52 protein-coding genes, 1 pseudogene and 1 riboswitch (1 of these 54 running past the window's edge) are annotated in these 55597 nt (G+C 64.8%); of the genes and pseudogenes, 20 read left to right on the top strand and 33 right to left on the bottom strand.

Features of this window, described 5'->3' with window-relative positions:
* The 4 genes from mdoH to AC2CGW_RS16740 all read left to right on the top strand — a co-directional run.
* Positions 1-1547, top strand: partial view of a glucans biosynthesis glucosyltransferase MdoH gene (gene mdoH / locus AC2CGW_RS16725; RefSeq protein WP_186665783.1) — the 3' portion only. Its footprint begins 1027 nt before the window's first position; only the last 1547 of its 2574 coding nucleotides appear in the window; the start codon falls outside the window, past its left edge; the stop codon is at positions 1545-1547.
* Between the two features lie 217 nt (positions 1548-1764).
* The gene (locus AC2CGW_RS16730) at positions 1765-2562 is read left to right on the top strand and encodes a transporter substrate-binding domain-containing protein (protein WP_054894813.1); all 798 of its coding nucleotides are present in this window, start codon (positions 1765-1767) and stop codon (positions 2560-2562) included.
* 24 nt (positions 2563-2586) lie between these two features.
* Positions 2587-3603, top strand: coding sequence for an amino acid ABC transporter permease (locus AC2CGW_RS16735; RefSeq protein ID WP_189657842.1), 1017 nt, complete (start codon positions 2587-2589; stop codon positions 3601-3603).
* Positions 3596-4330, top strand: a complete 735-nt coding sequence (locus AC2CGW_RS16740) for an amino acid ABC transporter ATP-binding protein (protein ID WP_484574398.1) — start codon at positions 3596-3598, stop codon at positions 4328-4330. The genes AC2CGW_RS16735 and AC2CGW_RS16740 overlap by 8 nt, the downstream gene beginning before the upstream one ends.
* A 176-nt stretch (positions 4331-4506) precedes the next feature.
* On the opposite strand, the gene AC2CGW_RS16745 is transcribed toward AC2CGW_RS16740, so the two are convergent.
* The 12 genes and pseudogenes from AC2CGW_RS16745 to ubiE form a co-directional block, all read right to left on the bottom strand.
* Positions 4507-6450 (bottom strand): HAMP domain-containing methyl-accepting chemotaxis protein, encoded by a 1944-nt coding sequence (locus AC2CGW_RS16745; RefSeq protein WP_484574328.1) that lies wholly within the window; start codon positions 6448-6450, stop codon positions 4507-4509.
* A 163-nt stretch (positions 6451-6613) separates the two neighbouring features.
* The gene (locus AC2CGW_RS16750) at positions 6614-7486 is read right to left on the bottom strand and encodes a methyl-accepting chemotaxis protein (RefSeq protein WP_484574399.1); all 873 of its coding nucleotides are present in this window, start codon (positions 7484-7486) and stop codon (positions 6614-6616) included.
* Positions 7487-7516: 30 nt separating this feature from the next.
* Positions 7517-8584 (bottom strand): annotated as a pseudogene (locus AC2CGW_RS16755) (methyl-accepting chemotaxis protein); the annotation flags it as partial.
* A gap of 45 nt (positions 8585-8629) precedes the next feature.
* Positions 8630-9337 (bottom strand): 16S rRNA (uracil(1498)-N(3))-methyltransferase, encoded by a 708-nt coding sequence (locus tag AC2CGW_RS16760; protein ID WP_288377167.1) that lies wholly within the window; start codon positions 9335-9337, stop codon positions 8630-8632.
* Positions 9334-10125, bottom strand: a complete 792-nt coding sequence (gene tatC, locus AC2CGW_RS16765) for a twin-arginine translocase subunit TatC (protein WP_063546576.1) — start codon at positions 10123-10125, stop codon at positions 9334-9336. Before tatC ends, AC2CGW_RS16760 begins: the two co-directional genes overlap by 4 nt.
* On the bottom strand, positions 10122-10496 hold the full coding sequence (gene tatB / locus AC2CGW_RS16770) for a Sec-independent protein translocase protein TatB (protein WP_186721338.1): 375 nt from the start codon (positions 10494-10496) through the stop codon (positions 10122-10124). Before tatB ends, tatC begins: the two co-directional genes overlap by 4 nt.
* Before the next feature lie 3 nt (positions 10497-10499).
* Entirely contained in the window at positions 10500-10784 is a 285-nt protein-coding gene (locus AC2CGW_RS16775; protein WP_186665793.1) for a twin-arginine translocase TatA/TatE family subunit, read from the bottom strand.
* Between the two features lie 78 nt (positions 10785-10862).
* Positions 10863-11195, bottom strand: a complete 333-nt coding sequence (locus AC2CGW_RS16780) for a phosphoribosyl-ATP diphosphatase (RefSeq protein WP_054894792.1) — start codon at positions 11193-11195, stop codon at positions 10863-10865.
* 2 nt (positions 11196-11197) lie between these two features.
* Positions 11198-11590 carry a phosphoribosyl-AMP cyclohydrolase gene (gene hisI / locus AC2CGW_RS16785; RefSeq protein ID WP_054894791.1) on the bottom strand — a complete coding sequence of 131 codons (393 nt, stop codon included), beginning with the start codon at positions 11588-11590 and terminating at the stop codon, positions 11198-11200.
* A 73-nt stretch (positions 11591-11663) separates the two neighbouring features.
* Positions 11664-13274, bottom strand: coding sequence for a ubiquinone biosynthesis regulatory protein kinase UbiB (gene ubiB / locus AC2CGW_RS16790; RefSeq protein WP_186710258.1), 1611 nt, complete (start codon positions 13272-13274; stop codon positions 11664-11666).
* The gene (locus tag AC2CGW_RS16795) at positions 13271-13894 is read right to left on the bottom strand and encodes a ubiquinone biosynthesis accessory factor UbiJ (protein WP_186665797.1); all 624 of its coding nucleotides are present in this window, start codon (positions 13892-13894) and stop codon (positions 13271-13273) included. The genes ubiB and AC2CGW_RS16795 overlap by 4 nt, the downstream gene beginning before the upstream one ends.
* Positions 13894-14664, bottom strand: a complete 771-nt coding sequence (gene ubiE, locus AC2CGW_RS16800) for a bifunctional demethylmenaquinone methyltransferase/2-methoxy-6-polyprenyl-1,4-benzoquinol methylase UbiE (protein WP_186665799.1) — start codon at positions 14662-14664, stop codon at positions 13894-13896. Before ubiE ends, AC2CGW_RS16795 begins: the two co-directional genes overlap by 1 nt.
* A 124-nt stretch (positions 14665-14788) precedes the next feature.
* Here ubiE and AC2CGW_RS16805 point away from each other — a divergent pair, with 124 nt between their 5' ends.
* From AC2CGW_RS16805 to AC2CGW_RS16815, 3 genes are all read left to right on the top strand, one after another.
* Positions 14789-15064, top strand: coding sequence for a polyhydroxyalkanoic acid system family protein (locus tag AC2CGW_RS16805; RefSeq protein ID WP_186665801.1), 276 nt, complete (start codon positions 14789-14791; stop codon positions 15062-15064).
* 131 nt (positions 15065-15195) lie between these two features.
* A complete protein-coding gene (locus tag AC2CGW_RS16810) occupies positions 15196-15618 on the top strand; it encodes a phasin family protein (RefSeq protein ID WP_186665803.1) in 423 nt (140 codons plus the stop codon).
* Between the two features lie 10 nt (positions 15619-15628).
* The gene (locus AC2CGW_RS16815) at positions 15629-16429 is read left to right on the top strand and encodes a phasin family protein (protein ID WP_484574329.1); all 801 of its coding nucleotides are present in this window, start codon (positions 15629-15631) and stop codon (positions 16427-16429) included.
* Positions 16430-16574: 145 nt separating this feature from the next.
* On the opposite strand, the gene AC2CGW_RS16820 is transcribed toward AC2CGW_RS16815, so the two are convergent.
* From AC2CGW_RS16820 to gshB, 14 genes are all read right to left on the bottom strand, one after another.
* The gene (locus tag AC2CGW_RS16820) at positions 16575-17189 is read right to left on the bottom strand and encodes a TetR/AcrR family transcriptional regulator (RefSeq protein ID WP_186665807.1); all 615 of its coding nucleotides are present in this window, start codon (positions 17187-17189) and stop codon (positions 16575-16577) included.
* A gap of 4 nt (positions 17190-17193) precedes the next feature.
* A complete protein-coding gene (gene phaC / locus AC2CGW_RS16825; protein WP_484574330.1) occupies positions 17194-18876 on the bottom strand; it encodes a class II poly(R)-hydroxyalkanoic acid synthase in 1683 nt (560 codons plus the stop codon).
* 136 nt (positions 18877-19012) lie between these two features.
* Positions 19013-19864, bottom strand: coding sequence for a poly(3-hydroxyalkanoate) depolymerase (phaZ, locus tag AC2CGW_RS16830; RefSeq protein WP_063546564.1), 852 nt, complete (start codon positions 19862-19864; stop codon positions 19013-19015).
* 60 nt (positions 19865-19924) lie between these two features.
* On the bottom strand, positions 19925-21604 hold the full coding sequence (gene phaC, locus AC2CGW_RS16835; protein WP_411383411.1) for a class II poly(R)-hydroxyalkanoic acid synthase: 1680 nt from the start codon (positions 21602-21604) through the stop codon (positions 19925-19927).
* Positions 21605-21837: 233 nt separating this feature from the next.
* Positions 21838-22215 carry a gamma-butyrobetaine hydroxylase family protein gene (locus AC2CGW_RS16840; protein ID WP_063546560.1) on the bottom strand — a complete coding sequence of 126 codons (378 nt, stop codon included), beginning with the start codon at positions 22213-22215 and terminating at the stop codon, positions 21838-21840.
* Positions 22216-22368: 153 nt separating this feature from the next.
* On the bottom strand, positions 22369-23712 hold the full coding sequence (hslU, locus tag AC2CGW_RS16845) for an ATP-dependent protease ATPase subunit HslU (RefSeq protein ID WP_054894846.1): 1344 nt from the start codon (positions 23710-23712) through the stop codon (positions 22369-22371).
* Between the two features lie 76 nt (positions 23713-23788).
* Complete coding sequence (gene hslV / locus AC2CGW_RS16850) at positions 23789-24319, bottom strand: ATP-dependent protease subunit HslV (protein ID WP_012312406.1); 531 nt, start codon at positions 24317-24319, stop codon at positions 23789-23791.
* 181 nt (positions 24320-24500) lie between these two features.
* A complete protein-coding gene (locus AC2CGW_RS16855; RefSeq protein WP_186665814.1) occupies positions 24501-25772 on the bottom strand; it encodes a dihydroorotase in 1272 nt (423 codons plus the stop codon).
* Positions 25769-26773, bottom strand: a complete 1005-nt coding sequence (locus tag AC2CGW_RS16860; protein WP_054894843.1) for an aspartate carbamoyltransferase catalytic subunit — start codon at positions 26771-26773, stop codon at positions 25769-25771. The genes AC2CGW_RS16855 and AC2CGW_RS16860 overlap by 4 nt, the downstream gene beginning before the upstream one ends.
* A 12-nt stretch (positions 26774-26785) precedes the next feature.
* Positions 26786-27304, bottom strand: coding sequence for a bifunctional pyr operon transcriptional regulator/uracil phosphoribosyltransferase PyrR (gene pyrR / locus AC2CGW_RS16865; RefSeq protein ID WP_186710250.1), 519 nt, complete (start codon positions 27302-27304; stop codon positions 26786-26788).
* A 46-nt stretch (positions 27305-27350) separates the two neighbouring features.
* A complete protein-coding gene (gene ruvX / locus AC2CGW_RS16870; protein ID WP_054894841.1) occupies positions 27351-27776 on the bottom strand; it encodes a Holliday junction resolvase RuvX in 426 nt (141 codons plus the stop codon).
* Positions 27776-28345 (bottom strand): YqgE/AlgH family protein, encoded by a 570-nt coding sequence (locus AC2CGW_RS16875; protein WP_186710248.1) that lies wholly within the window; start codon positions 28343-28345, stop codon positions 27776-27778. Before AC2CGW_RS16875 ends, ruvX begins: the two co-directional genes overlap by 1 nt.
* A gap of 87 nt (positions 28346-28432) precedes the next feature.
* Positions 28433-29332, bottom strand: a complete 900-nt coding sequence (locus AC2CGW_RS16880) for an energy transducer TonB (RefSeq protein ID WP_426351523.1) — start codon at positions 29330-29332, stop codon at positions 28433-28435.
* An 89-nt stretch (positions 29333-29421) separates the two neighbouring features.
* Positions 29422-30375 carry a glutathione synthase gene (gene gshB, locus AC2CGW_RS16885; protein WP_186665819.1) on the bottom strand — a complete coding sequence of 318 codons (954 nt, stop codon included), beginning with the start codon at positions 30373-30375 and terminating at the stop codon, positions 29422-29424.
* Between the two features lie 195 nt (positions 30376-30570).
* Here gshB and AC2CGW_RS16890 point away from each other — a divergent pair, with 195 nt between their 5' ends.
* The 7 genes from AC2CGW_RS16890 (at position 30571) to trhA (ending at position 40453) form a co-directional block, all read left to right on the top strand.
* Positions 30571-30972 carry a response regulator gene (locus tag AC2CGW_RS16890; RefSeq protein ID WP_065863864.1) on the top strand — a complete coding sequence of 134 codons (402 nt, stop codon included), beginning with the start codon at positions 30571-30573 and terminating at the stop codon, positions 30970-30972.
* A gap of 47 nt (positions 30973-31019) precedes the next feature.
* Positions 31020-31385, top strand: a complete 366-nt coding sequence (gene pilH / locus AC2CGW_RS16895) for a twitching motility response regulator PilH (RefSeq protein WP_012274551.1) — start codon at positions 31020-31022, stop codon at positions 31383-31385.
* Positions 31382-31936 carry a chemotaxis protein CheW gene (locus AC2CGW_RS16900; RefSeq protein WP_065863863.1) on the top strand — a complete coding sequence of 185 codons (555 nt, stop codon included), beginning with the start codon at positions 31382-31384 and terminating at the stop codon, positions 31934-31936. Before pilH ends, AC2CGW_RS16900 begins: the two co-directional genes overlap by 4 nt.
* 50 nt (positions 31937-31986) lie before the next feature.
* The gene (locus tag AC2CGW_RS16905) at positions 31987-34008 is read left to right on the top strand and encodes a methyl-accepting chemotaxis protein (RefSeq protein ID WP_370671316.1); all 2022 of its coding nucleotides are present in this window, start codon (positions 31987-31989) and stop codon (positions 34006-34008) included.
* A 10-nt stretch (positions 34009-34018) separates the two neighbouring features.
* A complete protein-coding gene (locus tag AC2CGW_RS16910; RefSeq protein WP_484574331.1) occupies positions 34019-39295 on the top strand; it encodes a hybrid sensor histidine kinase/response regulator in 5277 nt (1758 codons plus the stop codon).
* Complete coding sequence (locus AC2CGW_RS16915) at positions 39288-39761, top strand: chemotaxis protein CheW (protein WP_484574332.1); 474 nt, start codon at positions 39288-39290, stop codon at positions 39759-39761. The genes AC2CGW_RS16910 and AC2CGW_RS16915 overlap by 8 nt, the downstream gene beginning before the upstream one ends.
* A gap of 74 nt (positions 39762-39835) precedes the next feature.
* Positions 39836-40453: a PAQR family membrane homeostasis protein TrhA gene (gene trhA, locus AC2CGW_RS16920; RefSeq protein WP_186665821.1), complete on the top strand. Its 618-nt coding sequence runs from the start codon at positions 39836-39838 to the stop codon at positions 40451-40453.
* Positions 40454-40462: 9 nt separating this feature from the next.
* On the opposite strand, the gene AC2CGW_RS16925 is transcribed toward trhA, so the two are convergent.
* Together AC2CGW_RS16925 and AC2CGW_RS16930 are read right to left on the bottom strand one after the other, a co-directional pair.
* Complete coding sequence (locus AC2CGW_RS16925; protein ID WP_186665822.1) at positions 40463-41182, bottom strand: 16S rRNA (uracil(1498)-N(3))-methyltransferase; 720 nt, start codon at positions 41180-41182, stop codon at positions 40463-40465.
* A 124-nt stretch (positions 41183-41306) separates the two neighbouring features.
* A complete protein-coding gene (locus AC2CGW_RS16930) occupies positions 41307-42713 on the bottom strand; it encodes an adenosylmethionine--8-amino-7-oxononanoate transaminase (RefSeq protein WP_186711851.1) in 1407 nt (468 codons plus the stop codon).
* 275 nt (positions 42714-42988) lie between these two features.
* Between AC2CGW_RS16930 and AC2CGW_RS16935 the strand changes: the two genes are divergently transcribed.
* The 3 genes from AC2CGW_RS16935 to AC2CGW_RS16945 all read left to right on the top strand — a co-directional run bounded on the left by AC2CGW_RS16935 (position 42989) and on the right by AC2CGW_RS16945 (position 46143).
* Positions 42989-44761 carry a flavin monoamine oxidase family protein gene (locus tag AC2CGW_RS16935; RefSeq protein ID WP_484574333.1) on the top strand — a complete coding sequence of 591 codons (1773 nt, stop codon included), beginning with the start codon at positions 42989-42991 and terminating at the stop codon, positions 44759-44761.
* Positions 44762-44978: 217 nt separating this feature from the next.
* Positions 44979-45530 carry a cytochrome b gene (locus AC2CGW_RS16940; protein WP_186711853.1) on the top strand — a complete coding sequence of 184 codons (552 nt, stop codon included), beginning with the start codon at positions 44979-44981 and terminating at the stop codon, positions 45528-45530.
* A gap of 34 nt (positions 45531-45564) precedes the next feature.
* Positions 45565-46143, top strand: a complete 579-nt coding sequence (locus AC2CGW_RS16945) for a YceI family protein (protein ID WP_054894828.1) — start codon at positions 45565-45567, stop codon at positions 46141-46143.
* Between the two features lie 53 nt (positions 46144-46196).
* Here AC2CGW_RS16945 and rhlE2 read toward each other — a convergent pair whose 3' ends face one another.
* The 4 genes from rhlE2 to ahcY form a co-directional block, all read right to left on the bottom strand.
* A complete protein-coding gene (gene rhlE2 / locus AC2CGW_RS16950) occupies positions 46197-48101 on the bottom strand; it encodes an RNA helicase RhlE2 (protein ID WP_186708285.1) in 1905 nt (634 codons plus the stop codon).
* A gap of 339 nt (positions 48102-48440) precedes the next feature.
* Complete coding sequence (locus tag AC2CGW_RS16955; protein WP_484574334.1) at positions 48441-49517, bottom strand: hypothetical protein; 1077 nt, start codon at positions 49515-49517, stop codon at positions 48441-48443.
* Positions 49518-49608: 91 nt separating this feature from the next.
* The gene (gene metF, locus AC2CGW_RS16960) at positions 49609-50454 is read right to left on the bottom strand and encodes a methylenetetrahydrofolate reductase [NAD(P)H] (RefSeq protein WP_186665829.1); all 846 of its coding nucleotides are present in this window, start codon (positions 50452-50454) and stop codon (positions 49609-49611) included.
* A 132-nt stretch (positions 50455-50586) separates the two neighbouring features.
* Positions 50587-51996 (bottom strand): adenosylhomocysteinase, encoded by a 1410-nt coding sequence (ahcY, locus tag AC2CGW_RS16965; protein WP_186656321.1) that lies wholly within the window; start codon positions 51994-51996, stop codon positions 50587-50589.
* Positions 51997-52017: 21 nt separating this feature from the next.
* A riboswitch (S-adenosyl-L-homocysteine riboswitch) is annotated at positions 52018-52113 on the bottom strand.
* A gap of 178 nt (positions 52114-52291) precedes the next feature.
* Here ahcY and AC2CGW_RS16970 point away from each other — a divergent pair.
* Positions 52292-52693, top strand: coding sequence for an acyl-CoA thioesterase (locus tag AC2CGW_RS16970; protein WP_054894823.1), 402 nt, complete (start codon positions 52292-52294; stop codon positions 52691-52693).
* Between the two features lie 56 nt (positions 52694-52749).
* Here AC2CGW_RS16970 and AC2CGW_RS16975 read toward each other — a convergent pair whose 3' ends face one another.
* Complete coding sequence (locus AC2CGW_RS16975) at positions 52750-53985, bottom strand: cation:proton antiporter (protein ID WP_065863852.1); 1236 nt, start codon at positions 53983-53985, stop codon at positions 52750-52752.
* A gap of 329 nt (positions 53986-54314) precedes the next feature.
* Between AC2CGW_RS16975 and AC2CGW_RS16980 the strand changes: the two genes are divergently transcribed.
* On the top strand, positions 54315-55148 hold the full coding sequence (locus AC2CGW_RS16980; RefSeq protein ID WP_186665831.1) for a DMT family transporter: 834 nt from the start codon (positions 54315-54317) through the stop codon (positions 55146-55148).
* Between the two features lie 24 nt (positions 55149-55172).
* A complete protein-coding gene (locus AC2CGW_RS16985; RefSeq protein ID WP_054894820.1) occupies positions 55173-55559 on the top strand; it encodes an MAPEG family protein in 387 nt (128 codons plus the stop codon).
* Positions 55560-55597: the final 38 nt, after the last annotated feature.

Here is a 55597-nt window from a genome sequence, read left to right on the forward strand (position 1 = left end):
ACATGGTCGTCCTCGACGCCGACAGCGTGATGAGCGGCGAGTGCCTGAGCAGCCTGGTGCGCCTGATGGAGGCCAACCCGGACGCCGGCATCATCCAGACCGGGCCGAAGGCTTCGGGCATGGACACCCTCTATGCGCGCATGCAGCAGTTCGCCACCCGCGTGTACGGCCCGCTGTTCACCGCTGGCCTGCACTTCTGGCAGTTGGGCGAGTCGCATTACTGGGGGCACAACGCGATCATCCGCATGAAGCCCTTCATCGAGCATTGCGCCCTGGCGCCGCTGCCGGGCAAGGGTGCCTTCGCCGGCGCGATCCTGTCCCACGACTTCGTCGAAGCCGCGCTGATGCGCCGTGCCGGCTGGGGCGTGTGGATCGCCTATGACCTGCCGGGCAGCTATGAAGAGCTGCCGCCGAACCTGCTCGACGAGCTCAAGCGCGACCGGCGCTGGTGCCACGGCAACCTGATGAACTTCCGCCTGTTCCTGGTCAAGGGCATGCACCCGGTGCACCGCGCGGTGTTCCTCACCGGGGTGATGTCGTACCTGTCGGCGCCGCTGTGGTTCCTGTTCCTGGTGCTGTCGACGGCGCTGCTGGCAACCAACACGCTGATGGAGCCGCAGTACTTCATCGAGCCGTTCCAGCTCTATCCGCTGTGGCCGCAGTGGCACCCGGAAAAAGCCATCGCGCTGTTCTCCACCACCATCGTGCTGCTGTTCCTGCCCAAGCTGCTGAGCATCATCCTGATCTGGGCCAAGGGCGCGACCGAGTTCGGCGGGCGGATCAAGGTGACCCTGTCGATGCTGATGGAGATGCTTTTCTCCATGTTGCTGGCGCCGGTGCGGATGATCTTCCACACCCGCTTCGTGCTGGCTGCGTTCCTCGGCTGGGCAGCGACCTGGAATTCGCCGCAGCGTGACGACGACTCCACGCCATGGAGCGAAGCGGTACGCCGCCATGGCCCGCAGACCCTGCTGGGTATCGCCTGGGCTGCGCTGGTGGCTTGGCTGAACCCGAGCTTCCTGTGGTGGCTGGCGCCTATCGTCGGTTCGCTGGTGTTGTCGATCCCGGTTTCGGTGATCTCCAGCCGAGTACGCCTGGGCCTGGCGGCCAAGGATGAGCGCTTGTTCCTGATTCCCGAGGAATACGCCACGCCGCACGAGCTGCTGGCAACCGACCAGTACACCCACGAGAACCGCTGGCACGCCCTGCACGATGGCTTCGTTCGCGCCGTGGTCGATCCGCGTCAGAACGCCCTGGCCTGCGCCATGGGTACGGCCCGTCACGGCCAGTCCGATGCGATCGAGTCGCTGCGTGCCGAGCGTATCGCCAAGGCGCTGGAAGCCGGCCCCAAGGGGATCGACGGCAATACTCGCCTGGCCCTGCTGAGCGACCCGGTGGCGCTGTCGCGCCTGCACGAGCGGGTGTGGGCCGAGCAGAACGAGGCGTGGATCAATGTGTGGCGCAACTCCATCGCCAACGATCCGCACTCGCCGCTGCTGCCGCTGCATCCTGAAGGTGAAGGCCAGCCGGCACTCGTCGGCGCCTGATCCATCGCATTCGCGGGCAAGTCGCAGCGGCCGTTCGCCGCTGCGACTTGCCCGCGAAGCTTTTCATACCGCCATGATTTTTGGCCAACAAAGTCCCCGCCGACTCTAGGTCCCAGGGCCTGCATGCGTTAGCATCCGTCCCGACACAACGCACCGGTCGGAACGATCGTGCACACAATAAAATTCTGCGTACTTCTTGTTAGGGGACCTGGTGATGATGAAGAAATACCTGTCGCGCATGCTGCTCGGCGTCACCGCGCTGATCGCGGTCACAACCGCCCAGGCGGGCGCCATCGATGATGCGGTCAAGCGCGGCACCCTGCGCGTGGGTATGGACCCGACCTACATGCCGTTCCAGATGACCAACAAGCGCGGCGAGATCGTCGGCTTCGAGGTCGACATCCTCAAGGCGATGGCCAAGTCCATGGGCGTCAAGCTCGAGACCGTCTCCACTGCCTATGACGGCATCATCCCGGCCCTGCTGACCGACAAGTTCGACATGATCGGCAGCGGCATGACCCTGACCCAGGAACGCAACCTGCGCCTGAACTTCAGCGAACCCTTCATCGTCGTTGGCCAGACCCTGCTGATCCGCAAGGAGCTGGCAGGCGAGATCAAGTCGTACAAGGACCTGAACAACGAGAAGTACCGCCTGACGTCCAAGCTCGGCACCACCGGCGAGATGGTCGCCAAGAAGCTGATCAGCAAGGCCAAGTACCACGGCTACGACAACGAGCAGGAAGCGGTGATGGACGTGGTCAACGGCAAGGCCGATGCCTTCGTCTACGACGCGCCGTACAACGTGGTCGCGGTGAACAAGGCCGGGGCCGGCAAGCTGGTCTACCTGGAAGAACCCTTCACCTACGAGCCCCTGGCATTCGGCCTGAAGAAGGGCGACTACGACAGCATCAACTTCATCAACAACTTCCTGCACCAGATCAAGCACGACGGGACCTACGATCGTATTCACGACAAGTGGTTCAAGAAGACCGACTGGCTGAAGGACATGGAATAAGAGCCCGGACCACAAGCCCTGGCGATGACCCTGACGCGCAGGCAACCCCTGCGCGTTCGCATTTACGGAAGCACCCACGTGATCAAACACAAGAAAGCCCAGTGGCCCTGGCACGCGCTGACCGCGCTGGTGCTGGTGGGCCTGGCGTTCAGTCTGTACATGGCCACCTCGATGATTTCCTACGAGTGGCGCTGGAACCGTGTGCCGCAGTACTTCGCCTTCCAGGCCGAAGACGTGCAGCGCGCCGCGGCCTACGGCACCGTCGAGGAAATCGTCGTGTCCGGCAACGACGCGCGCGTCACGCTCAAGAGCGAGGACGGCGAGGTGCAAGTGCTGGAGGTGGTCAAGGACAGTCTGCAACTGAGCCGTGGTGACGATGTCGCCGAGGGCGACCAGATCGGCGTCACTCGCCACTGGGCGGCCGGCCCGCTGGCCTGGGGCCTGTGGACCACCTTGTGGATCTCGGTGCTTTCCGGAGCCTTCGGCCTGGTGATCGGCCTGTTCGCCGGGCTGTGCCGGTTGTCGAGCAACCCGACCCTGCGCGACCTGTCCACGGTGTATGTCGAACTGGTGCGCGGTACGCCGCTGCTGGTGCAGATCTTCATCTTCTATTTCTTCATCGGCACCGTGCTCAACCTGTCCCGCGAGTTCGCCGGGGTGGCGGCGCTGGCGCTGTTCACCGGCGCCTATGTGGCCGAGATCGTCCGTGCCGGCGTGCAGTCGATCGCCAAGGGGCAGAACGAGGCGGCGCGCTCGCTGGGCCTGAATGCCAGCCAGTCGATGCGCCATGTGATCCTGCCTCAGGCGTTCAAGCGCGTGCTGCCGCCACTGGCAGGGCAGTTCATCAGCCTGGTCAAGGACACCTCGCTGGTGTCGGTGATCGCCATTACCGAGCTGACCAAGAGCGGCCGCGAAGCGATCACCACGTCGTTCTCGACCTTCGAGATCTGGTTCTGCGTGGCAGGCCTGTACCTGCTGATCAACCTGCCGCTGTCGCACATTGCCAGCCGGCTCGAGCGGAGGCTTGCGCAAAGTGATTGAAGTCCGTGACCTGCTGAAAGTCTTCGACACCCGCGGCCAGGTGGTGCGTGCGGTGGACAACGTCTCCACCCAGGTCGCCAAGGGCGAGGTGGTGGTGGTGCTGGGCCCCTCGGGGTCGGGCAAGTCGACCTTCCTGCGCTGCCTGAATGGCCTGGAGCATTTCGACGAAGGCCACGTGGCCATCGACGGGCTGCGCCTGGAAGACCCCAAGACCGACATCAACGCCTACCGCCGTGAAGTCGGCATGGTGTTCCAGCACTTCAACCTGTTCCCGCACATGACCGTGCTGGAGAACCTGTGCCTGGCGCAGAAGGTGGTGCGCAAGCGCAGCAAGGCCGACCGCGAAGCCAAGGCCCTTGCGTTGCTGGAGAAGGTCGGCATCGGCCAGAAGGCCAATGAATACCCCTCTCGCCTGTCCGGTGGGCAGCAGCAGCGGGTGGCCATCGCCCGTGCCCTGGCGATGGACCCGAAGGTGATGCTGTTCGACGAGCCGACCTCGGCACTCGACCCGGAAATGGTCGGTGAGGTGCTGGATGTCATGAAGACCTTGGCTCAGGAAGGCATGACCATGGTCTGCGTGACCCATGAGATGGGCTTTGCCCGTGAAGTGGCTGACCGGGTGCTGTTCTTCGACCATGGCAAGTTGCTGGAAGATTCGGCACCCGCAGCGTTCTTCGCGGCGCCGAAGGATCCGCGGGCCCAGGCGTTCCTGCGCCAGGTGCTCTGACCGGTTCGCTCTTTCCCGGGCAAGCCCAGCCCCCGTAGGAGCGGCGGTTCGGCGCCCCGACTTGCCCGCGAAAAAGACACCGCGCTGCCTGGCACGGGCTACGCCCGTGTTCGCGGGACAAGCCCGCTCCCACAGGGATTGGGCTGGCCTTTAGATTTTGAGCAAGACAGTTGCTCCTACAAGCTGAACCTCCCCACCATCCCGCGCAACTGCTGCCCCAGTTGCTCCAGTTCGCCACTGGAAGTGGCCGTCTGCTCGCTCGCCGAACTGGTGTGATCGGAGGCCTCGCGCACGCTGATCACGCTGCGGTTGATCTGCTCGGCCACCACGCTCTGTTCTTCGCTGGCGGTGGCGATCTGCTGGTTCATGCCCTGGATGTTCGACACGGTCCGGGTGATCTGCCCCAGTGCATCGCCCGCTCGGCGACTCAGATCGACGCTCTGCTCGGTCAGGGTCCTGCTGCTGTCGAGCAGCGAGGTGACTTCATCGGTACCTTTGTGCAGGCTCTCGATCAGGTGCTCGATCTCCTCGGTCGACTGTTGAGTGCGCTGGGCCAGGCCCCGCACTTCATCGGCCACCACCGCGAAGCCGCGACCGGCTTCGCCGGCACGCGCCGCTTCGATGGCGGCATTGAGGGCCAGCAGGTTGGTCTGTTCGGAAACCGACTTGATCACATCCAGGATGCTGCCGATCCGTTGGCTTTCCCCCGCCAGGTGTTGCATCGAGGCGAGGCAGCGGTCCATCTGCGTTGCCAGCTGTTCGATACGCGCGATGGCTTCGGCCACCACCTGATCGCCCATTTGCGCCTGCTGGTCAGCGTCGGTTGCAGCCAATGAGGCATGTTCGGCGTTCTGCGCCACTTCCTGCACGGTCGCGCTCATCTGGTTCATCGCCGTGGCCACCTGGTCGGTTTCTTCGCGCTGCTGAGTGATGCGCTCGAGCGTGTCGGCGCTGGCTCCGGCCAGTTGCGAGGCCGCTTGTGACAAGTGCTCGACGCTCTGGTCGATGCCGCCGATCAACTGGCGCAGGCTCAGGGTCATCTCGTGCATGCTGCTTTGTAACTGGCCCATTTCGTCGCGCCGCGCCACCGTCTCCACGTGGCTGAGGTCGCCGCGGGCGATCCGCGCGGCCTGGGCCAGGGTCTGGCGCAAGGGCTGGGTGATCTGCCGAGTGATCAACCAACCGGCCAGCACGCCGACCGCGAGGGCGAGCAGTGCCACGCTGGTCAGTATCGAGCGCGCGGCCACAGCCTCATGGTCGCGTTGTGCGACTTTCTGCTCGGCCAGTGTCACGCTGGCGTCCCTCAGGTCATTACCCATGGTTTCCATGTCGTTCTGCAGTTGTTCGACGCGGATCGCTGCTCGGCGGTATTGCTCCAGGCTGGTCCGGTACTGGGCCAGGGCGAGCGTGGGGCGCGCCATGAGGTCGCTCGGCAATGCGAGCGGGGCGAGCGCCGTGAGCATCTGTTCCAGGCTGACTTGCGCGGCATCGAGCGCCGTATTGCCGACCTGAGCGAAGTCCTCGACGGGCGAGAACGTGTAGGCAGGGACCAGGCTTTGCTGGTTGGCGCTGTCGACCTGGCGCGTGAGCGTGTCCATCAGCCCGAGCAGGTTGCCCTGCGGTTGGTCGGCGGGAAGCTTGAGCAGAGCCTGGGTCTGCAGGTCGTCGATGACTTCATCCAGTATCCGGTCCTTGTCCTGCATGATCGTGCGCAGCTCGGTGCGGCTCCCGACTGCGCGCAGCAGCTCGGCGAAATGTTCGCGCAGGCGTTGCAACTGGCGCAGCTTCTCGCTGAGCAGCTCGCGCGACTGATCGACGCTGCTGCGTTGCTGAAGCAGCGTGAGCCGGCGTTCGAGCTGGTCGAGGATCGCGTCGATGCGTGCCTTGCTGGTGTCGTCGGCCAGCACGCGGTAGGTGATGCGCTCGGCGCGCAGGTCTTTGCTCAGGTCATTGATCTGGATGATCTCGCTGAGCTGCTGCGAGCGAATGATGGCGCCGTCCAGGGCGCGCCAGCCGCTGACGGTGGTGGCGAGGGTGAGCAACAGGACCACGGCGAAGCCGAGGGTGAGCTTGAGGCGGACGCTCATGTTGCCGAGGTGGTGGTTGAGGTATCCGAACATGGCGAGTCTCCATCCATTTGAGAGAAGGGCCATGCTGTTGGGTTGCCAGCATGGCCCTCCTGCTCATCGGCAGAGATCGCGTGAGACTCGACCTGCAAATCGAGTGGGAAAAGTCCTCAATAGCGTGGTGATTATTCCGCGCCCTGCAGGGCAAGCACCCTGCTCAGAGGCGGAAACGTCCCACCAGGCCCTGCAGGTGGGTGCCAAGCCGCGCCAGCTCCACGCTGGAACTGGCGGTCTCCTCGCTCGCCGCCGAGGTCTGGTCGGAAATATCCCGTACATTCATCACGCTGCGATTGATTTCCTCGGCCACCGCGCTCTGCTGTTCGGCCGCGGTGGCGATCTGTTGGTTCATCGACTGGATCGAGGACACGGTGCGGGTGATGGTTTCCAGCGAGCTGCCGGCACGACGGGTCAGTTCCACGCTGCTGTCGGTGAGCTCGCGGCTACTGTCCATGACGCTGGAGACGCGCTGGGTGCCATTTTGCAGGCTGGCGATCAGCTCTTCGATTTCTTCGGTGGACTGCTGCGTGCGCTGGGCCAGGCTGCGCACTTCATCGGCGACCACGGCAAAACCACGGCCGGCCTCACCCGCGCGGGCGGCCTCGATGGCGGCGTTGAGGGCCAGCAGGTTGGTCTGCTGGGCGACCGACTTGATCACGTCGAGCACGCTGCCGATTTTGTCGCTCTCGGTCTTAAGTTGGTTCATCGCTTCGCTGGAGTGCCCGACTTCGGTGGCCAGGCGTTCGATCTGGGCGATGGCCTCGCCAACCACCCGATCACCCTCGCGAGCCTGCTGGTCGGCCATCAGCGCCGCTTCCGAAGCCTGCTCCGCGTTGCGCGCCACTTCCTGCACGGTGGCTGCCATTTCGTTCATGGCGGTCGCCACCTGGTCAGTCTCGACTTTCTGGTTGTTGACCCCGGCGCTGGTCTGCTCGGTGACGGCCGACAACTCTTCGGCAGCACTGGCGATCTGGGTGACACCGTCGCCGATGCCGCTGATCAGTTCGCGCAGGCCCTGGGTCATGCGCTGCATGCTGGCTTGCAGTTGGCCGAGCTCGTCGCGACGTTGCACCTGCAGTTCCTGGCTCAAGTCGCCGCTGGCCACGCGTTCGGCGGCGCTGAGGGTCTGGCGCAGGGGCACGACGATCTGCCGGGTGATGGCCCAGGCGGCAATGATGCCTAGCAGCAGGGCAAGGGCACTGGCTCCGCCCAGTAGGGTCTTGGCCTGCAGGGCACCACTGTTGCGCACGGCGGTCTGCGATGCGGTCATCTGCGTACCGGCATCCATCAGCACCTGGCCCTGTACGACCATGCGTTGCAAGGTCTGCTCGGCGCTGGTCTGCGCTGCGCCAAACTGGTTCACCGCATCGCGATAGGCGCCCATGGCATTGGCGGCATCATCGAGACTGGCGGCGTATTCGGCGGGCACCCTGGCCGGCAGGGCCTTGAGCACAGCGAGCGCCTGGTCGATGGCATCCAGCGCGGTCTGCTGGAATTCGGCCTTGCCGCTATAGGTGTAGCCGCGCACCTGGAAGCGCGCCTGCTGGAGCAAGGCGCTGGCCTGCACGATCTGTTGATAGAGGCTGATGTCGCCACCTTGCGCAAGGCGTTGCTGCACCTGGCCGATCAGCGCAGCGGCCTTGTCGGCGCTGTCACCCAGCACACTGCGGGCGGCTTCACGACGCTGGCCGGCCTGCTTGAGCTCGACGAAGGCCTGGCGGTATTGGCGCACGGCTTGACGCTGCTGCTCCAGGCGCTGGTGATCCTGCGGATGCTCGATCTGCCCGAGCATCATCTCGACCTGCTGCTCGAGCTTGCCGAGCGCTTTTTCCAGCTCACCCGCCGATGCGTCGTCGCGATTGCGTTCGTACTGCTGGCGGGCGATGCGCAGGTCCTGGCTGTAGCCGAGGATCACGGAGATGTTGCCCAGCGTGTCACCGCGGTCAATGATCGAGTCCATGCCGCGCCAGCCTGTGGCGGTGATCGCCATGGTCAACAACAGTACCAGGCCGAAGCCGGCCCCCAGTTTGCGACTGACGCTCACGTTTCCCAGCGACTGGACAACCTTTCCGTACATGACGATCTCCCCGGCGACTTGAAAAGCCAGAATTTTCTTGTGTTGCAAGGCCATCGGCCTGTTGGGGAGAAACTTGATGGCAGGATGCTGACCGAATGGTCAGAATATTCGGGAAAGCAGAGCCGTGACCGCTGTTTCCACGCGCAGGATGCGCTCGCCCAGTTGTACGGGGGCCAGGCCGGCCTTGCCCAGCAGTTCCACTTCGTAGGGGATCCAACCGCCTTCCGGGCCGATCGCCAGGGTCACCGGCCCTTGCACTGCGCGGGGACAGGCCGGGTAGGGGCCGGGATGGCCAACCAGGCCGAGAGTGCCGTCGGCGATGGCGGGCAGCCGGTCTTCGACGAAGGGTTTGAAGCGTTTTTCGATGATGACTTCCGGCAGCACGGTATCGCGTGCCTGCTCAAGGCCCAGGATCAGGTTCTCGCGGATGCTGTCCGGCTGCAGGAACGGGGTCTGCCAGAAGCTTTTCTCGACCTTGTAGCTGTTGACCAGGACCAGCCGTGGCACGCCAAGGGTGGCGATGGTCTGGAACAGTCGGCGCAGCATCTTGGGGCGGGGGACGGCCAGCACCAGGGTGAGCGGCAGCTTCGCGGGTGGTTGCTGGTCGAAGCTGACCCGCAGCTCGGCTTCGTGGCCCTCCAGGCGGATCACCTCGGCCTGGCCCATCAGGCCGCCGATGCGGCCTACGCGCAGGTTGTCGCCCACCGCCACGCGGTGGATGTCCTGCATGTGCGTGAAGCGGCGGTCGGCCAGTACGACACGGTCGGCCGCGACGAAGTCGGCCTCCTCGAGCAGCAGCAGGTTCACGCCTGGGTCGCTGGCGGCTGGTCGTTGTGGTCGTCCGCAGCTTCATCCTGCGGATGGCTGCGCTTGCGGATCAGGCCGCCGAACAGCACGCCGATCTCGAACAGCAGCCACATGGGCACGGCCAGCAGCGTTTGCGAGAAGATGTCCGGTGGCGTCAGGATCATGCCGACCACGAAGCAGCCGATGATCACGTAGGGACGGATCTTCTTCAGGTATTTCACATCGACCACGCCGATCCACACCAGCAGCACCACGGCCACCGGAATCTCGAAGGCGACGCCGAAGGCGAAGAACAGGGTCATGACGAAGTCGAGGTAGCTGGCGATGTCGGTCATCATCGACACGCCTTCAGGGGTGGCGCTGGCGAAGAAACCGAAGATCAGCGGGAACACCAGGAAGTAGGCGAAGGCCATGCCGGCGTAGAACAGGATGATGCTGGAGATCAGCAGCGGGATGGCGATGCGCTTTTCATGGCGGTACAGCCCCGGTGCGATGAAGCCCCAGATCTGCTGGAGGATGAACGGGATGGCCAGGAACAGCGAGACGATCATGGTCAGCTTGAACGGCGTGAGGAACGGCGAGGCCACATCGGTGGCGATCATCGTCGCGTTGGCCGGCAAGTGCGCACGCAAGGGCGCCGAGACCAGGGTGTAGATCTGCTGGGCGAAGGAGAACAGCCCGGCGAAGATCAGGAAGATAACGGCGACGCAACGCAGCAGGCGGGTGCGCAGTTCGGTCAGGTGCGAGACCAGCGGCATGGGCTGGTCGTGTTCCGGAGTTTCGCTCATGGGGCTCGGGGCGGCTGGTGCGGCTCAGGGGTGGTCGTGGGCGCCGCAGGGGCGGCATTGGCGTCGGCGGCAGGCGCGGGAGTCTCGCTCGCGGCCGCTGTGTTCACGGGCTGCGCGGGCGGTGTCTGCGGGTTGAGGATGCGCTTGGCTTCCTGTTCCATCTGCAGGATGTGCTCGTTGTGCAACTGGCGGCGGATGTCATCGGCACCGATTTCGCGCTCGACTTCCATCTTGATGCTGTTGAAGCTGCGCTTGAGCCGGCCGATCCACAACCCCGCGGTACGCGCGGCGCCGGGCAGGCGCTCGGGGCCGAGCACCAGCAAGGCAACCAGGCCGACGAGCAGCAGCTCGCTGAAGCTGATGCCGAACATGGGTCAGTCTTTCCGTTGTGGCTCTTGGACCGGCTGAGCCTGGCCCTCGATGGTGTGCGGCTGGTTCAGCGGCGCGGTGTTGTGCGGCTGCTGGGTGGGTTGCACGGACGGCTGGACAGGCGGCGGAGTCTGCTCGGCAGGCTTGCTCTCTTCCTCGTTCATGGCCTTGCGAAAGCCCTTGATCGATTCGCCCAGGTCACTGCCGAAGTTCTTCAGCTTCTTGGTGCCGAACACCAGCACCACGACGACCAGCAGGACGATCCAGTGTTTCCAGTCAAAGATACCCATGGTGTACTCCCTTGAATGATGTGTAGCCTGAGCGGGCGTTATCGCGGGGGCGAGCCCGCTCCTGCAGGGGCATGGCGATCAGGTCGGTTGGCGCGCGGCCTTCTCGTCATGGCCGGAAAGCCCGAAGCGGCGGTCGAGTTCGTCCAGTACCGCCTGTGGATGCTGCCCCAGTGCGCTGAGCATCACCAGGCTATGAAACCACAGGTCGGCGGTTTCATAGATGACATCACTGTAATCCTTGCTCACGGCGGCGTCCTTGGCGGCGATGATCGTCTCGATCGACTCTTCGCCAAGCTTTTCCAGAATCTTGTTCAGGCCCTTGTGGTAGAGGCTCGCCACGTAGGAGCTGTCGGGGGCCGCCTGCTTGCGTTGCTCGAGCACTTCGGCCAGGCGATCAAGTGTGTCGCTCATGTTCAGTGCCCCGCGTGGTAGATGGTGTCAGGATCTTTCAGAACCGGGTCTACGATCTTCCACTCACCGTTTTCGAAGACGCGATAGAAGCAGCTTTCACGGCCGGTATGGCAGGCGATATGGCCCAGTTGCTCGACCATCAGGATGACCACGTCGGCGTCGCAATCCAGGCGCAGTTCATGCAGTTTCTGCACATGGCCGGACTCTTCGCCCTTGCGCCACAGCTTGCCCCGCGAGCGCGACCAATAGATGGCGCGGTTCTCGGCAGCAGTCAGGGCGAGCGATTCACGGTTCATCCAGGCCATCATCAGCACGCGCCCGGTCTTGTGGTCCTGGGCGATCGCCGGTACCAGGCCATCGCTGTTCCACTTGATCTCGTCCAGCCAGTCTTTCATCGTCGACTCCAAAACAGGCCCGCTCCTGTACCGGGCCCTTTGCGCCTAGTGTGCCAGGCAGCAGCGCGGCTGGCTATCGGCGCACGATCAGGTAGAGCCCGGCAACCAGCATCAGCCACGCCGGCCAGGCGGCCGGAGCGCTGAGGCTCGCGGCACCGGCGGCCAGGGTCGCGCCGCCACCGAGCAGGCCGGCACCGAGCAGGCGCAGTGCCCAGTTGTCGCCCGCACGGCGACGCTCCGGCAGTTGCGGGTCGTGCAGGTGCGGTTGCGACAGGCGTTCGAGCAGGTCGCGGGTCATGTCGGCCAGGTGCGGCAACTGCTCGGCCTGGCTGTAGAGGTTGCCGAACACCGCCTTGGGGCTCATGCGTTCGCGCATCCAGCGTTCCAGATAGGGTTTGGCGGTGCTCCACAGGTCCAGGTCGGGGTACAGCTGGCGCCCCAGGCCTTCGATGTTGAGCAGGGTTTTCTGCAGCAGTACCAACTGCGGCTGAACTTCCATATTGAAGCGGCGGGCCGTCTGGAACAGACGCATCAGCACCTGGCCGAAGGAAATATCCTTTAACGGTTTTTCGAAGATCGGCTCGCACACGGTGCGGATCGCCGCTTCGAATTCGTTGACCTTGGTGTGCGCCGGCACCCAGCCCGAATCGATGTGCAACTGCGCCACGCGGCGGTAGTCGCGCTTGAAGAAGGCGATCAGGTTGCGTGCCAGGTAGTCCTGGTCTTCGGCGGTCAGGCTGCCGACGATGCCGCAGTCGATGGCGATGTACTGCGGGCTCCACGGCTTGACCGTGCTGACGAAGATGTTGCCCGGGTGCATGTCGGCGTGGAAGAAGCTGTCACGGAACACCTGGGTGAAGAACACCTCGACGCCGCGCTCGGCCAGAAGCTTCATGTCGGTGCGCTGGTCGGCCAGGGTGGCCATGTCGGTGACTGGCACACCGTAGATGCGCTCCATTACCAGCACTTTCGGGCGGCACAGGTCCCAGTACACCTGCGGCACGTACATCAGCTCCGAGCCTTCGAAGTTGCGGCGCAGTTGGCTGGCGTTGGCCGCTTCGCGCAGCAGGTCGAGCTCGTCGTAGATGGTCTTTTCGTAGTCACTGACCACTTCCACCGGGTGCAGGCGGCGCGCATCGGCGGAGGCCCGTTCGGCAACCTTGGCGATCAGGAACAACCACGCCAGGTCCTGGGCGATCACGGGCTTGAGGCCCGGGCGAACCACCTTCACGACCACCTCTTCGCCGGTCTTGAGGCGTGCGGCATGGACCTGGGCGACCGAGGCGGAGGCCAGCGGTTCGACGTCGAAGCGGCTGAACACCTCGCCGACTTTCGCGCCGAGCTGCGCTTCGATCAGCGCCACGGCTTTCTGTGGGTCGAACGGTGGCACGCGGTCCTGCAGCAGCATCAACTCGTCGGCGACGTCCGTTGGCAGCAGGTCGCGGCGGGTGGAGAGCAGTTGGCCGAACTTGATGAAGATCGGCCCCAGGTCCTGCAGGGCCAGGCGCAGGCGCGCGCCCCGGCTGAGCTCGCTGGGCTTGCGCGGCAGCCAGCGCCAGGGCATCAGCAGGCGCAGGCTGAGCAGCCACCAGGGCAGGGGCAGGTCGAACAGCAGGTCATCGAGACGGTAGCGGATCACGACGCGCTGGATGCGCAACAGACGGCGGACGGCGAGCAGCTTCATGCGTTATCGCTGGAATCAAGAGTGTGGGAAAGGCGACGGATGCGCGCCTCGAGACGTTCGATATCGACCTTCAGCGCATCGAGCTCGCTGAATGCCGCTTCGGCTTCGCGCTGCCCGACCAGGGTGCGCGATTCCTCGGCGAGGTATTCGGACAGGTTCTGGCTGAAGCGCGACAGGCCTTGCCGGGTCCAGCGTGCGCGCAGGCGCAGGTGGCCGGCGATCAGCGCGGTGGGGACCGGCCCCAGCCAGCGCGACAGCTCGTACTCCCAGTCGAGCTCCAGGTCCTGCAGCACGCCGACCAGGTCGAGCAGCACCGCGCTGTCGCCATGCAGTTCGACCTGCGGGCTGTGCAGTACGGCGTTCTTGTCCTTGGCGAAGGCCAACTGGGCCAGGCTGCCGGCTGGGGCACGCAGGGTGCAGTCGACCTCGCCCTCCCAATGCGCGGCGAGCATCAGGCCCTCTTGGTCGGGCAGGATGAACAACTGCAGGGCGGGCTGGCGGCAGTCGATGGCGATCACCTTGCCTTCCAGCGCACCCAGGCGCGGCAGCGCCGTGCTGTCCATGCGCAGCACACGGTTGAGCCCGTGCTCGACGCTGGCGAGCAGCCCGGCCAGGAGCATCAGGGCTTGATTCCCCGGTGCACGGCGACGATGCCGCTGGTCATGTTGTGGTAGGTGACGCGGTCGAAGCCGGCATCGACCATCATGCTTTTCAGCGTTTCCTGGTCGGGGTGCATACGGATCGATTCGGCCAGGTAGCGATAGCTTTCCGAGTCGTTGGTGATCAGTTTGCCGGCCAGGGGCATGAAGGCGAAGGAGTAGGCATCGTAGGCGCGCGACATCAGTTTGTTGGTGGGTTTGGAGAACTCCAGCACCAGCAGGCGGCCGCCGGGCTTGAGCACACGCAGCATCGAACGGATGGCTTCATCCTTGTGCGTCACGTTGCGCAGGCCGAAAGCGATGGTCACGCAGTCGAAGTGGTTGTCGGGGAAGGGCAGCTTTTCCGCATCGGCCTGGACGAACTCGATGTTGCCGGCCACGCCACGGTCGAGCAGGCGATCACGGCCGACCTTGAGCATCGATTCGTTGATGTCGGCCAGTACGACCTGGCCGGTCGGGCCGACCAGGCGCGAGAACTTGGCTGCCAGGTCGCCGGTGCCGCCAGCGATGTCGAGCACGCGGTTGCCGGTGCGCACACCGGACAGCTCGATGGTGAAGCGCTTCCACAGGCGGTGCAGGCCGCCGGAGAGCACATCGTTCATCAGGTCGTACTTGGCGGCCACGGAGTGGAAGACCTCGGCGACCTTCTTCGCCTTCTGGCTCTCGGGGACGTCCTGGTAGCCAAAGTGGGTGGTGGGTTCGGCGTGGTCGCCTTTGCGCTGGTCGTTCATATCGCTTCACCGGAAAAAATTACCGCCATTCTAGGGTGAACGGGCGGATTTGTCTTGGCGGGGTGTGCCGTGTCGCGGGCGCGGGCATAATGCCGATTATGTCTTCATTGCCTGGATACCCCGAATGACTCAGATCAGCGTCGAACGCAAACATTCCCTCGGCCGCGAAGCTGCCCGGGCCAAGGCCGAAGGCCTGGTCGACAAGCTGTCGCGCGAGTACGACCTCAAGGCCACCTGGAACGGCGACCGCGTCGATGTCGCGCGCAGCGGCGCCAACGGTAGCGTGCACATTGGCGAGGACACCATCCGTGTCGAGCTGAAGCTGGGCATGATGCTGTCGATGATGAGCGGCACCATCAAGGGCGAGATCGAGCGCGCGCTGGACAAGGCGCTGGCCTGAGGCGCGGGGCTGCACGGCGACCCTGGCCCTTCACCTTAGGGTGAGAATTCTAATTTCCCACCCTATCTTCATGCTCAAGCCCGCATTCCAAGGGCAGTTCCTCCATCCACACCGAACGTGAGGTGCAGAGCATGGCCAAGTTGACCCTGAAAAAGAAAGAAGACGCCCAGGACAGCACCCTGAGCGAAGTGCGCGGCTACGCGCGCAAGATCTGGCTCGCCGGCGTCGGCGCTTACGCCCGTGTCGGCCAGGAAGGCTCGGAGTACTTCAAGGAGCTGGTCAAGGCCGGTGAAGTCGTCGAGAAACGCGGCAAGAAAACCCTCGACAAGAAGCTCGACGCGGCCAACGGCCAGCTCGACGAAGCGGCCGAGGAAGTGAGCCGGGTACGCGGCAAGGTCGAGGTCCAGCTCGACAAAATCGAAAAGGCTTTCGACGCACGGGTGGCCCGCGCCTTGAATCGCATCGGCATTCCGTCTAAACATGACGTTGAGGCGTTGTCCATCAAACTCGAACAGCTGACCGAGTTGCTCGAGCGTGTCGCGCGCAAACCATAAGGAGAGCAGGATGGCTGGCAAGAAGAACACCGAAAAAGAAGGCAGCTCCTGGATCGGCGGGATCGAGAAGTACTCCCGCAAGATCTGGCTGGCTGGTCTGGGGATCTACTCCAAGGTCGACCAGGATGGTCCCAAGCTGTTCGATTCGCTGGTGAAGGACGGCGAGAAGGCTGAAAAGCAGGCGAAGAAGGATGCCGTTGCGGCCAAGTCGGCGACGACCTCGCGGGTCTCCGATGTGAAGGATCGCGCGCTGGGCAAGTGGAGCGAGCTGGAAGAGGCGTTCGACAAGCGTCTGAACAGTGCAATCTCGCGCCTGGGCGTCCCCAGCCGTAACGAGATCAAGGCGCTGCACCAGCAGGTCGACAGCCTGACCAAGCAGATCGAGAAGTTGACCGGCGCCTCGGTGGCACCGGCGTCCAAGGCTGCCGCGAGCAAGACCGCTGCCAAGCCGTTGGCCAAGGCTGCGGCAAAACCCGCCGCAAAACCCGCCGCCAAGCCGGCTGCCAAGACTGCGGCGGCAAAACCGGCTGCCAAGCCTGCAGTTAAGGCCGCTGCGGCAAAACCTGCAGCCAAGACCGCTGCGGCGAAGCCGGCTGCCAAGCCTGCTGCAGCCAAACCGGCCGCCAAGCCCGCTGCCAAACCGGCTGCAGCCAAGAAACCTGCAGTGAAGAAAGCCCCGGCCAAGCCTGCGGCCGCGAAACCGGTCGCTGCCAAGCCCGCAGCTCCGGCCGCTGCTGCGGCGCCAGCACCGAGCGCCGTACCGGCTGGCAATACGCCGTCGGCACCGGTGAGTTCAGCCGGCCAAAGCTGATACCGCGGCGTGCGTTTCGCGGGCAAGCCCGCTCCTACAGGTAACAGCACCGTATTCAGAAGTTACGAGGGCTGTTGTGGGAGCGGCGGTTCGCCGCTGCGACTTGCCCGCGAATGCGTCAGTGGCAACAGCGCAAGTCCAGCCCCTACACTTCCAGATATTTCCCCGCCAACTGCTCCGCCGCCCTGCGCGCCGGCTCCTGCAGATGCGGCGCCACCAGCATCATCACCTGGTACACCACGATCCCCACATCGCCCTCGCGTCCCAGTACCCGCTGGTAATCCAGCGAGAACAGCAGCGTCAGCGTGATCTGCTCCACCAGTTGCCCCAGCGCCTGAGTCTCGCTCACCACCAATCCCTGGCTCTTCAGGCTGGCCAGCAACGCTGCCAGGGTACGCTTGACCGCATTGATCAGCCCGCGCATGCCGCGCGCCAGCTTGGGCAGGCGGCCGGTCAGGTTCGAGAGGTCCTGGAACAGGAAGCGGTACTGCGACATGCGCTCGACGATCAGGTGCAGGAACAGCCAGTAGTCCTCGGCATCCAGGCGCACCTCCAGTGGTGGATCGAGCAGCGGCATCAACTCGTCTTCGAAGCGCTCGAACAGGCCTATGACCAGCGGCTCTTTGCCGTGGAAGTGGTAGTAGAGGTTGCCCGGGCTGATGCCCAGCTCGTTGGCGATCTCCAGGGTCGAGACGTTCGGCTCGCCCTGGCGGTTGAACAGCTCCAGGGCGCAAGCCAGGATGCGGTCGCGGGTCTTCATGGGCTCAGCGTGCCATTACATAGGTGCCAGGGGCCGGCCCGAGCGGTGGGTAGGATGGCGTGCCCAGTTCGGCCTTCGGCGGCCTGAGGCTGCCTGAGCGGCGTGTGATCCATTCCAGCCACTGCGGCCACCAGGTGCCGTCGCTGCGGGTGGCATCGTGGAACCAGGCGCGTGGGTCGCTGGAGAGCCGAGGGTTTTCCAGGTAATAGGCCTTGGGGTTGCCGGGTGGGTTGATGATGCTCTGGATGTGCCCGCTGTGCGACAGCACGAAGCGGCGCTCGCCGCCCAGCAGCAGGGCCGAGCGGTACACCGCGTCCCAAGGGGTGATGTGATCGTTGCTGCCGGCCACGGTGAAGCTGTCGACCGTGACTTGCCCGAGGTCGATCGGGGTGCCGCACACCTCCAGGCCGCCCGGCTGCACCAGCGGGTTGAGCTTGAAGAAGTCCAGCAACTCGCCGTGCAGGGCGGCAGGCAGGCGGGTGTTATCGGCGTTCCAGTAGAGGATGTCGAAGGCCGGTGGTGTCTTGCCGAGCAGGTAGTTGTTGACCCAGTAGTTCCAGATCAGGTCGTTGGGGCGCATCCAGGCGAAGATGCGCGCCACTTCGCCGCCGTCCAGCACGCCGCGCTGGTAGGAGCGGCGCTTGGAGGCTTCGAGTGTCTGTTCGTCGGCGAACAGGCTGGCAGGGCTGTCGAACTGGGTGTCGAGCAGGCTCACCAGGTAGGTGGCGCTGCGCACTTTGCGCAAGCGCCCCTTGACCTGCAGATGCCCCTGCAGCGCGGCCATGGTCAGCCCGCCGGCACAGGCGCCCATGAGGTTGGGATCGCGGTTGCCGCTGATGCTGCGACAGGCGTCCAGCGCTTCCTCCAGCGCCTGGACGTAGCTCGACAGGCCCCATTCGCGGTGGCATGGGTCGGGGTTGCGCCAACTGACCATGAACACCTGCAGGCCGTTCTTGAGCATGTATTGCACGAAGCTGTTGGTCGGCCCCAGGTCGAACACGTAGAACTTGTTGATCTGCGGCGGCACCACCAGCAGGGGGCGGGTGTACTGTTTCTCGCTCATCGGCTTGTACTGGATCAGTTCCAGCAGCTCGTTGCGAAACACCACCGCGCCAGGGGTGGCGGCCAGGTTGCTGCCGACTTCGAAGGCGCGATCGTCGACCTGGCGCGGCAGGCCGTCGTTGTGGCGCAGGTCGTCGAGCAGGTGGGCGAGACCGCGCACCACGCTCTGGCCACCAGTGTTGAGCATCTCCTTGATCGCCAGTGGGTTGAGCAGCGAGTTGCTTGGCGACACGGCATCGGTGAGCAGGTTGAACAGAAAGTGCGCGCGGGCTCGGTCGTCATCGTCCAGCGAGCTTTCCTCGATCCACTGACGGGTCTGCTTCTGCCACGCCAGGTAGGCCTGCAGGCCGCGCCGGTAGAAGGGGTTCTGGCTCCAGGTCGGATCGCTGAATCGCGCGTCCCGGGGGTGCGGCTGGTGGGGTGTGTCGCCGAGCAGCACGCGGCCCAGCTGGCCACCGAGGTTCAGCAGGTGGTGGGCGGTGTGCAGCGGGTTGCGCAGGCCGATGCGTCCGACCTGACGCAGGGTCGAGATCAGGTCGCGGCCGCGCAGGCCGGCGATGGCGTTCTGCACGTTCATGCTGGTGGCCGGGATCAGTGTCGTCCCCTTTGCCGGTTTGTCCTTCATGGCAACAATCCCTCGTCGATCCTTGTCTGCGGTGTCGCCTTCGCGGGCAAGCCCGCTCCCACCTGCACCGGATCCGTGGGAGCGGGCTTGCCCGCGAAGGCAGCACCGCCGAGTAACTGAATGTCCTAGCGCCCGCTCACCTCCGAGCCACCGGCCGCGGATGCATGACCGCACGCTGGCGCTCTTCCTGGAGGAATTTCATGATGATCGGAGCGACGGCCTCGGCGCGGGTAATCAGAAAAAGATGGCCGTCGTCGATTATGTGTAGCTGGGCATTGGGAATCCGCCAGGCCAGCAGGCGCATGTTGATCAGCGGAATCAACGGGTCATCGTCGCCGGCCAGCACCAGGGTCGGCTGGTGGATCTTGTGCAGCCAGTGGATGCTCGTCCAGCCAAGCCCGGCGAACAGTTGCCAGTAGTAGCCGGTCTTGCCGCCGGAACGCACCTTGGAGGCGTGGTGCAGCGCCAGATCCGGGTCGCGGCGGAAGGCGCCGCCATAAATCATCGGTGCGATGCGGATCACGTGCGATGGCTGCACATAGCGCCGCGGGCTGGCCATCATCCACAGCACCTTGGGCTTGCCGGGCACCATGAAGGCCCCGGCGGCAGTGGCGGCGAGCACCAGTTTCTTGCAGCGCTCGGGATAGTCGTGGGCAAACTGCTGGGCCAGCGCCCCGCCCCAGGACACGCCGATGACATTGACCTGGCCGTAGTCCAGGTAGTCGAGCATGCGTGCGGTGAGCTTGGCCAGGCCCGGAAAGCGGTAGGGGTGGCGGGGCGTCGAGGAGCCGCCGACACCGGGGACGTCGAAGGCGATGACTTCCAGGTCCGGGTCCAGCGCCTCGATGAACGGGAACACCAGCTCGAGGTTGGCGCCAATGCCGTTGAAGATCAGCAGCGGCGTCAGATGTGGCTTGCCGGGGCGGACGGCGGTGCGGATGGACTGGTTGTCCAGCTCGACGGTCCTGAATACGTAGGGTTGCGACATGCGCCTGACTCTGTGATGAATGAAGCGCCGCGGCCCGCCGGGTGGCCGCGGCGGTGCGACTCAACGCTCGTGCACGTAGGTTCCCGGGGCCGCTTCGCCCGCGCTGTAGGCGCGATTGCCCAGGCGCGTCGGCGCCTTCTTCAGCTCTCCGGCGCGCTCGCCCAGCCAGGTCTGCCAGTGCAGCCACCAGGAGTCGGCGTGCTTGATCGCGTTCTCCTGCCAGGCCAACGGGTCGTCCGGGCGGTCTTCACCGGTCAGGAAACGCGCCTTGGGGTTGCCTGGCGGGTTGAGGATGCTCTGGATATGGCCGCTGTTGGAGAGCACGAACTCGATCTTGCCGCCGAACAGGTGCGCCGAGCGGTAGCACGACTGCCAGGGGGTGATGTGGTCGGCGGTGCCGGCGACGCTGTAGATATCGCACTGCACTTTCTTCAGGTCGATGGCGGTGCCGCAGACTTCCAGCGCGTCGGCGCGGGTCAGCGGGTTGGTCTTGAACATCTCGATCAGGTCGCCGTGGAAGGCGGCCGGCAGGCGTGTGGTGTCATTGTTCCAGAACAGGATGTCGAAGATCGGCGGCTCGTTGCCGAGCAGGTAGTTGTTGACCCAGTAGTTCCAGATCAGGTCGTTGGGGCGCATCCAGGCGAACACCTTGGCCATGTCGCTGCCTTCGAGCACGCCGGCCTGGTAGGAGTGGCGCTTGGCGGCTTCGAGGGTCTGTTCGTCGACGAACAGTGCCACTTGGGTATCGACCGTGGTGTCGAGCACGCTCACCAGCAAGGTCAGCGAGTTGACCTTGGTTTCGCCCAACGCGGCGTAGTGGCCCAGCAGTGCGGTACAGGTGATGCCGCCGGAGCAGGCACCGAGCATGTTCAGGTCCTTGGCGCCGGTGATCGCCAGCACCGCGTCCACCGCTTCCTTAAGGGCGTCGATGTAGGTCGACAGGCCCCACTCGCGCTGGGCCTTGGTCGGGTTGCGCCAACTGATGATGAAGGTCTGCTGGTTGGAGCGCAGGCAGAAGCGCGCCAGGCTCTTTTCCGGGCTCAGGTCGAATACGTAGAACTTGTTGATCTGCGGCGGCACCACCAGCAGCGGGCGGCTGTGCACCTGCTCGGTGATCGGCCGGTACTGGATCAGCTCCAGCACGTCGTTGCGAAACACCACCGAACCTTCGCTGGTGCCGAGGTTCTTGCCGACCTCGAAGGCTTCCATGTTCACCTGGCTGGGCATGCCGCCATTGTTGACCATGTCCTTGGCGAGGTTGGACAGGCCGTCGAGCAGGCTCTTGCCGCCGGTCTCGAAGAAGCGTTTGACCGCCTGGGGGTTGGCCAGCGTGTTGGTCGGCGCCATGGCTTCGGTCATCAGGTTGATGACGAACTGGCCGCGGCTGACATCCTGGGGCGACAGGTCGCTCTCGGCGATCCAGTCGTTGAGCTCCTTGCGCCAGGCCAGGTAGGTCTGCAGGTAGCGGCGATAGAGCGGATTCTGGCTCCAGGCCGGATCGCTGAAGCGACGGTCGTCGCTCTCGGGATGCAGGCTGGACTTGCCCAGCAGCACGTTTTTCAGCTCCAGGCCGAAATGTGCCACATGCTTGGCGCTGTGCAACGGCTGACGCACCGCCTGGCGCAACACGGTGCGCGCGGAACTCAGCAGGTCCTTGCGACGAATGCCGATGACCGGATTCAGGCCGAGGGTGTTTTCCGAGGCCTGTTTCTGCAGCTCATCGTTGTTCTTGTTACTCATCTACGACGCTCCGTTGTCCTGAGACGAGTACCGGCTGCCTGTGGCGGGTACACAGACGACCGCCCGGTACTGCTGCTCGGGTGACCAGTGATAACGAACAGATGCAGGAACTTGCCAGCCCCATTGGTTACCCGACTTTCATGTAATGCGCAAGACAGCCAGTCATTGGCTGTCTGTAAGTCATTCAAACAAAACGCATTAGAAAATGCGCTCTAACGTCTGGAAGACTTGACCTAGAGCATCAGCTTGACCACCGACTCGACCGGATCGCGGGATTTGCCGGCCTTGTGCAGTTCGTCGAGGTACTCGGCCCACAGCTGCTCCTGGCGCAGGCACAGTTGCTCGAGGTATTCCCAGGTGAACAGACCGCTGTCGTGGCCGTCGTCGAAGGTCAGTTTCAAGGCATATTGGCCGGCAGGTTCCAGGCCGCTGAGGCCGACGTTGATCTTGCCGAACTGCAGGATGGGATTGCCGTGGCCCTGGACCTCGGCGGAGGGGGAGTGCACGCGCAGGAACTCGGCGGGCAGGTGATAGACCTCGCCGGGGGCGTAGGTGAGTGTCAGGGTTTTCGAGGCTTTGTGCAGGTTGATGGCGGTGGGGAGGCGGGCCATGGGGGAATCTCTCGGGAGCTGATGGAACAAGCTTCCAGCTTCTGGTGGAGGGATTCAAGGGCCCATTCGCGGGCAAGTCCGCTCCCACAGGGGCACCCTACACCTTGGCATTGTGGTGACCCCTGGGGAGCGGGCTCGCCCGCGGTGGTGGTATTACAGGATGTAACGCGACAGGTCTTCGTTCTGCGCCAGCTCACCGAGGTGGCTGTTCACATAGGCGGCGTCGATGTTGATCGGCGTCTCGTCATGGGCGCTGGCCAGGTCGCCGGCACTGAACGATACCTCTTCGAGCAGGCGCTCGAGCAGGGTGTGCAGGCGGCGGGCACCGATGTTCTCGGTCTTCTCGTTGACCTGGAAGGCGATCTCGGCCAGGCGCTTGATGCCTTCGTCGGCGAAGGCGATGTTCAGGCCTTCGGTCTTGAGCAGCTCGCGGTACTGTTCGGTGAGCGAGGCGTGCGGCTCCTTGAGGATGCGCTCGAAGTCCTGCGGCGTCAGGGCCTTGAGCTCGACACGGATCGGCAGGCGGCCCTGCAGCTCTGGTACCAGGTCGCTCGGCTTGCTCAGGTGGAACGCACCGGAGGCGATGAACAGGATGTGGTCGGTCTTGACCATGCCCAGCTTGGTGTTGACCGTGCAGCCTTCGATCAGCGGCAACAGGTCGCGTTGTACGCCTTCGCGGGACACATCGGCGCCGCCGACGTTGCCGCGCTTGGCCACCTTGTCGATCTCGTCGATGAACACGATGCCATGCTGCTCGACGGCTTCCAGGGCCTTGGCCTTGAGCTCTTCCTCGTTGACCAGGCGGCTTGCCTCCTCGTCACGGACCATCTTCAGCGCTTCCTTGACCTTCAGCTTGCGCGCCTTGCGCTTGCCCTTGCCCATGTTGGCGAACAGGCTCTGCAGCTGGTTGGTCATCTCTTCCATGCCGGGCGGCGCGGCGATTTCGACGCCCACCGCATCGGCGACTTCGATCTCGATTTCCTTGTCGTCCAGCTGGCCTTCACGCAGGCGCTTGCGGAACAGCTGGCGGGTGTTGGAGTCGCTGCTGGACTGCTGGGCTTCCTCGTTGAAGCTGCTGACCCGCGCCTGCGGCAGCAGGGCATCGAGGATGCGGTCTTCGGCGGCGTCTTCGGCGCGGTGGCGCACACGGACGATTTCCTGCTCGCGCAGCATCTTCAGCGCAGCATCGGCCAGGTCGCGGATGATCGACTCGACATCACGGCCAACGTAGCCGACTTCGGTGAACTTGGTCGCTTCGACCTTGATGAACGGCGCATTGGCGAGCTTGGCCAGGCGCCGGGCGATTTCGGTCTTGCCGACGCCGGTAGGGCCGATCATCAGGATGTTCTTGGGGGTGACTTCGGCACGCAGCTCGGCAGGCAGCTGCATGCGCCGCCAGCGGTTGCGCAGGGCGATGGCGACGGCACGCTTGGCGTCGTCCTGGCCGATGATGTGGCGGTTGAGTTCGTGGACGATCTCGCGGGGGGTCATGGACATGGTGAATTGGGTCCTTGGGCGTAGTGAGTCAGCGCGGGAAAAAGTCCCGCCGTGAGCGGGACACCAGATCAGCTGATCACTCGGCCAGGTCCTGCTCCTCGATGGTCAGGTTGTGGTTGGTGAACACACAGATGTCACCGGCGATATTCAGTGCGGTCTCGGCGATTTCGCGGGCCGAGAGATCGGTCTTGTTCAGCAGGGCGCGGGCTGCGGCCTGGGCGTAGGCGCCACCGGAACCCATGGCGATCAGGCCGTCCTCGGGTTCGACCACGTCACCGTTGCCGGTGATGATCAGCGAGGCGTCCTTGTTGGCCACGGCGAGCATGGCTTCCAGGCGGCTCAGCGAGCGATCGGTGCGCCACTCCTTGGCCAGTTCGACGGCGGCACGCACCAGGTGCCCGGAGTGCTTCTGCAGTTGCGCTTCGAAGCGCTCGAACAGGGTGAAGGCGTCGGCGGTGGCGCCGGCAAAGCCTGCGATGACCTCGCCGTTGTACAGGCGACGGACCTTCTTGGCGTTGCCTTTCATCACGGTGTTGCCGAGGGATACCTGGCCGTCGCCGCCCATGACGACTTTGCCGTGGCGGCGGACTGAAACGATGGTGGTCAAGAGAGAGTCTCCACGCAGCGGGGCGAAAATGCCTGTTGCAGACTCATATGGGGGGAGGGGGGGAGGATTTCAACCTGAGGGGATGAGTGGTGGTTGTGCCGGCCCTATCGCGGGGCAAGCCCGCTCCCACAAGGAAGGTGTGATCCCTGTGGGAACGGGCTTGCCCCGCGATGGGGGTTGCTCAGGCTTCGTGGCAGACATGCCCATCGACCAGGGTGTAGCGCACCGCACCCGGCAGGCAATGCCCGATGAACGGGCAGTTTTCACCACGGGAGAACCACTGCTCGCCGGCGACGGTGGAGGCGCTCGGGTCGAACAGTACCAAGTCTGCCGCACCACCGACCTTCAGCTCGCCCGCCGGCAGGCGCAGCGCCTGGGCCGGGCCACTGGACAGCCGCGCCAGCAGGGTCGGCAGGTCGAGCAGGCCGTCCTCGACCAGGGTCATGGCCAGCGGCAGCAGCAGTTCGACACTGCTGATCCCGGCTTCGGTGGCGCCGAACGGTGCCAGCTTGGCGTCGCGCTCGTGGGGCTGGTGGTGGCTGGAGATCGCCTGGATGACCCCCGACTTCACCGCCTCGCGCAGGCCATCGCGGTCAGCCGGGGTGCGCAGCGGCGGCTGTACGTGGTACAGGCTGGAGAAGTCGCGCAGCGCTTCGTCGGTGAGGATCAGCTGGTACAGCGCCACATCGGCGGTGACCGGCAGCCCCAGTTGCTGGGCCTGGGCGATCAGCCGTGCACCGCGGGCGCTGGTGATCTGGGTGAAGTGCGCTCGCACGCCGGTCTGCTCGACCAGCAGCAGGTTGCGCGCCAGGGCCACGGTTTCGGCGGTTTCCGGAATGCCCGGCAAGCCGAGGAAGCTGGCCATGGCACCTTCGTGGGCCAGGCCTCCGGCTGACAGGTCGCGGTCCTGGGAGTGGAACACCACGGTCAGGTCGAAGGTGGCGGCATATTCCAGGGCGCGGGCCAGGGTCCGGTTGTTGGGGATCTCCTTGAGGCCGTTGCCGAAGGCCACGCAGCCGGTGTCGCGCAGGGCCACCAGCTCGGCCAGTTGCTCGCCTTCAAGGCCCTTGGTCAGGGCGCCGATCGGGTAGACCTTGCTGTTGGCTGCTTCGCGGGCGCGGTCGAGAATCAGTTCCGCGACGGCCGAGGTGTCGAGCACAGGTTTTGTCTGCGGCGGGCAGCACAGGCTGGTGACGCCGCCGGCCACGGCTGCGCGGGTCTCGCTGGCAATGTTGCCCTTGCGGCTGTAGCCCGGCTCGCGCAGGGCGACGTCCAGGTCGACCAGGCCGGGGGCGGCGACCAGGCCGTCGGCCTGGATCGTGCGGCTGGCGCTGAAGCCTGCTGGTGCGGCGCCGATGGCAAGGATGCGACCGTTTTCCAGGTGCAGGTCGGTGATCTGGTCCAGGCCGCTGCTGGGATCGATGACCCGTGCGCCGATGATGCTGATGGTCACAGGGCGTTCTCCTGGTCGAGTTGACGTTGCGCGTTCTGGCCGCTCATGGCCATCGACAGCACGGCCATGCGCACGGCGATGCCGTAGGTCACCTGGTTGAGGATCACCGAGTGCTTGCCGTCGGCCACCGCCGATTCGATTTCCACGCCCCGATTGATCGGGCCCGGGTGCATGACGATGGCGTCCGGCTTGGCGCCGGCCAGGCGTGCGGTGGTCAGCCCGAACAGGCGGTAGAACTCGCCCTCGCTGGGCAGCAGGCCACCGGCCATGCGTTCACGCTGCAGGCGCAGCATGATCACCACGTCGACGTCTTTCAGACCCTCGGCCAGGTCGGTGTAGACCTTGACGCCGTACTGCTCGATACCGATCGGGATCAGCGTCTTCGGGCCGATCACACGGATGTCCGGGCAACCCAGGGCCTTGAGCGCGAGCATGTCGGAGCGGGCCACGCGCGAATGCAGGATATCGCCGACGATCGCCACCGAAAGGTTTTCGAAGCTGCCTTTGTGCCGACGGATGGTCAGCATGTCGAGCATGCCCTGGGTCGGGTGGGCGTGTCGGCCATCGCCGCCGTTGATCACCGCGACTTCCGGGCACACGTGCTCGGCAATGAAGTGCGCGGCGCCGGAGTCGGAGTGGCGTACGACGAACATGTCGGCCGCCATGGCTTCCAGGTTGCGCAGGGTATCGAACAGGGTCTCGCCCTTGCTGGTCGAGGAGGTCGACACGTTCAGGCTGATCACGTCGGCCGAGAGGCGCTGGGCGGCCAGTTCGAAGGTGGTGCGGGTACGGGTGGAGTTCTCGAAGAACACGTTGCACACGGTCTTGCCGCGCAGCAATGGGACCTTCTTGACGGCCCGGGCGCCGACTTCGAGGAAGGAGTCGGCGGTGTCGAGGATCTCGGTGAGCAGTTCGCGGGGCAAACCGTCGAGCGAGAGGAAATGGCGTAGCTGGCCCTGATCGTTGAGCTGCAGCGGGCGCTTGGCGTCGAATGGCGTCATCGCGGGGGACTCTTAAAGGGCGGATGCGGGGGCGAGGTCCTGGCGCTCGAGGGCGAGCGGGGCGGGTCCGGTCAATTTTACCCGTTCATGGGCCGCCAGGGACAGCGTTGCGCCGAGCACATTCGGGCGGATCGGCAATTCGCCTGCATCCAGGTCGAGCAGGCAGACCAGGGTCACGCTGGCCGGGCGCCCATAGTCGAACAGCTCGTTGAGCGCTGCGCGGATGGTGCGACCGCTCATCAGCACGTCATCCACCAGCACCAGGTGCTGGCCTTCGATCTCGAACGGCAGCTCGGATGGACGCACCTGCGGGTGCAGGCCGTTCTGGCTGAAGTCATCGCGGTAGAACGACACATCGAGGGTGCCCAGCGGGCTTTGGTCGCCAAGCTCCTGCTGCAGCGCCTGGGCGACCCACACGCCACCGGTACGGATGCCGATGAAACGTGGCTCGGTGATGGCGCGGCGCGCCAGGTGGGCGCGAAGGTCGACGGCCATCTGCCGGATCAGGTCGGCGGGATTGGGTAGGCTCATTGCGTGCTCCTTGGGGCGCCGGTATCACCGGCGGCAAAGCGGATGGTCAGGTATTGGCCTCCAGCCAGCCCTGCAGCAGCAGTGCCGCGGCGATGGCGTCGACCGGGTTGTCGCGGTAGCTGCCACGCTGGCCGCCACGGGCCATCTGTTCGCCCTTGGCCTCGAAGGTGGTCAGGCGTTCATCGTGGGTGTGCACCGGCAGGTTGTAGCGTCCGTGCAGGCGGCGGGCGAACTTCTCCGCGCGTTCGCTCATCTCGCTGGGCGTGCCGTCCATGTTCAGCGGCAGGCCGACGACGATGGCGTCGGGTTTCCATTCCTTGATCAGTTTCTCGACCTGGTTCCAGTCCGGCACACCGTTCTGTGCCTTGAGCGTACACAGTTCGCGGGCCTGGCCAGTGATGACCTGGCCGACGGCGACGCCGATCTGGCGGGTGCCGTAGTCGAAGCCCAGCAGCAGGCGCAGCTCGGCCATCAGGCGTGCCCTGCCTGGCTGGTCAGCAGGCTGAGGTTGATCCCCAGGCTTTGCGCGGCGGCCTGCAGGCGCTGCTCGCAGGCCATGCCGAAGAGGATCTCGGGGTCGAACGGGCAGTTGAGCCAGGCGTTATCGGCCAGTTCCGCCTCGAGCTGCCCGGCTTCCCAGCCGGCGTAGCCCAGGGTGATCAGGCTCTGCTTCGGGCCGACGCCCTCGGCGATGGCGAACAGCACATCCTGAGATGTCGACAGCGACAGGCCTTGCAGCTCGATGGTGGCCTGGTAGCTGCATTCGGCGCTGTGCAGGACGAAGCCGCGGTCGGTCTGCACCGGGCCGCCCTGGTAGATCGGGATCTGCAGGGTGCTGGCAGGCGGCTCCTCATCCGGGCGCAACTGCTCGAGGATATCGGCCAGGTTCAGCTCCTGCGGGCGATTGACCACCAGGCCCATGGCGCCGTTGGCGTTGTGCTCGACGATGTAGGTGAGGGTCTGGGCAAAGTTCGGATCGGCCATGTGCGGCATGGCAATCAGGAACTGGTGCTTGAGGTAGCTCGGCGTGAGGGTTTTCATGAGGGGTAGTGTGGCGTCAGGTGGCGAGGCTGACAAGCTGGCTGTGCTGTGTCGGTATCGGCCCTGTCGCGGCACAGCCCGTACCGGTCAATTGCTCGACAACCGGTCCCCACGCGCGAAGCGCCAGGTGCGGATGATCTCCAGTCGGTCGAACTCCGCCAGATCCCCGGTGAACGGCGCAAACGGGGCCGCCAGGCGCACGATGCGCTGGGCGGCCTGGTCCAGCACCGGTTGCCCGGAGGATTCGAGCACCAGCACTTCATACAGCGAACCGTCGCGGTTGATCGACACCATCATCCGCAGGCTGCCGTACATCTGCTGGCGCCGGGCTTCTTCCGGGTAGTTGAGGTTGCCGATGCGCTCGACTTTCTTGCGCCACTCCTCTTTGTACCAGGCGCCTTTGTCGCGCATGGTCGAGGCGGCGTTGAGGCGATGGATGCGTGGACGCTTGGCATACAGCTGCTGTTCGTTGGACAGCTCGGCTTCGAGGCTGGCGATCTGGCTCGAAAGCTGCGAGCTGTCGAAGTCCGGCACAGGCGCGGGAGGCTTGGGTTGAGGCTTGCTTTCCTTTGGCGCGGTCTCGGCTTTCTGCGGTTTCGGCGCCTTGGTGGTCACCACTGACTTTTCCGGCGCCGCAGGCGTTTCCGGCCGGGCCGCAGGGGGTGGGGTGATCTTGTTGACCTTGCTGTCCTGGAACGGCGCCACCTCGGTGGTGGTGGGCACGGCTTTCTTGTCCAGGGTGCCACTGCCCTGCTGGTTGTCCTGGGCCTGGTAGTCGGCTTTTTCGGGCGGCTTTTCGCGCTTGAAGGTGGCCAGGGTGATGTCCATGGTCTGGCGGATTTCGGCGGGCTTGACCACGCTGAAGCCCACCCCGAGGATCAGCGCCAGGTGCACCAGCGCGGCCAGGAAAAGCGCGAAGCCGAGCCGGTCCACCGGGCGAACGCGCGGTGGCAGCAGGTCGGAGGGGATGTCGGCAGGCAGCGTCATCGGGTATCCAGCAACCGCAGTGGGGCAGCAGGTCGAGTGAAATGGACCGGCATCATACCCCACTCCAGGGTTTTGCTCCGCGTCGGCGGTCAGCGCGCCTTGAGCTTGCGATCAATGGCGTCCATCAGCTGGCCGCCGATATTGGTGTTGTAGGCCGCATCGATCTCGCGGATGCAGGTCGGGCTGGTGACGTTGATCTCGGTCAGCGAGTCGCCAATCACGTCCAGGCCGACGAACAGCAGGCCCTTTTCGCGCAGGGTCGGGCCGACCTGGGCGGCGATCCAGCGGTCGCGCTCGGTCAGCGGACGGGCTTCGCCACGGCCGCCGGCGGCCAGGTTGCCTCGGGTCTCGCCGCTGGCCGGGATGCGTGCCAGGCAGTAGGGCACCGGCTCGCCGTCGATCATCAGGATGCGCTTGTCGCCATCGACGATCTGCGGCAGGTAGGCCTGCGCCATGATCTGCTGGTGGCCATGCTGGGTCAGGGTTTCGAGGATCACCGAGAGGTTCGGGTCGCCCTGGCGGTGGCGGAACACCGACGCGCCGCCCATGCCGTCGAGCGGCTTGAGGATCACATCGCCATGGGTGGTGGCGAAGGCGCGCAGGATGTCGGCGCGGCGGCTGACCAGGGTCGGCGCCATGCACTGCGGGAACTGGGTGGCGAACAGCTTCTCGTTGCAGTCGCGCAGGCTCTGCGGCTTGTTGACGATCAGCACGCCTTCGCGCTCGGCCTGCTCCAGCAGGTAGGTGCTGTAGACGAACTCCATGTCGAAGGGTGGATCCTTGCGCATCAGGATCACATCCAGCTCGCTCAACGCGCTGTCCTGCTCATCGCCCAGTTCGAACCAGCGCGCCGGATCGGCGAACACCTTCAGCGGGCGCATCTGCGCGCGGGCCTGGCCGGCACCCAGGTAGAGGTCGCGCTGTTCCATGTAGAACAGGCTCCAGCCGCGCTCCTGCGCCGCCAGCAGCATGGCCAGCGAGCTGTCCTTCTTGTAGGAAATGGACGCGATGGGGTCCATGACAATCCCGAGGCGAACGCTCATGGGGTAATTCCTCTTGGCGGCAGGTGGCCGCGATGGCACGAAAGAAAAGTGGCTCAGGGTGGCGCCGGGAACGCGGCCGGTCAAGGGGGGAGGCAGATGGAATGCCTACCCGGACTGTGTTAAAAATGCCAGTCAGAGCGCTGCATCGCAGCCCTCGAGGTTTCATTCCTGGCTTGGCGATGGGTGACGCATTTCATGGAACAGCCCCTGAAGGTGATGGTGATCGACGATTCCCGCACCATCCGCCGCACCGCCCAGATGCTGCTGGGCGAGGTGGGTTGCGAGGTGATCACCGCCAGCGACGGTTTCGATGCCCTGGCCAAGATCGTCGATCACAAGCCGCGGATCATCTTCGTCGATGTACTGATGCCGCGCCTGGACGGTTACCAGACCTGCGCGGTGATCAAGCACAACAGTGCGTTCAAGGATATCCCGGTGATCCTGCTGTCCTCGCGTGATGGCCTGTTCGACAAGGCCCGCGGCCGGGTGGTCGGCTCCGATCAGTTCCTCACCAAACCGTTCAGCAAGGAAGAACTGCTCGACGCGATCCGTGCCCACGTGCCCGGATTCGCCGTGCAGGCACAACACGCACCCTGACCGCGCCCGCCCTGGCGCGGTCTTCATTTTCCTGATGGGGAAACCGTATGGCCCGAGTGCTGATTGTCGACGACTCGCCGACAGAGATGTACAGATTGACCGAATGGCTCGAAAAGCATGGCTACCAGGTGCTCAAGGCCAGCAACGGTGCCGATGGCGTGGCCCTGGCCCGCCAGGACAAGCCGGATGCGGTGCTGATGGACATCGTCATGCCCGGCATGAACGGCTTCCAGGCCACCCGTCAGCTCAGCAAGGACCCGGAAACCAGCGCCATCCCGGTGATCGTGGTCACCACCAAGGACCAGGAAACCGACCGCATCTGGGCCACGCGCCAGGGTGCCCGCGATTTCCTGACCAAGCCGGTGGAAGAAGACGCGCTGATCGCCAAGCTCAAAGAGGTGCTGGGCGCTTGACCACGCGCCCCCAGGGTGCGTCGCTGACCGCCTTCGAGCTGTTGCTGGACATCGACCGCCGCTGCCGCCTCTTGGTGGCCGACCAGCCGCTGCAGGACACGCGCCTGCAGCAGTGGAGCGGTATCGGCTTTCGCATCGCCGGGCAGTGGTTCGTCGCCCCCATGGGTGAGGTGGCCGAAGTGTTGCGCGAGCCGCGCAGCAGCCGGGTGCCTGGGGTGCAGCCATGGGTGTGCGGCGTGGCCAACCTGCGCGGTCGCCTGCTGCCGGTGATGGACCTGTCGGCGTTCTTCGGCCTTGGGCCGGCGGCCTCGGGCAAGCAGCGCCGCGTGCTGGTGCTGGACCATGACGACCTGTTCGTCGGCTTGCTGGTGGACGAAGTGGTCGGCTTGCAGCATTTCGACCTGAGCAGCCTGGAGCTGTCGCCGCCGCAACCACTGATCCGCGCCGCGGCGCGTTTCGTCCAGGGGCATTTCCCCCGTGAGCGCAACTGGGCGATCTTCAGCCCCTTCGCCCTGGCCCAGGCGCCGGGCTTTCTCGATGTGGCGTTGTAGAGGACCCTGCGACAGTGAACAAGCCCGCTCCAACCGTCGTTCCCGAAGCCGTGGCCCAGCGCCCGCGCAGCACGGCGCAGATCACCGTACTGTTCGTGGTGCTGATCCTGTCGATCGTGCTGCTGTTCGCCAACTTCGCCTACCTCAATACCCAGTCCAACCACGACAAGCAGTACATCGGCCATGCCGGCGAGCTGCGCGTGCTGTCCCAGCGCATCGCCAAGAACGCCACCGAGGCGGCGGCGGGCAAGGCCCTGGCGTTCAGGCTGCTGTCCGATGCCCGCAACGACTTCGAGCGCCGCTGGAAGTACCTGCGCGAGGGTGACAAGGCCACCGGCCTGCCGCCCGCACCGGCCACGGTGCGCGACGAAATGGACGCGGTGCGCCAGGACTGGGAGAACCTGCGGCGCAACACCGACACCATCCTGGCCAGCGAGCAGACCGTGCTGTCCTTGCACCAGGTGGCGGCAACCCTGGCCGAAACCGTGCCCCAGTTGCAGGTCGAGTACGAAAAGGTAGTGGAAATCCTGCTGCAGAGCGGTGCACCGGCCAGCCAGGTGGCCGTGGCCCAGCGCCAGTTGCTGTTGGCCGAGCGGATTCTCGGTTCGGTCAATACCGTGCTGGCCGGTGACGATACCTCGGTGCAGGCCGCCGACACCTTCGGCCGTGATGCCAGCCGCTTCGGCCAGGTGCTCGAAGGCATGCTCGGCGGCAATCCGGCGATCCAGGTGACCCGTGTCGAAGACCCGGACGCCCGCGCGCGCCTGGCCGAGATCGCCGAGCTGTTCCAGTTCGTTTCCGGCTCGGTCGACGAAATTCTCGAAACTTCACCGGAACTGCTGCGGGTGCGCGAGGCGGCGAGCAATATCTTCAGCCTGTCGCAGACCCTGCTCGACGAAGCCTCGCACCTGGCCAACGGTTTCGAGAACCTCGCCGGGCGCACCCTCGATACCGTCGGCGGCTACGTGCTCGGCCTGCTGGCGCTGGCCTCGATCATCCTCATCGGCCTGGTGATGGTCCGCGCCACCAACCGGCAACTGCGCGACACGGCGGAGAAGAACGAGCGCAACCAGCAGGCGATCATGCGCCTGCTCGATGAAATCGAAGAGCTGGCCGATGGCGACCTGACCGTCACGGTGTCGGTCACCGAGGATTTCACCGGCGCCATCGCCGACTCGATCAACTTCTCGGTAGACCAGTTGCGCGACCTGGTGGCGACCATCAACCACAGTGCCGAGCAGGTTGCCGCTGCGGTGCAGGACACCCAGAACACCGCGCGCCAGCTGGCCAAGGCCTCGGAACACCAGGCCGACCAGATCAGCGAAGCGTCGCTGGCGGTGGGCGACATGGTCGAGTCGATCGACCGGGTTTCCGCCCACGCCTACGAGTCGGCCAAGGTCGCCGAGCGCTCGGTGGCCATCGCCAACAAGGGCAACGAGGTGGTGCACAACACCATCCATGGCATGGACAACATCCGCGAGCAGATCCAGGATACCGCCAAGCGCATCAAGCGTCTGGGCGAGTCTTCCCAGGAAATCGGTGACATTGTCAGCCTGATCGACGACATTGCCGAGCAGACCAACATCCTGGCCCTCAATGCGGCGATCCAGGCCTCGCTGGCGGGTGAAGCCGGGCGCGGCTTCGCCGTGGTCGCCGACGAGGTACAGCGCCTGGCTGAACGCTCGTCGTCGGCGACCCGACAGATCGAAGCACTGGTGCGGACCATCCAGGCCGATACCAACGAAGCGGTGATCTCCATGGAGCAGACCACCGCCGAAGTGGTGCGCGGTGCGCGTCTTGCCCAGGACGCCGGCGTGGCCCTGGCTGAAATCGAGGGCGTGTCGCAGAACCTGGCCGAGCTGATCCACAGCATTTCCGACGCGGCGCAACTGCAGACATCCTCGGCCGGGCAGATTTCCCACACCATGGCGGTGATCCAGCAGATCACCGCGCAGACCTCTGCCGGTTCCGGCGCTACCGCCGACAGCATCCGTCACTTGGCCAGAATGGCCAGCGAGATGCGCCGTTCGGTGTCTGGTTTCACCCTGCCGGCCCCGGCCGAGCGGCGCTGAGGAGAGGTCTATGGCTGTTACGGCAATGAGCCCCGAGCGTCACGACACCGTCGCCCTTAGCTGGACCAAGGCGGCCATCGCCGATTGCCTGGGCCAAGCGCGCCAGGCGCTGGAGCGTTTTTCCAGCGAGCCGGGCGACCCGGCCTTGCTGGGGTTCTTCGTCGACAACCTGCATCAGGTGCAAGGGTGCCTGACGATGCTCGAGCTCAATGGCGCAGCGCGTCTGGCCGAGGAGCTGGAGTTGCTCGGGCGCGCCCTCTTCGAGGGCCAGGTCAGCCCGCGTGGCGATTGCCTGGGCGCGCTGTTCCGCGGCCTCGAGCAATTGCCGCCCTATCTCGAGCGCCTGCGGGGTGCGCGCCACGACCTGCCGTTGGTGGTGTTGCCGTTGCTCAACCAGTTGCGCCTGTGCCGTGGCGCCGAGCCGCTGGCCCAAGACAGCCTGATGGGAGAAGCGGCGCAGCGCCTGGCGGGGGCCAACGATCTGGCCAACCTCGACCTGTCGCTGGGCAACTGGCGCGACCAGTTGCAGGCCGGCCAGGGCCGCGATGCCCTGCGCTCGGTGATCACTGCCCTGTGCGACGACCTGGTGCGGATCAAGGAGCGGCTCGACCCGTTCGTACGGGGTGATAACGAGCAGCGCGACCCGCTCGATGTGCTGGTCGCGCCGCTGCGCCATGTGGCCGATACCCTGGCAGTGCTGGGTTTCCAGCAGCCGCGCCGGGTCATCATCGATCAGGTGCTCGCCTTGCAGGCCCTGGCCCAGGGCGAACGTGCCGTGGACGATGCGGTGCTGATGGATGTGGCCGGTGCCCTGTTGTACGTGGAGGCGACGCTCAACGGCATGGTCGGCGGCCTTGCCGAGGGCCTGGAAAGCGGCATGCCCGGCTCGGACGTGACCGAGATCCGCCAGCGGGTGTTCGAGGAGTCGCTCTCGGTGTTGCAGCAGGCCAAGGACCTGATCGGCGACTGCCTGGAATCCGGTTGGCCGCGCCAGCGTCTGCAGCCCCTGCCGGGCCTGCTGCAGCAGTTGCGTGGTGCGTTGGCGATGCTGATGCTGCCGGCCGCCTCCGAGGTCTTCGGAGTGTCGGCCGACTATGTGCAAGGTTGGCTGTCGCACCTCGATCAGGAGCCCCCGGAGCAGGAGTTGACCCACCTGGCCGAGGCCTTGAGCGCCGTGGAGTGCTACCTGCAATGGCGTGTAGCCGATCCGCTGGCAGATGCCCAGCGTTTCCTCGACATGGCCTTTGCAAGCCTGGCCGCGCTGGGGCTGCGCTGCAGCCACGAGGCCGTGAGCGCCACCGCGCAGATACCGGATGACGGCATCGACGACGAGTTGCGCCAGGTGTTCCTCGAAGAGGCCGGCGAGCTGTTGCCGGAGATCGAGCGCCAATGGTTGCGCTGGCGCGCCGACAATCAGCAGCGCGAGGCGTTGATCGAATTGCGCCGTGCCCTGCATACGTTAAAGGGCAGCGGGCGGATGGTGCACGCAGGTGCCGTGGCCGAGCTGGCCTGGGCGGCCGAGCATCTGCTCAATCGTGTGCTGGAAGGGCGCATCGTACTGAGCGGCGAGGGCGCTGTGGCCCTGCAGCAGGCCCTCGTCCACCTGCCCGATCTGCTCGCCGACTTCGCTGCCGGCCAGATACCTCGGTTGGCCGATGTCGAGCAGCTCAGCGGCCACTTGCATGTCCTGGCTGTCAACGACAAGGCGCCGGCCAGTGCCGATGACGGGCTCGACCCGCACCTGCTGGAGATTTTCCGCAACGAGGCCCAAGGCCATCTGGCTAGCCTCGACAGTTTCCTCACGGCTGCCGATGGCCAGGACACCCAGGTCAGCGACAGCCTGCAACGCGCGCTGCATACCCTCAAGGGCAGTGCGGCCATGGCCGGGGTGATGCCGATCGCGGAGCTGGCCACCGCCTTCGACCGCCTGGCGCGTGAATACAAGGCGCACCAACTGCCGTTGGAAGTGGCGGATATCGAATGGCTGGAAGCGTCGCGCCGCCTGTTCCAGCTGGGCCTGGCCCAGCTTGAGCGCACACCGCTGGCACCGATTCCTGGCGCTGCGCAACTGATCGAGCAGGTCGGCGAAGCGGTGGATGCGCGCCTGGCGGTGCTGCAGGACGGGGCGCCGCACACCCGCCGTAGCCGCCGGGATCCGCAACTGATCGCCAGTTTTCTGGCCCAGGGGATGGATATTCTGCTCGATGCCGAGTCGCTGTTGTCGCGCTGGCAGGAGCACCCGCGCGAACGCCAGGAGCTGGACACGCTGCTTGACGAGCTGACGACCCTGGCCCACGGCGCGCACCTGGCCGATTTCTGGCAGGTGGATGAGCTTTGCGAAGCGCTGCTCGATCTGTACGGGGCGGTGGAGGAAGGCAGCCTGGTCGCCGACGGGCATTTCTTCTCCCAGGCGCGGCAGGCCCATGAAGCCCTGATCGACATGCTCGACGAGATTGCCGCGGGGCAGGAAGTCACCCCGCGCAACGAGTGCCTGGATGGCTTGCGTTCGTTGCTGGACGGGGCGCTCGACCCGGCGGCAACCGGGCTGGTGGGCGAGCAGGGCGTGACCCCGCTGGCCACTGCCATGGACCTGCCGGAGCCGGCAGTGGTGCAATTGTTCCTCGAAGAGGCCGGCGACATTCTCGACAGCGCCGACCAGGCTTTGCAGCGCTGGCGGCAGGAGCCGGACGGCAGTTGCGCGGTGTCCGCGCTGCAGCACGATGTGCAGACCTTGCGCGGCGGTGCGCAGATGGCCGCGATTGGCGCCATCGAGGTGCTCGCCCAGGAGCTGGCGTTGCTCTACGAAGGCGTGGTCGACCGCCGATTGGGCGCCAGCAAGGCACTGTTCGAGCTGCTGCAGCGCAGCCATGCGGCGCTGGGCCAGATGCTCGAAAGCCTGCGCCAGGGCCAGGTGCCGTCTTCGGCGGTGGCACTGCTTGGTGAGTTGCGTGAGTTCCGCCATGCCCCAAGCAGCGAGCCGGAGGGTGCAGAAACCCCCGGCGACAAGGAGCTGCTGGAAGTCTTCCTCGAAGAAAGCTCGGACATCGTCGAAAGCGCTGCAGCTGCATTGGCGCGCTGGCAGGCCGACCCGCGCAGCAGTGTCGAGGTGGAAAACCTGCTGCGCGACCTGCACACCCTCAAAGGCGGCGCGCGCATGGTGGAAATCGCCGCCATCGGCGACCTGGCCCACGAGCTGGAATTTCTCTACGAGCTGCTCGCCGCTGGCCGCCTGCCACCGACGCCTGCGCTGTTCAGCCTGCTGCAGAACTGCCACGACCGCCTCGCGCACATGCTCGACGCCGTGCGCCTGGGGCAGCCGCTGCACGCCGCGACGGCGCTGATCGACTACATCCGCAACTTCTCCAGCGCGGCGCTGACCGACAGCGCTGCCGGCCAGCCGCCGGTGGAGGCCGCGCCGCTCGACGTACCGGCCGCCGCACCGGAGCGCGCGCCCGGTGACATGGTCAAGGTCGATGCCGAACTGCTCGACGACCTGGGCAACCTGGCCAGCGAGCATGCGATCATTCGTGGTCGCATCGAGCAGCAGGTCAACGATGCACAGTTCGCCCTGAGCGAAATGGAAACCACCCTGGAGCGCATGCGCGACCAGTTGCTGCGCCTGGACAACGAAACCCAGGGCCGCATGTCCAGCCGCTGGCAGGCCGAGGGCGACGCCTACGACGACTTCGACCCGCTGGAAATGGACCGTCACTCGCAGTTGCAGCAGCTGTCGCGGGCGTTGTTCGAGTCGGCTTCCGACCTGCTCGACCTCAAGGAAACTCTTGCCTTGCGCGCCCAGGAGGCGCACGGCCTGCTGCAGCAGCAGGCGCGGGTCAACAGTCAGTTGCAGGAAGGCCTGACCGCCACCCTGATGGTGCCTTTCGAGCGCCTGGTGCCACGCCTGCAGCGCGTGGTGCGGCAGGTGGCGAGCGAGCTGGGCAAACAGGTCGAACTGGTGGTCGGCAACGCCGAGGGCGAGCTGGATCGCAGCGTACTGGAGCGCATGGTCGCGCCACTGGAGCACATGCTACGCAATGCTGTCGACCATGGCCTTGAACCGCGCGAGGTGCGCCTGGCGGCAGGCAAGCCGGAGCAGGGCACCATCCACCTCAATCTGCTGCACGAGGGCGCCGATATCGTCATCGAGATGAGTGACGACGGTGCCGGGGTGCCGCTGGAGGCGGTGCGCAAGAAGGCCATCAAGCGTGGCTTGCTGGCGCCGCAGGCGCAGCTCAGCGATCACGAGATCCTGCAGTTCATCCTGCGTCCGGGCTTTTCCACGGCAGAGAAGATCACCCAGATTTCCGGGCGCGGGCTGGGCATGGACGTGGTCCATGAAGAGGTCAAGCAGTTGGGCGGCTCGATGAGCATCGAGTCCAGCCCTGGCAAGGGGGCACGCTTCCAGATCCGCCTGCCGTTCACGGTGTCGCTGAACCGGGCACTGATGGTGCACCTGGGCGAGGAACAGTACGCCATCCCGCTCAACACCATCGAGGGCATCGTCCGCGTGCCGCCCGCCGAGCTCGAGGCCTGCTACCAACTGGACCCGCCACGCTATCGCTATGCTGGGCACGCCTACGACCTGCGCTACCTGGGCGAGCTGCTGCAGGATGTCGCTCGACCGCGCCTGCTGGGGCAAAGCCTGCCCTTGCCGGTGCTGCTGGTGCATGCCCAGGAGCAGTCGTTCGCGATCCAGGCCGATGGCCTGTCGCCGAGCCGCGAGATCGTGGTGAAAAGCCTGGGGCCGCAGTTCGCTGCGGTGCCGGGGTTGTCGGGTGCGACCTTGCTCGGTGATGGGCGGGTGGTGCTGATTCTCGACCTGCTCGGTCAGCTGCGTGGCCAGCAGCGGCGCCTGGCGCGGTTGCCGGTGGGCGATGGCGAGCGGCGCCAACTGTTCGGCCCGGCAGCGCGGCGGCCGTTGCTGGTGATGGTGGTCGACGACTCGGTCACCGTGCGCAAGGTCACCAGCCGCCTGCTGGAACGTCATGGCATGAGCGTGTTGACCGCCAAGGACGGGGTCGATGCCATGGCCCTGCTGGAGGAACACCGCCCCGACGTGCTGCTGCTGGACATCGAAATGCCGCGCATGGACGGCTTCGAAGTGGCGACGCGGGTGCGGCGCGACAACCGACTGCACGACCTGCCAATCATCATGATCACCTCGCGTACCGGTCAGAAGCACCGCGACCGAGCCATGGCCATCGGCGTCAACGAATACCTCGGCAAGCCTTACCAGGAGTCGCTCCTGCTGCAGAGCATCGCCCACTGGAGCAAGCCCCATGCTTGAACATATCGCCGGCCAGCGCAGCAGCCTCACCGGCCTGTTGCTGCCCCTGGGCGACCGCACCCTGGTGCTGCCCAATGTCGCCGTCGCCGAGCTGATCGGTGAGCGTGCGTTCGTCTGCGAGCGGCACCAGCCGGCCTGGCACATGGGCTGGATCGACTGGCGCCAGCAGCGCTTGCCGCTCATCGGCTTCGAGGCGGCCTGTGGGGGCGAGACGCCTTGTGGCGAGCGGGCGCGGATCGTCGTGCTCAACGCCCTGGGCGATACCGGGCTGCGCTACCTGGCGGTGCTGCTGCAGGGGATTCCGCGCTCGTGCAAGCTCGACAGCCAGTTGAACTATGTGGACGTGCCACTGGGGGCAATGGAGCTGGCGGCGGTGCAGGTGGGCGATCAGGTGGCGCAGGTGCCTGACCTGGCGGCGCTCGAGCGGCTGGTGCGTGACGCGGATCTGCAACCTTTGGTGCAGTAGGATGGTGCTCTTGCGGGCCCTATCGCACCACTGCCTGTCAGGAACCCATTGACCTTGTGGAGGTCAGACTCTGCATGTACTACGGTGAACGCTTCAATGCCTGGACCCACCTGGTCGGTGCCGTCCTGGCCTGTATCGGTGCCATCTGGCTGATCGTCGTCGCGGGCTTGCAGGGCGACCCCTGGAAGATCGTCAGCTTCTCCATCTACGGCTTTACGCTGCTGTTGCTCTACAGCATTTCCACGCTTTATCACAGCACGCGCGGCCGGGCCAAGGTGGTCATGCGCAAGCTCGATCACCTGTCGATCTACCTGCTCATCGCCGGCAGCTATACACCGTTCTGCCTGGTCAGCCTGCGCGGGCCCTGGGGCTGGAGCCTGTTCGGCATCGTCTGGGGGCTGGCGGTGATCGGCATGCTGCAGGAGATCAAGCCGCGCTCCGAGGCGCGGGTGCTGTCGATCATCATCTACGCGGTGATGGGCTGGATCGTGCTGGTGGCGGTCAAGCCGCTGCTCTACAGCCTTGGCGGCGCCGGCTTTGCCTGGCTGGCGGCCGGCGGTGTGTTGTACACCGTCGGCATCATCTTCTTCGCCTTCGACAGCCGCTTTCGTCACTGGCACGGCATCTGGCACCTGTTCGTCATCGCTGGCAGCCTGATGCACTTCGTCGCGGTGTCCTTCTATGTGCTCTAGGGGCTGAGCCTAGAAATCGCCCCACAGCTGCTGCGCCACCGACAGCGCCACCACCGGCGCGGTCTCGGTGCGCAGTACGCGGGGGCCGAGGCGGGCGGCGTGGAAGCCGGCGCCCTTGGCCTGATCGACTTCGGCATCGCTCAAGCCACCCTCAGGTCCGATCAGGAAGGCCAGGCGCATCGGTTTGTCATGGCTGGTCAGCGGCTCGGCCACCGGGTGCAGGACCAGCTTGAGCTCGGCCTCGCTGTCTTTCAGCCATTCGGCCAGGGTCACCGGCGGATGGATCACGGGCAGGGTGGAGCGCCCGCATTGTTCGCAGGCGCTGATCGCCACCTGGCGCCAGTGGGCCAGGCGCTTGTCGGCACGCTCATCCTTCAGGCGTACTTCGCAGCGCTCGCTGACGATCGGGGTGATTTCGTTGACGCCCAGCTCGGTGGCCTTCTGGATCGCCCAGTCCATGCGCTCGCCGCGGGACAGCCCCTGGCCGAGGTGGATGTGCAGCGGCGAGTCGGGCTGGCCGGGCAGGGCCTGGTCGAGGCTGACGCGCACGGATTTCTTGCCTACTTCGAGCAACTGGCCGAGGTATTCCTGGCCGCTGCCGTCGAACAATTGCACGGCGGCGCCGGCGGTCATGCGCAGCACGCGGCCGATGTAGTGGGCCTGGGCCTCGGGCAGCTCGTGCTCACCAAGGCTTAGCGGGGCGTCGATGAAGAAGCGGGACAGTCTCATGGTTTGGCTCGGAATAGGGGGGCGGGGACATCGTCCTCTGTAGGAGCGGGCTTGCCCGCGAATGCGTCAATGGCAGCACCGCAGCATCCGCGGGCAAGCCCGCTCCTACAGGGTTAGGTGATAGTTAGCCCGGATCGCGGAAGTCGGGATGGAAATCGGCCGGCACCGCCACGCTGACGCTGTCACGGGTGGCGATATCGATGCCTTCGCTGGCCACTTCGGCCAGGAAGTCGATCTGCTCCGGGGTGATCACGTAGGGCGGCAGGAAATACACCACGCTGCCCAGCGGACGCAACAGCGCGCCGCGCGCAAGGGCATGCTCGAAGACCTTCAGGCCGCGGCGTTCCTGCCATGGGTAGGCGACCTTGCCGGCCTTGTCCTTGACCATCTCGATGGCCAGGGCCATGCCGGTCTGGCGCACTTCGGCCACGTTCGGGTGATCGACCAGGTGCGCGGTGGCGCTGGCCATGCGCGCCGACAGCGCTTTGTTGGCGTCGATCACCTGGTCCTGCTCGAAGATGTCCAGGGTCGCCAGCGCCGCGGCGCAGGCCAGCGGGTTGCCGGTATAGCTGTGCGAATGGAGGAAGGCGCGCAGGGTCGGGTAGTCGTCGTAGAAAGCCTGGTACACGTCATCGGTGGTCAGGCAGGCGGCGAGCGGCAGGTAGCCACCGGTCAGGGCCTTTGACAGGCAGAGGAAGTCGGGGCGGATACCGGCCTGCTCGCAGGCGAACATCGTGCCGGTGCGGCCGAAGCCGACGGCGATTTCGTCATGGATCAGGTGCACGCCGTACCGGTCGCAGGCTTCCCGCAGCAGCTTGAGATAGACCGGGTGATACATGCGCATGCCGCCAGCGCCCTGGATCAGCGGCTCGACGATGACTGCGGCGATCGTGGCGTGGTGTTCGGCCAGGGTCTGCTCCATGGCTGCGAACATGTTGCGCGAGTGCTCCTCCCAACCCATGCCTTCGGGGCGCAGGTAGCAATCGGGGCTGGGCACCTTGATGGTGTCGAGCAGCAGGGCCTTGTAGGTTTCGGTGAACAGCGGCACATCGCCGACCGACATCGCGGCGATGGTTTCGCCGTGGTAGCTGTTGGTCAGGGTGACGAAGCGCTTCTTGGCGCCTTGGCCCTTGTTCTGCCAGTAGTGGAAGCTCATCTTCAGCGCCACTTCGATGCATGACGAGCCGTTGTCGGCGTAGAACACCCGGTCCAGCCCGGCCGGGGTCATGGCCACCAGGCGCTCGGACAGCTCGATCACCGGCTGATGGCTGAAGCCTGCAAGGATCACGTGTTCGAGCTGGTCGACCTGGTCCTTGATGCGCTGGTTGATGCGCGGGTTGGCATGGCCGAAGACGTTGACCCACCAGGAGCTGACGGCGTCCAGATAGCGCTTGCCCTCGAAGTCCTCGAGCCAGACGCCCTCGCCACGGCGGATCGGGATCAGCGGCAGGCTCTCGTGGTCTTTCATCTGGGTGCAGGGGTGCCAGAGGACCTTGAGGTCGCGCTGCATCCACTGTTGATTCAGGCCCATGGGGCAGATCTCCTGGCTGGGGTGGCGTGTAGGACGGTGTAAGCCTAAGCAAAGGCACCCACAGGAACAACCTTGGGTTTTGTGCTGGCTTCTGCAGGAGCGGGCTTGTCGGGGCGCCGAACCGCCGCAAAGGAGCCACCACAGAAACCTGAACCATTCGAAGCACTTGATAGCGCTGTGCTGGCAGGCTCCCAGGACCTGACGTATTCTTAACGCATCTCTCCCGGGGAAATCCTCCCCGCTTACATTTCGCTTCTGATCCGGAGTTCGCCGACATGGCTGCTGCTTGGGTGCGCCTGTGCGCGTTGGTATTGATTGGTGCATCCAGCGCGGGTGCGCTGGCAAAGGACAAGACCCCCACGGCGATTGTCGTCGGCGGTGGCCTGGCAGGTCTGACGGCGGCCTACGAGCTGCAGGCCAAGGGCTGGCAGGTGACCCTGCTCGAAGCCAAGAGCGGCATGGGTGGCCGTTCGGGGCTGGCGACCAGCGAGTGGATCGGCAACAACAAGGCGCAGCCGGTACTCAATCAGTACCTGGACCGCTTCAAGCTGGAAACCTTGCCTGCGCCCGAGTTCGTGCGTACCCCAGGCTACCTGATCGACGGCGAGTACTTCAGCGCCGCCGACCTCGCCACCAAGCAGCCCGCGACCGCCGAGGCGATCAAGCGCTACGAGAAGACCCTCGATGACCTGGCCCGTTCGATCGATGATCCGCTGAACCCGGCGGCCAACAGCACGCTGTTCGCCCTCGATCAGATCAACGTCTCCACCTGGCTGGACAAGCTGCAACTGCCGGCGACCGCCCGTCAGTTGGTCAACCAGCAGATTCGTACCCGCTATGACGAACCCTCGCGCCTGTCGTTGCTCTACTTCGCCCAGCAGAGCCGGGTCTATCGTGGGGTTGGCGATCGTGACCTGCGCGCCGCACGCCTGCCCGGCGGCAGCCCGGTACTGGCACAGGCCTTCGTCAAGCAACTCAAGACCATCAAGACCAGCTCGCCTGTCACCGCCATCGTCCAGGACAAGGACGGCGTCACCGTCAAGGTGGGGGCTGTGGGCTACCAGGCTGACTATCTGGTCCTTGCCGTGCCGCTGCGCGCGCTGGCCAAGATCCAGATGACGCCGGGGCTGGACAACCAGCATCTGGCGGCGCTCAAGGGCACCAACTACGGCTGGCGCGACCAGTTGCTGCTCAAGTTCAAGAACCCGGTGTGGGAGAGCCGCTCGCGCATGTCGGGCGAGATCTTCAGCAACGCAGGCCTGGGCATGCTGTGGATCGAACCGGCGCTCAAGGGTGGTGCCAACGTGGTGATCAACCTGTCCGGCGACAACGCCCGCCTGCTGCAGGCCTTCGGTGACAAGCAGATGGTCGACCAGGTGCTGATTCGCCTGCATGCCTTCTACCCTCAGGCCCGTGGCGCCTTTACCGGTTATGAGGTCAAGCGCTACAGCACCGATGCCGGCACCGGTGGCGCCTACCTGGCCTACGGACCGGGGCAGATCAGCAAGTACTGGCGTCTGTGGGAGCGTCCGGTGCAACGTGTCGCCTTTGCTGGCGAGCACACCGATGCACTTTACCCGGGCACCCTGGAAGGCGCGCTGCGCAGTGGCCAGCGTGCTGCGGGCCAGATCGAGGACCTGGCTGCCGGCAAATCCTTCGATCCAGTGGTCAAGGCGGCGCCGGTCGCTGCAGCTGCTGCGGGCGCTGCAGCGGTGGGGGCGGCAGCCGGCAAGGACAAGCCTGGCTTCTTCTCCCGCCTGTTCGGTGGCGACGATAAACCGGTGGCCAAGGCCGAGCCGGTGGCCAAGGTGGACGAACCGACACCTGCGCCGCCAGCTCCGGCACCGGCAGCCGCACCTGCGGCGCCTGTGGCCAAGGAGGAGCCCGTCAAGGCTGCGCCGGCCAAGGCCGCACCTGCCAAGCACGTACCCGCGCACAAGCCGCCTGCCAAGCAGGCCAGCAAGCCGGAGCCGGTGAAGAAGGCGGCCTCAAAGGCCGAGCCCGTCAAGAAGAAACCTTCGGCCGACACTCAGGCCAAGGCGAACTGATTGACCATGGCGGGCACCTCGTGGCGTTGCTGCGAAGTGCCCGCGATAGCTCCTACCCTGACAAGTCCCCCGCGCCCGCTTATTGTTAATGTTGACTTAATTGGATGAATTCAAAATAAGCTATCGGTTTATTCGATAATAAAAAGCGGACTTTTCCGCTTTATTTCGATATTTATCGCGTTATCTTGTGCACAGCTTTCACGGGGAATACGCCAACATGCAACTGCGCAATTCTGCTTCTCGGTATGGTGCGGTCAGCATCTTCCTGCACTGGGGCGTGGCCCTTGTCGTATTCGGGTTGTTCGGTCTGGGTCTGTGGATGGTCGGTCTCGACTATTACGATCCTTGGCGCAAAGCCGGGCCCGACCTGCACAAGAGCATCGGTCTGGTATTGCTGGCAGTCATGCTGCTGCGCGTACTCTGGCGTTTGATCAGCCCACCTCCACCGGCTCCGGCCAACCACGGGTCACTCACCCGCGTGGCCGCCAAGCTGGGGCACCTGGCGCTGTATCTGGGGTTGTTTGCGGTGATGGCCGCCGGCTACCTGATCTCCACTGCCGACGGTGTCGGCATTCCGGTCTTCGGTCTGTTCGAGGTGCCGGCGCTGGTCAGCAACCTGCCCGATCAGGCGGACACTGCCGGTGTGATTCACCTGTACCTGGCCTGGGGGTTGGTGATCTTCGCCATCCTGCATGCCCTGGCAGCCTTGAAGCACCATTTCATTGACCGTGACGCGACCCTGACTCGTATGCTGGGCCGCAAAGCTTGACTCTCAACCTCAATTGCAAAGGAAGGAAGTAAGGATGTTGAAAAAGACTTTTGCCGCCCTGGCGCTCGGTACCGCTCTGATTGGCGCTGGTCAGGCCATGGCCGCTGACTACAAGATCGACAAGGAAGGCCAGCACGCTTTCGTCGACTGGAAGATCAGCCACCTGGGCTACAGCTTCATCCACGGCACATTCAAGGACTTCGACGGTTCGTTCTCCTGGGACAGCGCCAAGCCTGAAGCCAGCAAGATCAGCGTCGACCTGAAGACTGCCAGCCTGTGGTCCAACCATGCCGAGCGTGACAAGCACATCGCCAGTGCCGATTTCCTGGATGTGAAGAAGTATCCGGACGCCAAGTTCGTCTCCACTGCCGTCAAGTCCACCGGTGACAAGACTGCCGACGTGACCGGCGACCTGACCCTGCATGGCGTGACCAAGCCGGTCACCTTCAAGGCCGTGTTCAACGGCGAGGGCAAGGACCCGTGGGGTGGCGAGCGCGCTGGCTTCAACGCCAAGACCACGCTGAACCTGAACGACTTTGGCATCAAGGGCCCAGGCCCGACTTCCCAGACCCTGGATCTGGACATCAGCCTGGAAGGCGTGAAGCAGAAGTGATTCGCGTCATCTGAAACGACAAGGGGCCGCTCTGCGGCCCCTTGTCGTTTCTGTCAGCCCTTGCGGGTCAGCAGCGCCGGACGCTCGCCACGTGGGCGGCTCGGCAGGTCATCCAGTTGCTCGGGCGTTGGGTAGCGGTCGAGCTTGGACTCCTTGCGGATGATCACAGGCGTGCTCTGCGGCTCACGCGGATTGCGTACGGCAGGCTCCTGGCGGTTGCTGTCGTCCCGGCGCGCGCGGCCTGGGTTGCCATCACGGCGTGCACCACCACCATTGTTGTTGCGGGGACGCTTCTCGCCAGAGCCCTGGCCGCCCTGGCGCTGGCCGCCGCCACCGTTGTTGCTGCGAGGCTGGCCCGAACCCGAACGCTGCCCCTGGCCTTGAGCCTGGCCGCCGTTGCCGCCTGGGCGACGGTTGCGGCCCTGGTTCTTGCCGTTCTGGTAAGGGCTGACGTAGTCGGCGCGGTTACCGAAGTTGTCGATATCGTCGTCCAGGAATTCTTCCGGGTCGCGATCGGCAGGGACTTTGGGGACATTGCCCTGGGCCTGGCCGGCCTGCTGCTGACGCGGCTTCTTGTTGTCGCGCTGCTTGCGTGGTTCCTGCTTCTTCTGCTGTGGCTTGTCGCCCGCAGTGGCCTTGTCGGCAGGTTTGTCGGCGGCCTGTTGCTTGGCCTTGCCTTTGTCCTTGCCCTTGTCCTTGCGCCCGCCGCTGCCTTCCTTGCTGCCTTCGGCACGTTGCTGCTGGTTGCGCCCGCCGCGGCCGTTATTCTGCTGGCGCTCGCGCACCTCGGGTTTCTCGGCCTCGACCTGCGAGGCATCGAAGCCCATCAGGTCGCCATCCGGGATCCTCTGCTTGGTCACCCGCTCGATGCTCTTGAGCAGCTTCTCTTCGTCAGGTGCCACCAGCGAAATGGCTTCACCGGAGCGGCCGGCACGGCCAGTACGACCGATGCGGTGAACGTAGTCTTCCTCGACGTTGGGCAGTTCGAAGTTGACCACGTGCGGCAACTGGTCGATGTCCAGGCCGCGGGCGGCGATGTCAGTGGCTACCAGCACCCGCACGCTGTTGGCCTTGAAGTCGGCCAGAGCCTTGGTGCGCGCATTCTGGCTCTTGTTGCCGTGGATCGCGGCAGCGGTCAGACCGTGCTTTTCGAGGTACTCGGCAAGGCGGTTGGCGCCGTGCTTGGTACGGGTGAAGACCAGCACCTGTTCCCAGGCGCCGAGGGTGATCAGGTGGGCCAGCAGCGCACGCTTGTGGCTGGCGGGCAGGCGGTAGACGCGCTGCTCGATACGCTCGACGGTGGTATTGGGCGGCGTGACCTCGATGCGCTCGGGGTTGTGCAGCAACTTGTCGGCGAGGTCGGTGATGTCCTTGGAGAAGGTCGCCGAGAACAGCAGGTTCTGGCGCTTGGCCGGCAGGCGTGCGAGGACTTTCTTCACGTCATGGATGAAGCCCATGTCGAGCATGCGGTCGGCTTCGTCCAGAACGAGAATTTCCACCTTGGACAGATCGACGCTGCCTTGGCCGGCCAGGTCGAGCAGGCGGCCCGGGCAGGCGACCAGAACGTCGACACCCTTGGCCATCGCCTGGATCTGCGGGTTCATGCCGACGCCGCCGAAGATGCAGGCGCTGATGAAGTTCAGGTCGCGGGCGTAGATCTTGAAGCTGTCGTGGACCTGTGCGGCCAGTTCGCGGGTTGGGGTCAGGACCAGGACGCGCGGTTGGCGCGGGCCGTGACGCTGCGATTTGTCAGGGTGGCCACCCGGGAACAGGCGCTCGAGGATCGGCAGGGCGAAGCCACCGGTTTTACCAGTGCCAGTCTGCGCGGCGACCATCAGGTCGCGGCCTTGCAACACGGCGGGAATGGCCCGCTGTTGCACCGGGGTAGGCTGGGTGTAGCCCGCAGCCTCGATAGCGCGGACAAGTGCCTCGGAGAGACCGAGGGAAGCAAAGGACATGGGCAATCCTGTTCTCGTTTGGGCTGAGCCCTGTGGGATGTTCTGCCTGGCGCGACGGGCATCGGTGGGATGCGATCGCGTCCGGTCCAGCTGGGCTTACACTGCGCATCCTGGAGGCGGCGGGCGGGCACTTGAGTGTGCGTCGCTGCTGGTCGAGATGCCTGTTGCGAGGCCGAGCGTCCGGGCGTGAGCCGGGCGGGAAGGCCCGAGTATAACAGAGCTATCGCGAAGTGCTGCGATCCTGCTGCTCAACGGTGTCGAGAAAATGTCCATCGATGTTTGCGTTGCGCGCCTGCAGGGCAGTACAGGCGCGCTCCAGGGTGGTCAGCAGGGCTGTGCTCAGGCTTGCTGTGCGTCGATCAGATGCCGCTCGATATCCTTGTGGCGTGAGCCTAGCGACAGACGAAGGCCGGGTTGGCGCAAGCATTCGCGCAATTGCTCGGGGCTCATGCCACCCTGACGCTGATTGAAGTTTTCCAGGGCCTTGTCCCACCACGCCGTGGCGCAGGCGCGGTCGAATTCGTTGTCGTAGGGATAGCAGCCATAGAGCAGTTCGCGAGCGAACTGGCGGTGACGACTGGGTAGCGTCAGGCTCATGGCCTTGTAACCGAGGCGGTGCAGGGTGGGTGGGCGAGGCAGTTGGTCGTTGACCAGCGTGATGTCGGGCAGCGCGGCTTCGCCGAGCGGATCGTCGCCGTGCTTGCGCAGCCACGCCTGGATCTTGGCACGGAACTGCGCCTTGCGGCTCCAATAGTGGTGGATGACGTCGGTGCAGGTGGCCAGTTGCAGCTTGCGGTAGGCGGCGACCGCCAGGCAGAACTCCTCGAGCGTATAGGCCTCGCGCGCCAGGGGATAGAGCTCGTCCATCAGGGCGATGGAGTGGTCCAGGGTCGTTGCGTCCTGTGCAGTCAGGCCGATGACGCCGGAGTTGACCAGCGGCATCTGGCAGTCGGCCAGGCCACGTTGCTGCAGGAGGGTCAGCAGGTTCTTGTACAGCAGGCACTTCCGGTTTTCGCCGTAGCGTCCGTCGATGGCGTTGCAGAGCACCGCGCCTGGCTTGACCCGGCGGAACAGTTCGATCGGCGACTGGCGGAAGAAGGTGTCGGTGTCGATCAGGACCGCGCGCGGGTGTTGTTCGAGGACCTGGCGCAGCAGCACATGCTTGCTGCGGAAGTGATAGCCGTGGGGCTGGTTCCACGTTGTACGCGTGTGCTCATCGAGCAGGTGCACGGTGACGGGCAGCTTGGCGTAGGGTTCGGGGTTGTCGGTGTAGACCTGGATGTCCATGGCTTCACCTGGCGTCTTGCGCAGGTTGGCCAGGGCGCTGACGATGCTGAAGCACGCTTCCTGGTGATAGGTAGCCGGGCCGAAGGCGAGGTAGACGAGTTGCGGGGTGTCACAGTTGCACGGCTGCATCGAGGGAAACCTGGTATCAGCTTGAATGATCAAGGCTCCAATCTACGTTCGGAGCCTTAATCATTGCTGAAATTTTTGTTACCAAAAGGTGTCAGCGTGGCAGCTTGAGGTTGTTCCAGATCGCCAGGCTCGGCTCGGCCTGGTTCAGGGTATAGAAGTGCAGGCCCGGCGCACCGCCTTGCAGCAGCTCTTCGCACATGGTGCTGATCACTTCTTCGCCGAATGCCTGGATACTGGCGGCATCGTCGCCGTAGGCTTCCAGTTGCTTTCGGATCCAGCGTGGGATCTCGGCACCGCAGGCGTCGGAGAAGCGCGCCAGCTTGCTGTAGTTGGTGATCGGCATGATGCCGGGCACTACCGGAATGTCCACGCCCAGCTTCTGTACGCGCTCGACGAAGTAGAAGTAGCTGTCGGCGTTGAAGAAGTATTGGGTGATGGCGCTGTCGGCACCGGCCTTGACCTTGTGTACGAAGTTGGCCAGGTCGTCCTCGAAATTGTGCGCCTGTGGGTGCATTTCGGGGTAGGCGGCGACTTCCAGGTGGAAGTGGTCACCGGTTTCCTGGCGGATGAATTCGACCAGGTCGCTGGCGTGGCGCAGCTCGCCACTGGCCATGCCCATGCCGGACGGCAGATCGCCGCGCAGGGCGACGATGCGCTTGATCCCGGCCGCCTTGTATTCGGCGATCAGGGCGCGCAGGTCGTCCTTGCTGTCGCCGACGCACGACAGGTGCGGGGCTGCAGGGACCTTCACTTCGTTTTCCAGTTGCAGCACGGTGTTCAGCGTGCGATCGCGGGTCGAGCCGCCGGCGCCGTAGGTGCAGGAGAAGAAGTCGGGGTTATAGGTGGCCAGTTGACGGGCAACGGCCATGAGTTTTTCGTGACCGGCATCGGTCTTGGTCGGGAAGAACTCGAAACTGTAGCGGCGTTCCTGGGACATCGGTCGTTCCTCTGGCAGCGTGCCTCAAGCGTCAGGCTGCAAATAAAAGCCAGATCGGTGATGGCCGATCTGGCTTGGGCGTAGTTCAAGATCCTTGCGCTGCTGCGGCGCGCAATGCGCGCCGCATGCCGCTTAGTAGCGGTACGCGTCGGGCTTGAACGGGCCTTCGACAGTCACGCCGATGTACTCAGCCTGCTGCGGGGTCAGCTGGGTAACTACGCCGCCGAAGCCGCGGACCATTTCCAGGGCAACTTCTTCGTCGAGCTTCTTGGGCAGCACTTCGACGGTCAGGCGCTCGGCCTTCTTCGCGGCAGGCAGCTCGGCGAACTTCTGCTCGAACAGGAAGATCTGCGCCAGTACCTGGTTGGCGAACGAGCCGTCCATGATGCGGCTCGGGTGGCCAGTGGCGTTGCCCAGGTTCACCAGACGGCCTTCGGCCAGCAGGATCAGGTAGTCGTCATTCTGCGGATCGAAGGTGCCAGCGCCGGTGCGGTGGATCTTGTGCACCTGTGGCTTGACCTCTTCCCATGCCCAGTTCTTGCGCATGAAGGCGGTGTCGATCTCGTTGTCGAAGTGACCGATGTTGCAGACCACTGCACGCTTTTTCAGGGCCTTGAGCATGTTGGCGTCGCAGACGTTGACGTTACCGGTGGTGGTGACGATCAGGTCGATGCGGCCCAGCAGGTCCTTGTTGATGCCGGCTTCGGTACCGGTGTTGATACCGTCCTTGAACGGCGAGACCACTTCGAAGCCGTCCATGCAGGCCTGCATGGCGCAGATCGGATCGACTTCGGTGACCTTGACGATCATGCCTTCCTGGCGCAGGGACTGGGCCGAGCCCTTGCCCACGTCGCCGTAGCCGATCACCAGGGCCTGCTTGCCCGACAGCAGGTGGTCGGTGCCGCGCTTGATGGCGTCGTTCAGGCTGTGACGGCAGCCGTACTTGTTGTCGTTCTTGCTCTTGGTGACCGAGTCGTTGACGTTGATCGCCGGGACTTTCAGCTCGCCCTTGGCCAGCATGTCCAGCAGGCGGTGCACGCCAGTGGTGGTCTCTTCGGTCACGCCGTGGATCTTGTCCAGCATGGCCGGGTATTTCTTGTGCAGGATTTCGGTCAGGTCACCGCCGTCGTCCAGGACCATGTTGGCGTCCCATGGCTGGCCATCTTTGAGGATGGTCTGCTCGATGCACCACTCGTACTCCTGCTCGGTTTCACCTTTCCAGGCGAATACCGGGATGCCGGCAGCGGCGATGGCGGCGGCAGCCTGGTCCTGGGTGGAGAAGATGTTGCAGGACGACCAGCGCACTTCGGCGCCCAGGGCGACGAGGGTCTCGATCAGCACGGCGGTCTGGATGGTCATGTGGATGCAGCCGATGATCTTAGCGCCCTTGAGCGGTTGCTCGGCTTGATACTTGCGGCGCAGGCCCATCAGTGCGGGCATTTCCGATTCGGCGATGATGACTTCCTTGCGGCCCCAGTCAGCCAGGGAAATGTCGGCGACCTTGAAGTCGGAAAAACCAGCGGGCGTGTTTACAGCGCTCATGAAGAGCCTCCATTCGTAGTGTGCGAATGGGCGCCGTTGTGCGTTGAGCGTCCGCAGGAGCGGACAACGCCCCATCCGAGCCTGACAGGTGAACCTGCTGCAGCGCCCCTCGGACAGGTGGCGGGATGACCACCGCAGCGGGTGGCCATTGGAAACGGCGAGATTATAGCCGCGGCTGTGTGACACACCCAAGACTTTCTGTCGATTTATCGCGACGATAGTCGATGTTCAATGGAGGCGGGCCGGTGGGTCTGCCATCATTGCCCCATGTCAGTCAGGCACGTCAGGAGTTGTAATGAATTTCCACACGCGCAAATGGGTAAAACCCGAAGACCTCAATCCCAACGGCACCCTGTTCGGTGGCAGCCTGCTGCGCTGGATCGACGAGGAAGCGGCGATCTACGCCATCGTCCAGTTGGGCAACCAGCGGGTGGTGACCAAGTATATTTCCGAGATCAACTTCGTCAGCGCCTCGCGCCAGGGCGAGATCATCGAGCTGGGTATCACCGCCACCGAGTTCGGTCGCACCTCGATCACCCTGCAGTGCGAAGTGCGCAACAAGATCACCCGCAAGAGCATCCTCACCGTCGACAAGATGGTCTTCGTCAATCTGGGCGAGGATGGCCTGCCGGCACCGCACGGGCGCACCGAGATCAAGTACATCCAGGATCAGTTCCCGGATTCGGCGGTGGAGTAGTGCTGGAAACCGTGCGGCGCACTTCGCGGGCTTGCTCGCGGAGTGCGCCATTGTAATCACGGCTGGGCGCTTACCCGGCGCACCACCTTGCCGATTGTCAGCCCCTGCACCAGGATCGACGACAGCACCACGATGTAGGTGATCGACAGCAACAGGTCGCGTTCGTCTCCCACCGGCAGCGACAGCGCCAGGGCCACCGATACGCCCCCGCGCAAGCCTCCCCAGGTCAATACCCGCACCGTGCCACGTGGCACTTCGCGCCAGCGCCGCAGCAAGACGATGGCTGGTGCCACGGTCAACAGGCGCGATGCCAGCACCGCGACCGCAAGCACGCCACCCGCTGCCAGGTGCAGCCAGTTGAACGGCAGCAGCAACAGCTCCAGGCCGATCAGGGCGAAGAGCAGGGCATTGAGCATGTCGTCGATCAGCTCCCAGAAACCGTCCATGTAGCGACGGGTCATGTCGTTCATCGCCAGGTTACGCCCCAGGTTGCCGATGATCAGGCCGGCTACCACCATGGCGATTGGCGCCGACACGTGCAGTTCGTAGCACATGGCCGAGCCGCCGATCACCAGCGCCAGGGTCAGCATCACCTCGACCTGATACTGCTCGATGCTCTTGATCATGCGGTAGGTGGCGTAGCCGATCAGCCCACCGAATACCACGCCGCCTACGGCTTCGCGGGCGAACAGAATGGCGGTGTCGGAAACGCTCGGCGTCTCGCCGAGCTGGATGATGCCCAGCAGCACGGTGAACACCACCACCGCGGTGCCGTCGTTGAACAGCGACTCGCCGACGATGGTGGTCTTCAGCGGTTTGGAGGCGTTGGCGGTACGCAGTGCACCGAGCACCGCGATGGGGTCGGTCGGCGAGATCAGTGCGCCGAACAGCAGGCAGTAGATCAGCGGTACGTCCCAGCCGAACATCGCGAACACCCAGTGGGCGAGGTAGCCGATCACCACGGTGGCGATCAGAACGCCGATGGTGGCGAGCAGGCCGATTGGCCAGCGGTAGCTGCGCAGGTCGCCGAGGTTGACGTGCAAAGCGCCCGCGAACAGCAGGAACGACAGCATCCAGTGCATCAGCAGGTCATTGAAGTCGATCTGGTTCATCAGGCCTTCGACGCGTTCCTCCAGGCCGGGGAAGCCGATCAGGCTCAGGCCCTGCAGGATCAGTGAGAACAACAGGGCGGTGACCATCACGCCGATGGCGGGCGGCAGGCCGATGAAACGGTAGTTCACATAGGTGAGGAGGGTGGTGAGGCAGATGAACGCGGCAACTAATTCAAGCATCCTGAATCCTGTGACAATGGCTTCCAAGTCGTAACCCGAAGGGCTCGGGCAGTTCTTTGATGGCCTGACGGAGCGCTCGGGACACACCTTATGACCGGAATTATAAGGATCGTTCCTCAATTCACCGCTGAAGCGGCCCTGTAGGAGCAACTGTCTGGTTCACATCCGACGGCCAGCTCATCCTTCTGTGTAGGAGCGGGCTTGCCCGCGAACACCGGCTTGGCCGGTGCCCTGCACCGCGGTGTATGTTTCGCGGGCAAACCCGCTCCTGCAAGCGCTGCCCGGATCGCGTATATAGTGACTCGAGTCTTGTCCAAGGAACTCCACGCGTGCTGGCAACTTCCCTCGTCCTGATCGCCGCCCTGCTGCATGCCACCTGGAACACCCTCATCAAGTTCAGTGCCGAGCGCCTGCTGGTAATCGCCAGCATGGACGCGGTGGCGCTGGTCTTCGCGGTGCTGGCGGTGGCGTTCGTCGAGCCCCCTCCGGCGGCGATCTGGCCATGGCTGCTGGCCTCGGCGCTGGCCGAGCAGGCCTATCGTGTCCTGTTGATCAAGGCCTACCGGGTCGGTGACCTGGGCCTGGTCTATCCTCTGATGCGGGGATTGTCGCCGCTGGTGGTGCTGGGGCTGACCCTGGCCTTTGCCGGTGAATCGCTGAGCAACCAGCAGATCATTGGCATTCTGCTGATCCCCTGCGGCATGGCGTGTCTGCTCTGGCAGGGCGGTGGCGGTGATCGGCTGCCCTGGTCGATGCTGCCGGTGGTGGCGCTGATCGGCCTGTGCATCGGTTGTTACACCTGGTTCGACGGCCAGGCGGTGCGCCTGTGGGGTAAACCCTGGGACTACCTGGTCTGGCTTACGCTGCTGAGTGCCTGGCCGTTCCCGGTGCTGGCAGGCGTGGCCCGACGTGAACCCTTCGTGCAGTTCTGGCGCAGCCAGTGGCGGCTTGGGTTGGCGGTGGGGCTGTGTGTATTGCTGAGTTACGCCCTGGTGCTGTGGGCCATGCACCTGGGGTCGGTGGCCGAGGCGGCGGCGCTGCGGGAGGTCAGTGTGATCCTGGTGGTGCTGTTGGGCATGCGCTACCTCAAAGAACCTTTTGGCGGTCCGAGACTCTTAGCTTGCGGGCTGGTCCTGGCAGGCATGCTGGTGATGAAGCTCTGACCTTTCTGAACGAGGAGCCAGTCCATGACCGTTGCCCTGTGGTGCATCCTGATCGCCCTGGTCCTGCCGCCGTTGTGCGCATTGATCGCCAAAGTCGCCAGTGGCCGTTTTGGCTTGAGCGACAACCATGATCCGCGAGCCTTTCTCGACACGCTCTCAGGCTTGCCTCGGCGCGCTAATGCGGCGCAGCAGAACGGCTACGAGGCGTTTCCTGCCTTCGCCGCAGCGGTGCTGGTGGCCGATATCGTCGGTAACGCCGAGCAAGTGACCCAGGATGTGCTGGCGGTGCTGTATATCACCAGCCGGCTGCTGTACATCATCTGTTACCTGGCGGACTGGGCGGCGTTGCGCTCGCTGGTGTGGTTTGCCGGGTTGGCGTTGATCGTGTCGTTGTTCGTCGTATCGGCGTGAAGCCATCGCGGGGCAAGCCCGCGATAGCTTCACCACCG

The sequence above is a fragment of the Pseudomonas sp. SYWMCR5 genome, assembly GCF_057197165.1.

Coding starts and splice junctions, on each gene's coding strand:
- AC2CGW_RS16730 (WP_054894813.1), top strand. CDS start 1,765: ATGAAGAAATACCTGTCGCGCATGCTGCTCGGCGTCACCGCGCTGATC.
- AC2CGW_RS16735 (WP_189657842.1), top strand. CDS start 2,587: ATGACCCTGACGCGCAGGCAACCCCTGCGCGTTCGCATTTACGGAAGC.
- AC2CGW_RS16745 (WP_484574328.1), bottom strand. CDS start 6,450: ATGTTCGGATACCTCAACCACCACCTCGGCAACATGAGCGTCCGCCTC.
- AC2CGW_RS16750 (WP_484574399.1), bottom strand. CDS start 7,486: ATGCAGCGCATGACCCAGGGCCTGCGCGAACTGATCAGCGGCATCGGC.
- tatC (WP_063546576.1), bottom strand. CDS start 10,125: ATGAGCGAAACTCCGGAACACGACCAGCCCATGCCGCTGGTCTCGCAC.
- tatB (WP_186721338.1), bottom strand. CDS start 10,496: ATGTTCGGCATCAGCTTCAGCGAGCTGCTGCTCGTCGGCCTGGTTGCC.
- AC2CGW_RS16775 (WP_186665793.1), bottom strand. CDS start 10,784: ATGGGTATCTTTGACTGGAAACACTGGATCGTCCTGCTGGTCGTCGTG.
- AC2CGW_RS16780 (WP_054894792.1), bottom strand. CDS start 11,195: ATGAGCGACACACTTGATCGCCTGGCCGAAGTGCTCGAGCAACGCAAG.
- hisI (WP_054894791.1), bottom strand. CDS start 11,590: ATGAAAGACTGGCTGGACGAGATCAAGTGGAACAGCGATGGCCTGGTA.
- ubiB (WP_186710258.1), bottom strand. CDS start 13,274: ATGAAGCTGCTCGCCGTCCGCCGTCTGTTGCGCATCCAGCGCGTCGTG.
- AC2CGW_RS16795 (WP_186665797.1), bottom strand. CDS start 13,894: ATGCTCCTGGCCGGGCTGCTCGCCAGCGTCGAGCACGGGCTCAACCGT.
- ubiE (WP_186665799.1), bottom strand. CDS start 14,664: ATGAACGACCAGCGCAAAGGCGACCACGCCGAACCCACCACCCACTTT.
- AC2CGW_RS16805 (WP_186665801.1), top strand. CDS start 14,789: ATGACTCAGATCAGCGTCGAACGCAAACATTCCCTCGGCCGCGAAGCT.
- AC2CGW_RS16810 (WP_186665803.1), top strand. CDS start 15,196: ATGGCCAAGTTGACCCTGAAAAAGAAAGAAGACGCCCAGGACAGCACC.
- AC2CGW_RS16815 (WP_484574329.1), top strand. CDS start 15,629: ATGGCTGGCAAGAAGAACACCGAAAAAGAAGGCAGCTCCTGGATCGGC.
- AC2CGW_RS16820 (WP_186665807.1), bottom strand. CDS start 17,189: ATGAAGACCCGCGACCGCATCCTGGCTTGCGCCCTGGAGCTGTTCAAC.
- phaC (WP_484574330.1), bottom strand. CDS start 18,876: ATGAAGGACAAACCGGCAAAGGGGACGACACTGATCCCGGCCACCAGC.
- phaZ (WP_063546564.1), bottom strand. CDS start 19,864: ATGTCGCAACCCTACGTATTCAGGACCGTCGAGCTGGACAACCAGTCC.
- phaC (WP_411383411.1), bottom strand. CDS start 21,604: ATGAGTAACAAGAACAACGATGAGCTGCAGAAACAGGCCTCGGAAAAC.
- AC2CGW_RS16840 (WP_063546560.1), bottom strand. CDS start 22,215: ATGGCCCGCCTCCCCACCGCCATCAACCTGCACAAAGCCTCGAAAACC.
- hslU (WP_054894846.1), bottom strand. CDS start 23,712: ATGTCCATGACCCCCCGCGAGATCGTCCACGAACTCAACCGCCACATC.
- AC2CGW_RS16860 (WP_054894843.1), bottom strand. CDS start 26,773: ATGACGCCATTCGACGCCAAGCGCCCGCTGCAGCTCAACGATCAGGGC.
- pyrR (WP_186710250.1), bottom strand. CDS start 27,304: ATGAGCCTACCCAATCCCGCCGACCTGATCCGGCAGATGGCCGTCGAC.
- ruvX (WP_054894841.1), bottom strand. CDS start 27,776: ATGGCCGAGCTGCGCCTGCTGCTGGGCTTCGACTACGGCACCCGCCAG.
- AC2CGW_RS16875 (WP_186710248.1), bottom strand. CDS start 28,345: ATGAAAACCCTCACGCCGAGCTACCTCAAGCACCAGTTCCTGATTGCC.
- AC2CGW_RS16880 (WP_426351523.1), bottom strand. CDS start 29,332: ATGACGCTGCCTGCCGACATCCCCTCCGACCTGCTGCCACCGCGCGTT.
- gshB (WP_186665819.1), bottom strand. CDS start 30,375: ATGAGCGTTCGCCTCGGGATTGTCATGGACCCCATCGCGTCCATTTCC.
- AC2CGW_RS16890 (WP_065863864.1), top strand. CDS start 30,571: ATGGAACAGCCCCTGAAGGTGATGGTGATCGACGATTCCCGCACCATC.
- pilH (WP_012274551.1), top strand. CDS start 31,020: ATGGCCCGAGTGCTGATTGTCGACGACTCGCCGACAGAGATGTACAGA.
- AC2CGW_RS16910 (WP_484574331.1), top strand. CDS start 34,019: ATGGCTGTTACGGCAATGAGCCCCGAGCGTCACGACACCGTCGCCCTT.
- AC2CGW_RS16915 (WP_484574332.1), top strand. CDS start 39,288: ATGCTTGAACATATCGCCGGCCAGCGCAGCAGCCTCACCGGCCTGTTG.
- trhA (WP_186665821.1), top strand. CDS start 39,836: ATGTACTACGGTGAACGCTTCAATGCCTGGACCCACCTGGTCGGTGCC.
- AC2CGW_RS16925 (WP_186665822.1), bottom strand. CDS start 41,182: ATGAGACTGTCCCGCTTCTTCATCGACGCCCCGCTAAGCCTTGGTGAG.
- AC2CGW_RS16930 (WP_186711851.1), bottom strand. CDS start 42,713: ATGGGCCTGAATCAACAGTGGATGCAGCGCGACCTCAAGGTCCTCTGG.
- AC2CGW_RS16935 (WP_484574333.1), top strand. CDS start 42,989: ATGGCTGCTGCTTGGGTGCGCCTGTGCGCGTTGGTATTGATTGGTGCA.
- AC2CGW_RS16940 (WP_186711853.1), top strand. CDS start 44,979: ATGCAACTGCGCAATTCTGCTTCTCGGTATGGTGCGGTCAGCATCTTC.
- AC2CGW_RS16945 (WP_054894828.1), top strand. CDS start 45,565: ATGTTGAAAAAGACTTTTGCCGCCCTGGCGCTCGGTACCGCTCTGATT.
- rhlE2 (WP_186708285.1), bottom strand. CDS start 48,101: ATGTCCTTTGCTTCCCTCGGTCTCTCCGAGGCACTTGTCCGCGCTATC.
- AC2CGW_RS16955 (WP_484574334.1), bottom strand. CDS start 49,517: ATGCAGCCGTGCAACTGTGACACCCCGCAACTCGTCTACCTCGCCTTC.
- metF (WP_186665829.1), bottom strand. CDS start 50,454: ATGTCCCAGGAACGCCGCTACAGTTTCGAGTTCTTCCCGACCAAGACC.
- ahcY (WP_186656321.1), bottom strand. CDS start 51,996: ATGAGCGCTGTAAACACGCCCGCTGGTTTTTCCGACTTCAAGGTCGCC.
- AC2CGW_RS16970 (WP_054894823.1), top strand. CDS start 52,292: ATGAATTTCCACACGCGCAAATGGGTAAAACCCGAAGACCTCAATCCC.
- AC2CGW_RS16975 (WP_065863852.1), bottom strand. CDS start 53,985: ATGCTTGAATTAGTTGCCGCGTTCATCTGCCTCACCACCCTCCTCACC.
- AC2CGW_RS16985 (WP_054894820.1), top strand. CDS start 55,173: ATGACCGTTGCCCTGTGGTGCATCCTGATCGCCCTGGTCCTGCCGCCG.